At 33.4% G+C, this 57671-nt stretch carries 52 protein-coding genes (2 of these 52 only partly in view); 33 read left to right on the forward strand and 19 right to left on the reverse strand.

Annotated features, from left to right (window positions below; genetic code table 11):
* The 19 genes from M0M44_RS08500 to M0M44_RS08590 form a co-directional block, all read left to right on the forward strand.
* Positions 1–387: the 3' end of an Ig-like domain-containing protein gene (locus tag M0M44_RS08500; protein ID WP_256469791.1), read on the forward strand. Its footprint begins 10662 nt before the window's first position; the window shows 387 of its 11049 coding nt (coding positions 10663–11049); its start codon lies beyond the left edge, outside the window; it ends in the stop codon at positions 385–387.
* A 48-nt stretch (positions 388–435) separates the two neighbouring features.
* Positions 436–1347 carry a PorP/SprF family type IX secretion system membrane protein gene (locus tag M0M44_RS08505; protein WP_248729368.1) on the forward strand — a complete coding sequence of 304 codons (912 nt, stop codon included), beginning with the start codon at positions 436–438 and terminating at the stop codon, positions 1345–1347.
* 8 nt (positions 1348–1355) lie between these two features.
* Positions 1356–3368 carry an OmpA family protein gene (locus tag M0M44_RS08510; protein ID WP_248729369.1) on the forward strand — a complete coding sequence of 671 codons (2013 nt, stop codon included), beginning with the start codon at positions 1356–1358 and terminating at the stop codon, positions 3366–3368.
* 394 nt (positions 3369–3762) lie between these two features.
* Positions 3763–4188, forward strand: coding sequence for a CBS domain-containing protein (locus M0M44_RS08515; protein ID WP_248729370.1), 426 nt, complete (start codon positions 3763–3765; stop codon positions 4186–4188).
* A 154-nt stretch (positions 4189–4342) separates the two neighbouring features.
* Positions 4343–6634, forward strand: a complete 2292-nt coding sequence (locus M0M44_RS08520; protein ID WP_248729371.1) for an NADP-dependent malic enzyme — start codon at positions 4343–4345, stop codon at positions 6632–6634.
* A gap of 76 nt (positions 6635–6710) precedes the next feature.
* Positions 6711–7292, forward strand: a complete 582-nt coding sequence (ruvA, locus tag M0M44_RS08525) for a Holliday junction branch migration protein RuvA (protein WP_248729372.1) — start codon at positions 6711–6713, stop codon at positions 7290–7292.
* A 25-nt stretch (positions 7293–7317) separates the two neighbouring features.
* Positions 7318–14517: a T9SS outer membrane translocon Sov/SprA gene (gene sov, locus M0M44_RS08530; protein WP_248729373.1), complete on the forward strand. Its 7200-nt coding sequence runs from the start codon at positions 7318–7320 to the stop codon at positions 14515–14517.
* An 86-nt stretch (positions 14518–14603) separates the two neighbouring features.
* Positions 14604–14984 (forward strand): glycine cleavage system protein GcvH, encoded by a 381-nt coding sequence (gcvH, locus tag M0M44_RS08535; RefSeq protein ID WP_095927914.1) that lies wholly within the window; start codon positions 14604–14606, stop codon positions 14982–14984.
* The gene (locus M0M44_RS08540) at positions 14977–15360 is read left to right on the forward strand and encodes a VanZ family protein (RefSeq protein WP_248729374.1); all 384 of its coding nucleotides are present in this window, start codon (positions 14977–14979) and stop codon (positions 15358–15360) included. The genes gcvH and M0M44_RS08540 overlap by 8 nt, the downstream gene beginning before the upstream one ends.
* 113 nt (positions 15361–15473) lie before the next feature.
* Complete coding sequence (gene deoC / locus M0M44_RS08545) at positions 15474–16217, forward strand: deoxyribose-phosphate aldolase (protein WP_248729375.1); 744 nt, start codon at positions 15474–15476, stop codon at positions 16215–16217.
* Positions 16218–16236: 19 nt separating this feature from the next.
* A complete protein-coding gene (locus tag M0M44_RS08550; RefSeq protein ID WP_248729376.1) occupies positions 16237–18360 on the forward strand; it encodes an energy transducer TonB in 2124 nt (707 codons plus the stop codon).
* Between the two features lie 156 nt (positions 18361–18516).
* Positions 18517–19419, forward strand: coding sequence for a heme o synthase (cyoE, locus tag M0M44_RS08555; RefSeq protein WP_248729377.1), 903 nt, complete (start codon positions 18517–18519; stop codon positions 19417–19419).
* A gap of 5 nt (positions 19420–19424) precedes the next feature.
* The gene (locus M0M44_RS08560; RefSeq protein ID WP_248729378.1) at positions 19425–20012 is read left to right on the forward strand and encodes a cytochrome c oxidase subunit 3; all 588 of its coding nucleotides are present in this window, start codon (positions 19425–19427) and stop codon (positions 20010–20012) included.
* Between the two features lie 42 nt (positions 20013–20054).
* Complete coding sequence (locus M0M44_RS08565) at positions 20055–21038, forward strand: cytochrome c oxidase subunit 3 (RefSeq protein WP_248729379.1); 984 nt, start codon at positions 20055–20057, stop codon at positions 21036–21038.
* An 18-nt stretch (positions 21039–21056) separates the two neighbouring features.
* On the forward strand, positions 21057–21407 hold the full coding sequence (locus M0M44_RS08570) for a cytochrome C oxidase subunit IV family protein (RefSeq protein ID WP_095927907.1): 351 nt from the start codon (positions 21057–21059) through the stop codon (positions 21405–21407).
* Between the two features lie 78 nt (positions 21408–21485).
* The gene (locus M0M44_RS08575) at positions 21486–22127 is read left to right on the forward strand and encodes a hypothetical protein (protein WP_248729380.1); all 642 of its coding nucleotides are present in this window, start codon (positions 21486–21488) and stop codon (positions 22125–22127) included.
* A 13-nt stretch (positions 22128–22140) separates the two neighbouring features.
* Positions 22141–22827, forward strand: a complete 687-nt coding sequence (locus tag M0M44_RS08580) for an SCO family protein (protein WP_248729381.1) — start codon at positions 22141–22143, stop codon at positions 22825–22827.
* A 2-nt stretch (positions 22828–22829) separates the two neighbouring features.
* Entirely contained in the window at positions 22830–23372 is a 543-nt protein-coding gene (locus M0M44_RS08585; RefSeq protein WP_248729382.1) for a DUF420 domain-containing protein, read from the forward strand.
* Positions 23362–23625 (forward strand): hypothetical protein, encoded by a 264-nt coding sequence (locus M0M44_RS08590; protein ID WP_248729383.1) that lies wholly within the window; start codon positions 23362–23364, stop codon positions 23623–23625. Before M0M44_RS08585 ends, M0M44_RS08590 begins: the two co-directional genes overlap by 11 nt.
* 20 nt (positions 23626–23645) lie before the next feature.
* Here the strand turns inward: M0M44_RS08590 and M0M44_RS08595 are convergent, their stop codons facing one another.
* The gene (locus M0M44_RS08595; RefSeq protein WP_248729384.1) at positions 23646–25052 is read right to left on the reverse strand and encodes a DUF4403 family protein; all 1407 of its coding nucleotides are present in this window, start codon (positions 25050–25052) and stop codon (positions 23646–23648) included.
* 179 nt (positions 25053–25231) lie between these two features.
* Between M0M44_RS08595 and M0M44_RS08600 the strand changes: the two genes are divergently transcribed.
* From M0M44_RS08600 to tsaB, 7 genes are all read left to right on the forward strand, one after another.
* A complete protein-coding gene (locus M0M44_RS08600; protein WP_201998576.1) occupies positions 25232–25933 on the forward strand; it encodes an ABC transporter ATP-binding protein in 702 nt (233 codons plus the stop codon).
* Positions 25926–27170, forward strand: a complete 1245-nt coding sequence (locus M0M44_RS08605) for an ABC transporter permease (RefSeq protein ID WP_248729385.1) — start codon at positions 25926–25928, stop codon at positions 27168–27170. The genes M0M44_RS08600 and M0M44_RS08605 overlap by 8 nt, the downstream gene beginning before the upstream one ends.
* A 2-nt stretch (positions 27171–27172) precedes the next feature.
* Complete coding sequence (locus tag M0M44_RS08610) at positions 27173–28438, forward strand: ABC transporter permease (protein ID WP_248729386.1); 1266 nt, start codon at positions 27173–27175, stop codon at positions 28436–28438.
* 37 nt (positions 28439–28475) lie between these two features.
* Positions 28476–29597, forward strand: a complete 1122-nt coding sequence (locus M0M44_RS08615; RefSeq protein ID WP_095927900.1) for an efflux RND transporter periplasmic adaptor subunit — start codon at positions 28476–28478, stop codon at positions 29595–29597.
* 85 nt (positions 29598–29682) lie between these two features.
* Positions 29683–31065 carry a TolC family protein gene (locus M0M44_RS08620; protein ID WP_248729387.1) on the forward strand — a complete coding sequence of 461 codons (1383 nt, stop codon included), beginning with the start codon at positions 29683–29685 and terminating at the stop codon, positions 31063–31065.
* 6 nt (positions 31066–31071) lie between these two features.
* The gene (locus tag M0M44_RS08625; RefSeq protein WP_248729388.1) at positions 31072–32364 is read left to right on the forward strand and encodes an efflux RND transporter periplasmic adaptor subunit; all 1293 of its coding nucleotides are present in this window, start codon (positions 31072–31074) and stop codon (positions 32362–32364) included.
* A gap of 105 nt (positions 32365–32469) precedes the next feature.
* Positions 32470–33141 carry a tRNA (adenosine(37)-N6)-threonylcarbamoyltransferase complex dimerization subunit type 1 TsaB gene (tsaB, locus tag M0M44_RS08630; RefSeq protein WP_248729389.1) on the forward strand — a complete coding sequence of 224 codons (672 nt, stop codon included), beginning with the start codon at positions 32470–32472 and terminating at the stop codon, positions 33139–33141.
* On the opposite strand, the gene M0M44_RS08635 is transcribed toward tsaB, so the two are convergent.
* The 3 genes from M0M44_RS08635 to M0M44_RS08645 form a co-directional block, all read right to left on the reverse strand.
* Positions 33142–33954, reverse strand: a complete 813-nt coding sequence (locus M0M44_RS08635) for a mechanosensitive ion channel family protein (RefSeq protein ID WP_248729390.1) — start codon at positions 33952–33954, stop codon at positions 33142–33144.
* Between the two features lie 86 nt (positions 33955–34040).
* Positions 34041–34451 (reverse strand): YtxH domain-containing protein, encoded by a 411-nt coding sequence (locus tag M0M44_RS08640; RefSeq protein WP_248729391.1) that lies wholly within the window; start codon positions 34449–34451, stop codon positions 34041–34043.
* A gap of 143 nt (positions 34452–34594) precedes the next feature.
* A complete protein-coding gene (locus M0M44_RS08645; RefSeq protein ID WP_248729392.1) occupies positions 34595–35494 on the reverse strand; it encodes a NifU family protein in 900 nt (299 codons plus the stop codon).
* 143 nt (positions 35495–35637) lie between these two features.
* Here M0M44_RS08645 and M0M44_RS08650 point away from each other — a divergent pair, with 143 nt between their 5' ends.
* A complete protein-coding gene (locus tag M0M44_RS08650) occupies positions 35638–36627 on the forward strand; it encodes a PorP/SprF family type IX secretion system membrane protein (protein ID WP_248729393.1) in 990 nt (329 codons plus the stop codon).
* A gap of 10 nt (positions 36628–36637) precedes the next feature.
* Positions 36638–37156: a gamma carbonic anhydrase family protein gene (locus tag M0M44_RS08655; RefSeq protein ID WP_095927892.1), complete on the forward strand. Its 519-nt coding sequence runs from the start codon at positions 36638–36640 to the stop codon at positions 37154–37156.
* Positions 37157–37245: 89 nt separating this feature from the next.
* Here M0M44_RS08655 and M0M44_RS08660 read toward each other — a convergent pair whose 3' ends face one another.
* The 6 genes from M0M44_RS08660 to M0M44_RS08685 form a co-directional block, all read right to left on the reverse strand.
* The gene (locus M0M44_RS08660) at positions 37246–37959 is read right to left on the reverse strand and encodes a LytR/AlgR family response regulator transcription factor (RefSeq protein ID WP_248729394.1); all 714 of its coding nucleotides are present in this window, start codon (positions 37957–37959) and stop codon (positions 37246–37248) included.
* A gap of 105 nt (positions 37960–38064) precedes the next feature.
* Positions 38065–38775: a dioxygenase family protein gene (locus M0M44_RS08665; RefSeq protein ID WP_248729395.1), complete on the reverse strand. Its 711-nt coding sequence runs from the start codon at positions 38773–38775 to the stop codon at positions 38065–38067.
* 12 nt (positions 38776–38787) lie between these two features.
* Positions 38788–39903: a sensor histidine kinase gene (locus tag M0M44_RS08670; protein WP_248729396.1), complete on the reverse strand. Its 1116-nt coding sequence runs from the start codon at positions 39901–39903 to the stop codon at positions 38788–38790.
* The gene (locus tag M0M44_RS08675; RefSeq protein WP_248729397.1) at positions 39904–40230 is read right to left on the reverse strand and encodes a DUF4907 domain-containing protein; all 327 of its coding nucleotides are present in this window, start codon (positions 40228–40230) and stop codon (positions 39904–39906) included.
* Entirely contained in the window at positions 40220–41227 is a 1008-nt protein-coding gene (locus tag M0M44_RS08680) for a Kelch repeat-containing protein (protein WP_248729398.1), read from the reverse strand. The genes M0M44_RS08675 and M0M44_RS08680 overlap by 11 nt, the downstream gene beginning before the upstream one ends.
* Positions 41228–41241: 14 nt before the next feature.
* Positions 41242–42081 carry a DUF6268 family outer membrane beta-barrel protein gene (locus tag M0M44_RS08685; protein WP_248729399.1) on the reverse strand — a complete coding sequence of 280 codons (840 nt, stop codon included), beginning with the start codon at positions 42079–42081 and terminating at the stop codon, positions 41242–41244.
* Between the two features lie 231 nt (positions 42082–42312).
* On the opposite strand from M0M44_RS08685, the gene M0M44_RS08690 reads away from it, so the two are divergent.
* Positions 42313–43641, forward strand: a complete 1329-nt coding sequence (locus tag M0M44_RS08690; protein ID WP_248729400.1) for a DUF4270 family protein — start codon at positions 42313–42315, stop codon at positions 43639–43641.
* Positions 43642–44877 carry a BamG family beta-barrel-assembly machinery protein gene (bamG, locus tag M0M44_RS08695; protein ID WP_248729401.1) on the forward strand — a complete coding sequence of 412 codons (1236 nt, stop codon included), beginning with the start codon at positions 43642–43644 and terminating at the stop codon, positions 44875–44877.
* Positions 44878–44880: 3 nt separating this feature from the next.
* On the opposite strand, the gene murI is transcribed toward bamG, so the two are convergent.
* From murI to M0M44_RS08735, 8 genes are all read right to left on the reverse strand, one after another.
* Complete coding sequence (gene murI / locus M0M44_RS08700; protein ID WP_248729402.1) at positions 44881–45657, reverse strand: glutamate racemase; 777 nt, start codon at positions 45655–45657, stop codon at positions 44881–44883.
* A 146-nt stretch (positions 45658–45803) separates the two neighbouring features.
* On the reverse strand, positions 45804–46307 hold the full coding sequence (locus M0M44_RS08705; protein WP_170830271.1) for an OmpH/Skp family outer membrane protein: 504 nt from the start codon (positions 46305–46307) through the stop codon (positions 45804–45806).
* Between the two features lie 14 nt (positions 46308–46321).
* A complete protein-coding gene (locus tag M0M44_RS08710; protein WP_248729403.1) occupies positions 46322–47353 on the reverse strand; it encodes an OmpH/Skp family outer membrane protein in 1032 nt (343 codons plus the stop codon).
* Positions 47354–47395: 42 nt separating this feature from the next.
* Complete coding sequence (locus M0M44_RS08715; protein WP_248729404.1) at positions 47396–50143, reverse strand: BamA/OMP85 family outer membrane protein; 2748 nt, start codon at positions 50141–50143, stop codon at positions 47396–47398.
* Positions 50076–50816 carry an isoprenyl transferase gene (locus M0M44_RS08720; RefSeq protein WP_095927880.1) on the reverse strand — a complete coding sequence of 247 codons (741 nt, stop codon included), beginning with the start codon at positions 50814–50816 and terminating at the stop codon, positions 50076–50078. The genes M0M44_RS08715 and M0M44_RS08720 overlap by 68 nt, the downstream gene beginning before the upstream one ends.
* A 3-nt stretch (positions 50817–50819) precedes the next feature.
* Positions 50820–51512: a type IX secretion system protein PorG gene (porG, locus tag M0M44_RS08725; RefSeq protein ID WP_248729405.1), complete on the reverse strand. Its 693-nt coding sequence runs from the start codon at positions 51510–51512 to the stop codon at positions 50820–50822.
* A 173-nt stretch (positions 51513–51685) separates the two neighbouring features.
* Positions 51686–52570, reverse strand: coding sequence for an NAD kinase (locus M0M44_RS08730; RefSeq protein ID WP_248729406.1), 885 nt, complete (start codon positions 52568–52570; stop codon positions 51686–51688).
* A gap of 99 nt (positions 52571–52669) precedes the next feature.
* On the reverse strand, positions 52670–53329 hold the full coding sequence (locus tag M0M44_RS08735; RefSeq protein ID WP_248729407.1) for a CBS domain-containing protein: 660 nt from the start codon (positions 53327–53329) through the stop codon (positions 52670–52672).
* Positions 53330–53444: 115 nt separating this feature from the next.
* Here M0M44_RS08735 and M0M44_RS08740 point away from each other — a divergent pair, with 115 nt between their 5' ends.
* The 3 genes from M0M44_RS08740 to M0M44_RS08750 all read left to right on the forward strand — a co-directional run bounded on the left by M0M44_RS08740 (position 53445) and on the right by M0M44_RS08750 (position 57367).
* Positions 53445–54158, forward strand: a complete 714-nt coding sequence (locus M0M44_RS08740) for a pyridoxine 5'-phosphate synthase (protein WP_248729408.1) — start codon at positions 53445–53447, stop codon at positions 54156–54158.
* Between the two features lie 76 nt (positions 54159–54234).
* Complete coding sequence (locus M0M44_RS08745; RefSeq protein ID WP_248729409.1) at positions 54235–56508, forward strand: TonB-dependent receptor plug domain-containing protein; 2274 nt, start codon at positions 54235–54237, stop codon at positions 56506–56508.
* Between the two features lie 4 nt (positions 56509–56512).
* Complete coding sequence (locus M0M44_RS08750) at positions 56513–57367, forward strand: DUF4249 domain-containing protein (RefSeq protein WP_248729410.1); 855 nt, start codon at positions 56513–56515, stop codon at positions 57365–57367.
* Between the two features lie 54 nt (positions 57368–57421).
* On the opposite strand, the gene M0M44_RS08755 is transcribed toward M0M44_RS08750, so the two are convergent.
* Positions 57422–57671, reverse strand: the 3' end of a protein-coding gene (locus M0M44_RS08755) for a hypothetical protein (protein ID WP_248729411.1). The gene runs 1103 nt beyond the window's last position; 250 of the gene's 1353 nt are visible here — the last part of the coding sequence; the start codon falls outside the window, past its right edge; the stop codon is at positions 57422–57424.

The raw sequence follows: 57671 nt of genomic DNA on the forward strand, positions 1-57671 counted from the left end.
TTAAGAGGAGTTGTGGTCGAAGATCAGTCAGACGATGCAAGTAATAGCGGAGATAGCCCAACAGTCTTAGACTTAAACGGATGTTCTATTAAGGTAATGAATGCTTTCTCTCCAAACGGAGACAACAAGAATGCAAGATTTTATATAAGAGGTATAGAATGTTATCCAGATAATACGGTTGAAATTTATAACCGTTGGGGAGTTCTAGTTTTCAACATAGATCAGTATAACAATAACGATCGAGTATTTGTTGGATATTCTAACGGACGTTCGACAGTGAAACAATCAGATGGTCTGCCAGTTGGAACGTATTTCTATATCTTAAAATACAAAGACAACGATCAAAAGTCTCACCAAGAATCAGGGTACTTATATCTTAATAAATAAAAATAGACTACGGCTTGGTTAGCGCTAAGCCGTTCTAAAACTTAATAAATGAAAAAGTTAATTTTAGTTTTTATGTTTTTTTCGATTGTGTCAAATGCGCAGCAAGATGCACAATATACACAATACATGTATAACACAATCGAAGTCAATCCAGCGTATGCGGGTTCACGTGGAGCTTTAAGCGTTTTTGGTTTATATCGTACGCAATGGGTTGGGTTAGATGGAGCACCAGAAACGAGTACATTTTCTGTTAATACGCCTTTGAATAATACTGATTTAGGACTTGGAGTTTCTTTGGTAAATGATAAAATCGGACCAACTGTAGAGAATACTTTATCTACAGATTTGTCTTATACAATTCCAACTTCGGACACATGGAATTTGTCTTTCGGAATAAAAGGAACAGCTAATCTTTTTAACATCGATATCAATAAATTGAGTTATGAAGATCAAGATGATCCGCAGTTTCAGAATCTTAAAAATAAATTTTCGCCCAATGTTGGAGCGGGACTTTATTTTCATTCAGATAGAGCATATGTCGGGTTATCGGTTCCTAATTTTATAGAAACAAATCGTTATGACTCAGATGATGTGGCTATTTTTAAAGAAAAAATCAATTATTATTTAATAGCAGGTTATGTATTTAATCTAGATCGTTTAGAGTACATAAAATTCAAACCAGCTTTAATGACCAAAATGGTAGAAGGAGCTCCTTTGCAGGTTGATGTTTCAGGAAATTTTATGTTTAATGACAAATTCGTTTTAGGACTTGCTTATCGCTGGAGCGCATCTGTTAGTGCAATGGCAGGATTTCAAGTTACAAAAGGAATGTACATAGGTTATGGTTACGATCATGAAACGACACGATTAAGAAAATATAATTCTGGATCTCATGAGATTTTCCTAAGATTCGAATTCTTTAATAATTACAATAAAATGATATCCCCAAGATTCTTTTAATACAACCTATGAAAGCTAGAAATTTAATATTGATTATTTTACTGTTTTGTTTTGTTTCAAATGTAAATGCACAAAATCCATTTACTACGATGAATATAAAATATGCAGATAAAAAATACGAAGAGTACGCTTATGCGGATGCCATAAAAGTATACGAGACTTTAGTAAATGCTGAAACTACAAATGAAGGTGTAATTCAGCGTTTGGCAAATTCATACTATTTTAATGGCGAGTTGAAAAAAGCATTAAAATGGTACGAACAGTTATTTGTCATAAACGAAAATCAAGATGCTGAATATTTGTATCGATACGCACAATCATTAAAATCGGCAGGAGACTATCGCAGATCTGATGAGATTTTGCAGAAATTCAATCAAAAAGCAACTGCAGAAAAGAGAGCAGATCTTATTAGAAGCGACAAGAATTATTTAGAAGATATAAAAGAAAATTCAGGGCGATTCCAAATTGCCGACGCTGGAGTTAATTCTCGATATTCAGATTACGGAAGTGTTGTGTATAATAATAAAATCGTCTTTACTTCTGCACGCGATACAGGTGGAGTTGTTAAAGCTAATTTTCAATGGACAAATAGATCTTTCTCTAGATTATATACAGCCGATCTACTTCCAGACGGAAGCGTTGGAAAACCAGAACTTTTAGTAAAAAGAAAAAAAGACAATTTCAATGAGTCAAGTCCGATTTTTACTAAAGATGGACGAACGATGTATTTTACTCGAAATAATTTTACAGATGGTAAAAGACGCAGCAACGACAAAAATGTAACGCTATTAAAATTGTACAAAGCAGAATTTATTGATAACGAATGGAAAAATGTTGCAGAACTTCCGTTCAATAGCGATCAATACAGCACAGCGCATCCAGCTTTGAGCGTAGACGAAAAAACACTCTACTTTGCATCAGATATGCCAGGAACATTAGGACAATCTGATATTTATAAAGTTGCAATTAATAATGATGGAACTTTTGGTGCACCAGAAAACTTAGGCCCAGTTATTAATACAGAAGGAAGAGAAACTTTTCCTTTCATTTCTGGAGAAAACGAATTGTATTTTGCTACAGACGGACGTCCAGGTTTAGGTGGATTAGACATTTTTGCTTCTCGTATTAAAGCGAACGGAACTTATGATGACGTTTTAAATGTTGGAGAACCTGTAAATAGTAAACAAGATGATTTTGCCTTCTGTATTGACAGTAAGACCAGAAGCGGTTATTTTTCTTCAAACAGAGAAAATGGACTAGGGATGGATGATATTTACAGATTTACCGAAACAAGAAGATTAATCTGCGAACAAAATTTATCAGGAACTGTTACCGATGCAGAATCAAACGTAATTTTGGCAAATACTTCTTTGACTTTATTCAATGAAAAATTTGATCCAGTTGGAACAATCACTACAGACGAAAAAGGAAATTATGTTTTCCCTGATTTAAGATGTGGTAAAAAATATACTATCAGAACTGCCAAAGAAGATTACAATGCCAAAGAAGTTGTAGTCACTATTAGCAAAGAAAAAGGAGAAACTACTCAATTAATTGGATTAAATAAAGTGTTTAAACCGCTTGTGGCAAAAACAGTAGCAATCAAAAAAGTGGCAATTAGTCCAGTAAAATTGAGTTCTATGCGTGTAGGAGTAGACATTGCAAAACTGTTAAATCTGCCTATGAATTTCTTTGATTTGGGTAAAGCGACTATCAAAAAGACGTCAGAACCGCAATTAATGAAAGTGGTTAATCTTTTAAATGATTATCCAAACATGAAACTTGATATTCGCTCGCATACCGACAGCCGTTCTTCTTCAGAGAGCAATCAGATTCTTTCAGAAAAAAGAGCACAATCAACCAAAAACTGGCTAATTCAAAAAGGAATCACCGAAGATCGATTAAGTGCAAAAGGTTATGGAGAAACGCAATTGGTCAATAAATGTGCAGACGGAGTAAAATGTACAGAAAAGCAGCACATGCAAAATAGACGAAGTGAGTTTATTATTGTTGCGATGTAAAAAAAAAGGAAATTTTTAATTTTTTAAATTCCAATTATAGAACCCTTTTCTAAATTTTAGAAAAGGGTTTATTTTTTGATGAATAATTATCTTGATAACCTAAATGTTTTTTACTGGCCTGTAACTCTTAACGGAATTGCCATTAAATTAAATACAATAGATGAAAACTTCGTTAGGAGTTACCGTAAGGTAGAAATAAATCGGTAAACGTTAAAAAATCTAATTTTCTTCAAAAAACAATTCTAAACATTTTCATTCTTTACACTATAATTTTGAAAATATAAATTTTGATGTATTATGTTTAAAATGAATTGTTTATGTTTTTAAAAAATCGATTTCGCTGTAGATCGTGTTGGTTTTTGTTTTAACTTTATAAACCTAAAAATTTTTCATTATGACTGTAGATCAAATACTTAAGGCAAAAGGAAGGAACGTGTATTCTATTTTCTCCAATTTAACGGTTTATGATGCGTTAAAAGTTATGGGAGAAAAAAACATTGGAGCAATTTTAGTTATGGATGATAATATTTTAAAAGGAATATTGTCGGAAAGAGATTATGCCAGAAAAATTGTTCTGAAGGATAAATCTTCGAAAGAAACTTTTGTTCATGAGATTATGGAAAGTAATGTCTTTACAGTAAAACTTTCAGATAATCTTGAAGATTGTATGGAACTTATGAGCGAAAAAAGAATAAGACACCTGCCTGTTTTAGAAGACGGAACAGTGGTTGGAGTAATTTCAATCAGCGATGTAGTGAAGGCAATTATAGAAATTCAAAAAGACACAATCAACCATTTGAATTCTTATATTTCTCAATAAACAGTAGCTAAAAACGATAAAAATTCAAACGAGTCCAATTTCTATTGGACTTTTTTTATTTATTCGAATAGATTTTAGGAAAAGAAAACGCTAAAAATACGCCATTTTAAAACAAGACTTATATCTTTGTAAGCTAGAATAAATGCTAAAAAAAATGAACAAAGAGAGTAAAAGAAGAGAGGCGTTACTGTATCATGCAGAACCAACTCCAGGAAAAATTCAGGTAGTTCCAACAAAAAAATATGCAACCCAGAGAGACTTATCATTGGCTTATTCGCCGGGAGTTGCAGAACCATGTTTAGAAATCGCAGCAAACAAAGAAGACGTTTATAAATATACAGCAAAAGGAAATTTAGTAGCCGTAATCTCAAACGGTACAGCTGTTTTAGGTCTTGGAAATATTGGTCCAGAAGCAGGAAAACCTGTAATGGAAGGAAAAGGTTTATTATTTAAAATATTTTCTGATATAGACGTTTTTGACATCGAAATCGATACTGAAAATGTGGAAGAATTTATTCAAACTGTAAAAAATATTGCTCCAACTTTTGGAGGTATCAATTTGGAAGATATTAAAGCTCCAGAATCTTTCGAAATAGAAAGAAGGCTGATCGAAGAATTGGATATTCCGGTAATGCACGACGACCAGCACGGAACAGCAATTATTTCTTCTGCAGCTTTAATCAATGCACTTGAATTGGCAGGTAAAAAAGCAGAAGACGTAAAAGTAGTAGTTTCTGGAGCAGGATCTGCGGCGATTGCGTGTACAGATTTATATGTTTTACTTGGAGTAAAAGTTGAAAATGTTTTAATGTACAACAGTAAAGGACTTTTAACTAAAGACAATCCTGCACTTTCAGATTTACAATTAAAATATGCAATTGACGGACCTCAGATTCCTTTGGCTGAAGCGGTAAAAGACGCTGATGTTTTCATCGGATTATCTTCTGGAGATATTCTTTCACCAGAAATGTTATTGACAATGTCTAACAATCCGATCGTTTTTGCAATGGCAAACCCGAACCCGGAAATCGATTATAATTTAGCTACAGAAACTCGTAAAGATGTTATTATGGCTACGGGACGTTCAGATTTTCCTAATCAGGTAAATAACGTTTTAGGTTTTCCTTATATCTTTAGAGGAGCGCTAGACGTAAGAGCGACAAAAATTAACGAAGAAATGAAAATGGCGGCTGTAAAAGCTCTAGCTATTTTGGCAAAAGAACCAGTTCCAGAACAAGTTAACGTAGCCTATGGTGCAACAAAACTTGGTTTTGGTCAAGAATATATCATTCCTAAACCATTCGATCCTAGATTGATTACTGTTGTAGCTCCAGCGGTTGCAAAAGCAGCAATGGAATCTGGAGTAGCAAAAAATCCTATTACAGATTGGGCTTCTTACGAAGATGTTCTTCGCGAACGTATGGGGAACGATAACAAAATGGTGCGTTTGATTACAAACCGTGCAAAATTAGATCCTAAAAGAATTGTTTTTGCCGAAGCAGATCAATTAAACGTTTTAAAAGCAGCACAAATTGTTTTTGAGGACGGAATCGGATTCCCAATTTTATTAGGAAACAAAGAAGTGATTTTAGAATTGAAAGCAGAACTTGGTTTTGATGCTGATCTTGAAATCATTGATCCTAAGACAGATGAAGAAGCGGAAAGACGCAACAGATTTGCAAAATCATTCTGGGAAACAAGGGGAAGAAGAGGAGTTTCTAAATTGGATGCAGAAAAATTCATGCGCGAAAGAAACTATTTTGCTGCAATGATGGTTAATGAAGGTGAGGCAGATGCATTGGTTACAGGACATTCTAGAAGTTATCCTTCGGTTGTAAAACCAATGATGCAATTAATTCCAAAGGCGCAAAACGCATCTCTTATTGCAACTGCAAATATGATGCTTACTTCACGCGGACCAATGTTTTTATCAGATACTGCAATAAACATTAATCCGTCTGCACAAGATTTGATTAATATTGCAATCATGACTGCAAAAACTGCAAAAATGTTTGGTATTGAGCCAGTTATAGCAATGGTTTCATTCTCAAACTTTGGTTCTTCAACTAGTGAAAGCGCTTCAAAAGTTAGAGAAGCTGTAGCTTATCTGCATAAAAATCATCCAGAATTAATTGTTGATGGAGAAATTCAAGCAGATTTTGCATTAAATCCAGAAATGCTTCAAGAGAAATTTCCATTCTCTAAATTAGCAGGAAAAAAAGTTAATACATTGGTTTTCCCTAATTTAGAGTCAGCAAATATCACTTACAAATTATTGAAAGAATTGTATAAAGTGAATTCAATTGGGCCAATCATGATGGGTATGGGTAAACCAGTTCACATTTTCCAATTGGGTGCTAGCGTTGAAGAAATGGTAAATATGGCAGCTATAGCTGTTATTGATGCACAGGAAAAAGAAAGCAAAAAGAATAAAATAACACAATAAACGTTCTAAAGGATTGAACAAATTTGTCGTAGTTTTATGGCATTTTTGTTATATTTGATACTAATAAATTACATTTATGATAGCACATTTGCAGGGAAGATTAGTAGAAAAGAATCCTACAGAAGTTGTAATTGATTGTGGAGGGGTTGGTTATCAGGTAAATATATCATTGCATACCTTCTCCTTAATTCCAAATTCTGAAAATATAAAATTGTATACGCATCTTCAAATTAAAGAAGATGCGCATACTTTATATGGCTTTGCCGAAAAATCGGAGCGCGAAATTTTTAGAATGCTGCTTTCTGTTTCAGGAATTGGAGCTGGAATTGCCAGAACAATGCTTTCTTCTATAGAACCAAAGCAAATTATAAATGCCATCGCATCTGGAGATGTGGGCATAATCCAGTCTATCAAAGGGATTGGAAACAAAACGGCACAAAGAGTTATACTTGATTTAAAAGAAAAAGTTGTTAAATTGTACGATATTGACGAAGTTTTTGCTGTTCAAAACAATAGAAACCGAGATGAAGCGTTATCTGCTCTAGAAGTATTAGGTTTTGTCCGAAAAGCTTCAGAAAAAGTGGTAGAAAGAATCGTAAAAGAAGATCCAGAAGCTACCGTTGAAACAATTATCAAAAAGGCTTTAAAAAGCTTATAAATTTCATTTTATATAAAAGAATTCTATGCGTAAAATTTGTATTTTGTTGCTGGTATTACTCTGCGGTAATGTTTTGCGGGCACAGGTTACACCGGCAGCACAAGATACAACTAAAACTCAGTTCTCAGTAGGTAAGATAGAGCTCGAAGATCCTCCGAGCGTACTTTCGGCATATAGATATGATCCTATTACAGATCGTTATATCTATACCAATTCGGTAGATGGTTTCTCCATCAATTACCCTTTAATTCTAACTCCAAAAGAATACGAAGATTTAGTTCTCAAAGAAGCAAGAAGAGATTATTTTAGAAAAAAATCTGATGCTATTGATGGCAAAAAAGCTGGAGCCGAGGCAGCCAAAAAAGATTTATTACCAAGATATTACATCAATTCGAGTTTGTTCGAAAGCATTTTTGGAAGTAATACTATAGATGTAAAGCCCACAGGATCAGTAGAAATGGACTTGGGTATGCGTTATACTAAACAAGATAATCCATCATTTTCGCCAAGAAACAGATCTAGCCTAACTTTTGATTTTGATCAAAGAATCAGTATGAGTTTAATGGGGAAAATTGGAACTCGTTTGGAGGTAAATGCCAACTACGATACACAATCTACATTTGCTTTTCAAAACTTATTTAAACTAGCTTATACGCCCTCAGAAGACGATATTGTTCAGAAAGTTGAGGTCGGTAATGTGAGTATGCCTTTAAATAGTACCTTAATTCGAGGCGCTCAAAGTTTATTCGGGGTCAAAGCTCAACTGCAATTCGGTAAGACAACTGTTACGGGAGTTTTCTCAGAACAAAAGTCTCAAACCAAAAGTATAGTCGCAGAAGGTGGAGGAACGGTGCAAAACTTTGATTTGTTTGCCTTAGATTATGATAATGATCGACATTTCTTCTTATCACAATACTTTAGAAATAAATACGATTCTTCTCTTAAAAACTATCCGTTAATTGACAGCCGTGTTCAAGTTACAAGAATTGAAGTATGGGTGACTAATAAACAGAATAGGGTAACAACAACAAGCAACAACTTAAGAAACGTTATTGCACTTCAGGATTTAGGGGAAGGACAAGTTTCTGGTGTGCCAGATAATCAAGTTGTTGTAATTACAAATCCTGCAGGATTCTTTAATAACCCAATAGATTCACCTACAGATAATACAAATAATAAATACGATCCGGCATCCATTGGAAAAGCAGGAAGTTATTTAAACTCTAATATTAGAGAAATTGTAACGGCAAAATCTGGATTTAATAATACCAACGTAAATGAGGGAACTGATTATTCTGTTCTGGAAAATGCTAGAAAATTAACAACAAACGAATATACTTTTAACGCTCAGTTAGGTTACATCTCGTTACAGCAGCGATTGGCCAATGACGAAATTCTAGCAGTTGCGTTTGAATATACAGTTGGAGGAAAAACATACCAAGTAGGAGAGTTTGGTAGTGATGGTGTAGATGCGACTGTAGTTACTGGAAACAACAATGCCAATCAAGCAATTGTAACGCAGAGTTTGGTTTTAAAAATGCTGAAAAGCAGTTTGACAAACGTTCAAAATCCAGTTTGGAACTTGATGATGAAAAACGTTTATCAAATTCCTCAAGCCTATCAAATCAAACAAGAAGATTTTAGACTTAACATTCTTTATACAGATCCTTCGCCAATAAACTATATTACGCCAGTAACAGGAACTACTTTTCCAGCAAATCCAGCACCAGACGATAAAGTAGACCAAACGCCATTATTGAATGTTTTTAATCTTGACCGTTTAAATTACAACAACGATCCGCAAACGGGAGGAGACGGATTCTTTGATTATGTTCCAGGGGTAACTGTTGATGTGCAGAATGCTCGAATTATTTTTACAACTAAAGAGCCTTTTGGAGAACTTTTATTTAGAAAGTTAAACACTAACTCAGGAGAAAGTTATAATGATCCAGCTACTTATAATGCAAATCAGAAGAAGTATGTGTTTAGAAACATGTATAGAAATACCCAGGCTGGTGCATTGCAGGATAGTGATAAAAACAAATTCTTATTAAGAGGAAAATATAAATCTTCGGGAAGTAATGGTATTCCTATCGGTGCATTTAATGTTCCGCAAGGGTCTGTTGTGGTAACTGCAGCAGGACGTGTTTTGGTAGAGGGTATTGATTATAGTGTCGATTATCAATTAGGACGAGTACAGATATTAGATCCTTCGCTTCAGGCTTCTAATACACCAATTGAAGTTTCGTTGGAGAACAATTCAATCTTTGGGCAGCAGACAAGAAGGTTTATGGGACTTAATGTTGAACATAAAATTTCAGAAAAATTTGTTGTGGGAGGTACATTCTTAAAAATGACAGAACGTCCTTTTACTCAAAAATCAAGCTACGGACAAGAATCTGTAAATAACACCATTTTTGGTTTTAATGGAAATTATGCAACAGAAGTTCCGTTTTTGACAAGATTGGCTAATAAATTACCGAATATAGATACAGACGTCCCATCTAATCTTTCTATTCGTGGAGAAGTGGCATTTTTAAAACCAGATGCTCCAAAAGCAAGTGATTTTGAAGGTGAAGCAACTATTTATATCGACGATTTTGAAGGTACTCAGACCACGATAGATATGAGATCTGCGTATGCCTGGAGTTTGGCTTCTACACCATTTATTACTTCTGCGACAGACAATACTTTCAATGCCAACTCCAATACGCTTGAGTATGGTTTTAAACGTGCAAAATTGGCTTGGTATACTATCGATCCAATTTTCTATACCTCAAAACCATCTGGAGTTTCAAATGATGATTTGTCATTAAACTCAACAAGAAGAATTTATAGTAGAGAACTTTATCCAAATACAGATATTGCACAAGGTCAGATTCAGGTTGTTAATACATTAGACTTAACATATTATCCATCAGATAGAGGACCTTACAATAATAATCCTAATTTTAGTTCAAGTAGCCCTTCATCTAATTTTGGAGGAATTATGCGTGCACTGAATTCTACAAACTTTGAGCAAGGAAATGTTGAATACATTCAGTTCTGGGTACTCGATCCTTATGTGGGGACAGGACAGGCTCAGGGAACTAATAATGGAAAAATTTACTTCAATTTAGGAGAAGTCTCGGAAGACGTTCTGAAAGATGGAAGAAAACAATATGAAAACGGTTTAGGGCCAGATCAGATAATGGTAAATCCGCAGCCGATTTGGGGAGACGTACCAGCATCTCAATCATTGATTTATGCATTTGATACTAATCCAGACAATCGTAAAAATCAAGATGTTGGTTTAGATGGTTTGCCAGATGCAAAAGAGGGATCAATTTATACCAATTATGCAGGAGAAGAAGATCCTGCGGCAGATAACTATAAGTACTTCTTAAATACAGAAGGAGGCGTTTTACAGCGTTATAAAAGATACAACGGAACAGAGGGGAACTCTGCCGTAAGCGTTGATGATCCAAATCGTGGTTCAACAACTCTTCCAGACGTTGAAGATATTAATCGTGATAATACAATGAGTACAATCAATGCGTACTATGAATACAGTATTGATGTAAGACCAGGAATGCAAGTTGGAGAAAATTATATTACAGATATTAGAGAGGTTCAAAATGTAGATCTTCCTAATGGTAGTACAACCAATGCAAGATGGATTCAGTTTAAAATTCCGGTTTCGAAACCTCAAAATACTATTGGAAATATTACCGATTTTAGATCTATTCGTTTCATGCGTATGTTTATGACAGGGTTTAATGATCAAATGACAGTTCGTTTTGGAGCATTAGATTTGGTTAGAGGAGAATGGAGAAAGTATACAGGAACGCTTGATGCAAACGATACAAACCCTGATGATGACGGAACTCAATTTGATGTTGCTGCTGTAAATATTCAGGAAAACGGAACTAAATGTCCTGTAAATTATGTTATTCCACCAGGAGTTCAAAGAGAGCAATTGTACAATAATAATACAATTATCAATCAGAATGAACAGTCTTTAGCATTGCGAATAGCAGGTTCAGGATTAGAATATCAAGATTCTAGAGCAGTTTTCAAAAATGTAAGTGTTGATATGCGTCAGTACAAAAAACTGAAAATGTTCCTTCACGCAGAATCTCTTCCAAATGAAACTCAACTTTTAGATGATGAGATGATTGGATTTATTCGTTTTGGTAATGACTTTACACAGAACTTTTATCAAATTGAGATACCATTAAAAGTCACAAGAACTGGAGGAGGCTGTACCATAAGTCCAGATCAAGTATGGCTTGAAGAAAATAATATTGATGTAGCACTGTCATTACTTACTAGGATGAAAATCTTGGGAATGAATATCGATATTAATTCACCAAAAAGAGATATAAATGGTATTTATTATCCAGACCGAGATCCAGATGTAGACGGTGGTGACCAGGACGGTAAATTGACTTTAGGTATTAAAGGAAATCCTAATTTCGGTTTAGTTCGAAATTTAATGGTCGGAGTAAAAAGTGCGGCAAATCATAAGGATATTATGGGAGAAGTTTGGTTTAACGAACTTCGTATGTCCGATTTGGAAAACAAAGGAGGTATGGCTGCATTGCTGAATGTAGATACCAATATGGCCGACTTAATGACATTATCTGCCTCTGGAAAAAAGAGCACGATAGGTTTTGGTTCTCTTGAACAGGGAGCCAACGAGAGAGATCGTGAAGATATTCAGCAGTACAACATTGTAACCAATATTAATTTAGGAAAACTGCTTCCTCCGAAATGGGGAATTAATCTTCCATTCAATTATGCGATTGGAGAAGAAGTTATTACGCCAGAATACGATCCGTTTAATCAAGATATTAAATTAGACCAATTAATAAAAGAAACGACAGATCCTGCAGAAAAAGAAAATATTAGAACGCGAGCGGTAGATTACACTAAACGTAAAAGCATCAATTTTATTGGGGTAAGAAAAGACAGGGCACCAGAGCAGAAACCACATGTTTATGATGTAGAAAACTTTACGTTCTCACAGTCTTATAATCAGGTAGAGCGACATGATTATGAAGTTGAAAGTTATAATGATGAGCAGTCTAATACTTCGGTCAATTATGCTTATACTTTTCAGCCCAAAGAAGTAGTTCCGTTTAAGCAAACCAAATTCATGAAAACAAGTGAATATTGGAAATTGTTAAGCGACTTTAATATCAATTATCTTCCTTCGAACGTTTCATTTAACACTAATATTTTAAGGCAAAGTAATCGCCAGCAATATAGACAAGTTGATGTAGAAGGTATTGGTTTAGATCCTCTTTACAGAAGAAACTTTGCGTTTAATTATCAATATGGTTTCGGATTTAATTTGACAAAATCATTAAAACTGAATTATACAGCAGCGTCGAATAATATCGTTAGAAACTTTTTGAATGACGATAATACGCCAAAAGAAGATTTTAATATTTGGGATGATTATTTTGATATTGGTATACCTAATCAGCATTTACAGCAATTAGTTTTAAACTATGATATTCCAATTAATAAAATTCCAATATTTAGTTTCATAAAAGCAACCTATTCTTATACGGCAGATTACAATTGGCAAAGATCGTCTACGGCACTTTCTCAATACGTTGATGATAGTGGAGTGTCTTGGGATTTAGGAAATACGGTTCAAAATGCCAATTCGAATACCTTTTCTACGACATTAAATATGAATACGCTGTATAAATATTTAGGTTTGACACCGGGAGGTAAGCCAGCAAAAGCAAAGCCTGCTGCACCGCCAAAACCAGGAGAGAAAATTGTAAATACGGCTAAACCAGTTACCAGCAGTAATCCTTTTTACGATGGTTTGATTGGGGTTTTGACAAGTATTAAAAATGTTCAGATTAACTATACAAAAAATAGCGGTACTGTTTTGCCGGGTTATATTCCTGGAGTAGGATTTTTTGGTACATCTAAACCTTCATTAGGGTTTGTTTTTGGTAGTCAGGATGATGTTCGTTTTGAAGCGGCTAAAAATGGCTGGCTAACTAGTTATCAAAATTTCAATCAAAACTTTACTCAAGTAAGCAACAAACTGCTGAAGGTAACAGCAAACGTAGATTTATTGCCAGATTTGAAAATTGACCTAGCAATGGATAGAGCATATTCTGAAAATTCATCAGAGCAATATAGTGTAGACCAAAATACAGGCGAGTATATAGCATTGTCACCATACAGTTACGGAATGTTTTCAATTTCTACTGTATTGATTAAGACTGCTTTCTCAACAAGTACAGAAACGGAGTCTTCGGCGTTTGATGATTTTAGAAGCAATCGTTTAGTTATTGCAAATCGTTTGGCAGAACAGCATTATGGAGGAGGTGTAATTCCTAGATACGGAGATTCAAATAATCCTATTCCAGATGAATCAGATCCGAATTACAAAATTTATGTGGCCAATGAAGGTTATCCTATAGGCTTCTCAAAAAGTAATCAGGCTGTCCTTCTGCCTTCATTTATGGCGGCTTATACAGGAGGAGATGCTTCAAATAGTTCAACTAGTATTTTTAGAAGTTTCCCTATTCCAAACTGGAATGTGAAATATAATGGTTTAATGCGTTATAAGTATTTCAAAGACCATTTTAGAAGATTTTCATTACAGCATAATTATAGAGCGTCTTACACGATTAGCCAGTTTAGATCAAATTTTGATTATTTGGAAAATCCGGGTGGTCAAGACGTAAACACCAACTTCTTTAATAAAACAATCATGTCTAATGTTAACTTAGTGGAGCAATTTAGCCCGCTGGTTAGAGTTGATTTTGAGTTGAAAAATTCATTCCGTTTATTGACAGAAATTAAAAAAGATCGCGCACTGTCTATGAGTTTTGACAATAATTTATTGACAGAGGTTAAAGGAGTAGAGTATGTTGTTGGATTAGGATATCGTTTTAAAGACGTTATTATCTCATCAAGATTAGCAGATAATCCAACTGGAATTATTAAGAGTGATATCAATATAAAAGCTGATTTTTCATATAGAAATAATGAGACTTTAGTTCGATATTTAGATTACGATAATAATCAGCTGGCAGCGGGACAGAACATCTGGACTTTAAAATTAACGGCCGATTATGCCTTCAGTAAAAACTTAACAGCAATATTCTATTACGATCATTCGTTCTCGAAAGCAGTTATTTCGACTTCTTTCCCTTTAACGAATATCAGATCAGGTTTCACACTTCGTTATAATTTTGGAAATTAAATTTTAGTTTCTAAACTAGATTTTATTAGAAGATTATTACATTTGTGGCTTAAATTTTAAACAATCAATTTTCAAACACAACGATTATGAGCATACCAGCAAATTTAAAGTACACAAAAGATCACGAATGGGTTAGCATCGAAGGAGATGTTGCAACTGTAGGAATTACTCATTTTGCACAAAAAGAGTTAGGAGATATCGTGTATGTTGAGGTAGAAACTTTAGATCAGACACTTTCAAAAGATGAAGTTTTTGGAACTGTTGAGGCTGTAAAAACAGTTTCTGATTTATTTTTACCATTAACAGGTGAGATCATTGCTTTTAATGAAGACTTAGAAAGTGCTCCAGAAACTGTAAATTCAGATCCTTATGGAGCTGGATGGATGATTAAAATAAAAATTGCTGATGCTTCAGAAATTGACACTTTATTATCTGATCAAGCTTATAAAGAATTAATCGGTGCCTAAACAACTATTGTTAATTTGGGCAATTATCTGCTCTGGAATCATTACTTATTTTTGTCTTACAGATTCTAGCAATATACCGGCGATTAATTTTCCAAGCATTGATAAAATTGTACATTTCTGTTTTCATTTTGGATTTACAATTTCATGGATTTTGTTTTTCAAAAAAGAACTAAAAGGAAAAGATGCAGACGATTATAAGGCTTATTTGATCTCATTTATATTTTCTGTTTTCTTTGGAATTACAATCGAAATTCTCCAAAGCGCTCTTACAGTAACAAGAGCTTCAGATGTTACAGATGTTTTAGCAAATGCACTTGGAGCAGTTGTGGCAGTTTTTTCTGCAATAGCTTTTAAAAGGCAAATCGATAAAATATAATAAAAGAACCCACTTAGGTGGGTTTTTTATTACAAGAAAATCAAGCATTTAAAAGCTATGTTTTTTCAATATAAAATGTACTTTTGTGCTGGTTTCCTGCAACTTCTATCAAAATGAATGTAAAGCAATATTTAGACTCCACTTATTTGAAAACTGCATCGCAAGCTGGTCTTTCGGAAGCAGAAAATACTGTTGTAATCAAAAATGCAATTAAGGAAGCAATTCAAGAAGGTTTTAAGCTAATTATGATTCGTCCAGAATATGTTTCTTTGGCAAAAAACATGGTTGTTGAGGCCAATTCGGTTTTGTTGGTTGGAACTGTAATTGATTTTCCAGAAGGAAAGTCAAGTTTGGAAATCAAAATTAAAGAAGCAAACGAAGCAATTGCAAATGGAGCCGACGATTTAGATTTTGTTTGTAATTATGAAGCGTTCAAAAATGGAGATCTTGATTTGGTTAAAAAAGAAATCTTAATTGGAACGCAGATTGGGTTGGCAAATGATAAAACAGTAAAATGGATTATTGAAGTTGCAGCCTTAACAGATAAAGAAATTATTCAGTTATCTGCTTTAATAAAACATGTTGTAGTGTCTAATTTTAAAGAAGAAGATTTTGATTCTGTCTTTGTGAAATCCTCTACAGGTTTTTATAAAACAGAGAATGATCTTCCAAATGGAGCAACAGTTCCAGCAATAATTATGATGCTCGAAAATGCTTCGCCGCTTTCAGTAAAGGCAGCTGGTGGAGTCCGTTCATTTGAAGAAGCTGCAGAAATGATTCGTTTAGGAGTAAAACGTATTGGAACTTCAGCGGCAAAAGCAATTGTAAACGGAGAAATTTCCCCAAATCAATATTAAATAAATACCCCAATTTTAAGTGAATAAGTTTTTTTTGTCCCTTGTTTTAATTTCTTCGTTCTTTATTGTCTCTGCTCAGCAAAATGGTAATTCTTCTGTTCAGCCAGGTTTTGCGGCAGAAATGTTTCCAGTTTTTCCTAACTGCGAAAATTTAGAAGGCAAAAAATTAGAAAATTGTTTTTATAAAGAAGTTCAAGATTTTGTGTTTAGCAATTTTCAAGTTCCTCAAAAATTAAAAGAAAACAATTATAAAGGAGTGGTAAAAGTACTTTTTGAGGTAAATGCAGAAGGCGAATTTAAAGTAATTTATGTTTCTGCAGAAACTGAAGAATTGTCTGAAGAAGCAAAAAGAGTTTTTGGTGCATTTCCAAAAATAAAACCTTCAACTTACAACGGAAAACCAACATATTCTAAATATACGATTTCTATTGATATACCGCTAAAAAGTGCATCACAGCTTGCAACAGAAGCTCAAGCAGCAGCGGAAATTTTAAAGCCTGCAGAAAAACCAATGACAGAATTGGATAGTATTGTATATAAAAAATACAATAATCCAGAATTTGATAGTCATTTAAATATTCCTTTTTCACATAGTTATTATGCGCAGTTTGATGCAGAAATGAATCAAGTTGGGATTAATAATCATACAGCATCTAAGCCCTATACTTACGCAGAGGTTTCAAAGTATTATAATTTGAGAGCGGTAAATGAATCGTTGCAGAAAAAAACATCGACTTGGCTGGGAAGAAAATGGTGGAATGAAAATCTAGTGCAGATTCAAGGAGAAGATTATTGGTTTGCCTTAAATCCGATTGTAGATTTGCAAATGGGTAAGGCTTCAGATCTTGATGCATCTTATACTTATGTGAATACTAGAGCGCTAAACTTTAGAGGAGGTTTGGGGAAACAAATTAATTTTACTACGACATTTTTTGAAAGTCAAGGAAGATTTGCAGGATATTTTAACGATTATGCAGAATCTATTAAACCATCGGGAGGAAATCCGGCAATAATTCCGGGGATTGGAATTGCAAAAGGATTCAAAACGGATGCTTATGATTTTCCTTTAGCGGAAGCGAATATCACTTTCGCACCAGGAAAAATATTTGATTTTCAATTGGGTTATGGAAGAAATTTTATAGGTGACGGTTATCGTTCTTTGTTGGAAAGCGATGGAGCGAGTCCGTACCCATACTTTAAAATCAACACCAAATTCTGGAAAATTAAATATACCAATACGTACATGTGGATGAAAGATGTTCGTCCAGAAGTAACAGCCGAAAAGACGTATGCGACAAAATTTATGGCCAATCATTATTTGAGTTGGAATGTTTCAAATAGATTAAACTTAGGTTTTTTTGAATCTGTAGTTTGGACAGACACCAACAACAGAGGATTTGATGCTAATTTTGTTAATCCGATTATTTTTTACCGTGCGGTAGAATTCGGATCTTCATCTAGAAGCGGAAATGCGCTTTTAGGGATTACGGGTAAATACAAATGGAATAATAGTATAAATCTTTATTCACAATTCTTGATCGATGAATTTTCTGTTTCAGATGTTGGAGCGGGAAATCAAAGCTGGAAAAACAAATTTGGATTTCAATTTGGAGCAAAATACTTCAATGCATTTAATGTAAAAGATCTTTTACTGCAGGTTGAATTGAATAGTGTTCGTCCTTATGTGTACTCGCATAGCGCTGTTATTACCAATTATGGACATAATAATCAAAGTGTTGGGCACCAATGGGGCGGAAATTTTAAAGAACTTATTGCAATTGCGAGATACCACAAAGGGCGTTGGCTTGCCGATGCAAAATTAACAGTTGGTACAAGAGGTTTAGATTTTGATACTGCAGAAGACTCTTATAATTATGGAGGAAATATTTATAAAAGTTATGATGTGAAACGTCCGTATGATACGGGTGTGAAAATCGGACAGGGTAATAAAACCAGTGTTTTTATTGCAGATGTTCAAGGAGGGTATTTAATTAATCCAATGACAAACTTGAAATTATTTGGAAGTTTAATCTATAGAAATTTTGATCCGACTCAAGAAACAGCAACAACTTTTAAGCAAAGTACTACTTGGTTTAGTGTCGGATTACGTTCGGATATTTTTAATTGGTATTTTGATTACTAGTTTTTAATAAGATTTTTCGAAATATAGTGTTAAAGAATGCTGAGATCTTAATTTCTATAGGTTTTATTGAAAAAAATCTAAAATTATAGGTTCAAATTCTACAATCTAATTTGTACATTTGCACCACTCAAAAAAAATACACAAAATACAACGGTATTGAACGCTGCAAAAAACACATTATCACTCAAATCAATATTTCTAGATTTTAAAGAGATTACTAAAGCTGGTTTAGCTATTAGTGTATTGTTTTCTTCTATTGCTGGATATTTGTTAGGAGTAGATTCTGAACATCCTTTTAGATGGAGTGTTTTGGCTGTTTTGGCAGTTGGAGGTTACTGTATGGTCGGAGCTTCAAATGCTTTTAACCAAGTAATAGAAAAAGATATCGATTCTTTAATGGATCGCACCAAAAACCGTCCAGTTCCTTCAGGACGTATGTCTCCTAAAGTGGCTTTATTAGTAGCGAGTTTGCTTACTATTATTGGTGTTGCACTTCTTTATACGATAAATGCAAAGTCAGCAATGTTTGCTGCAATTTCTATATTTCTTTATACAAGTGTTTATACACCATTAAAAACAGTAACTTCGTTGTCTGTTTTTGTTGGTGCATTTCCTGGAGCGATTCCATTTATGTTGGGCTGGGTAGCAGCAACTGGTGAATTTGGTATTGAGGCAGGTACTTTATTCTTAATTCAATTTTTTTGGCAATTCCCTCATTTTTGGGCTATCGGATGGTTTTTATACGAAGATTATGAGAAAGCAGGAATATTTATGCTTCCGACAGGTAAAAAAGATAAAGGAACAGCTTTACAGATAATATTGTATACAATTTGGCTTATAATAGCATCGTTATTACCTGTGTTAGGTTTTACAGGTCAGTTGTTTATTTCTCAAATTGCGGCAGTTTTAGTGTTTCTATTAGGGATTTGGATGCTTTTTTATGCGGTTCGTCTGTATAAGTTAAGAACTGCAAAGGCAGCGAGAACATTAATGCTAGTGAGTGTTTCTTATATTTCACTTTTGCAAATTGTATTTATAGTAGATAAATTTTTAAGATAGTTGTTATGGAAATGACATTGAAAACAAATGAAGAACAAGTAAGGAAATCAAAATCAGCAAAACTGATTCTGCTTTTCGCGATGGTTAGTATGACTATGATGTTTGCTGGTTTAACGAGTGCATTTGTAGTTAGTAAATCAAGAGCAGACTGGTTGAAGAATTTTGAGCTTCCTTCAGCTTTCTATTGGAGCACAGCAGTAATTATTGCATGTAGTGTTACTTTTTATTTGGCGAAAAAAGCCATCCAAAAAGACAATAGAAGTGCGGTTACAGGATTACTTCTTGGAACTTTAGCTTTAGGGGTTTTATTTGTGGTATTACAATTCAAAGGATTTGGACAAATCGTTTCAGAAGGGTATTACTTTACTGGAGAAGGTAGTTCAATTACTACAACTTTTCTTTATGTGGTAACAGTTACACACCTGTTGCACTTAGCTGGCGGATTAATTTCACTTTTAATTATAATTTATAATCATTTTAAACAAAAATACAATTCGACTCAAACTCTTGGGATAGAGCTAGGTGCGATGTATTGGCACTTTTTGGATTTATTATGGGTATATTTATTTTTATTTTTATATTTCTTTAAATAAGAAAAAAACGTAAATTTGGGAACTTTTTAACGAATATCTTTTATGGGAGCGACAGTTACTACTGCAAACAACGACGAAAAAACTTGGGGAGGCGGTCACAATGAGCCTTTAGGAGCAAGTTATGGTAAAATGATGATGTGGTTTTTTATCGTATCAGATGCCTTAACATTCTCTGGATTTCTAGGAGCTTATGGTTTTTCTAGATTCAAATTTATTGAAACTTGGCCTTTGGCTGATGAAGTGTTCACTCACTTCCCATTTATGCATGGTGTTGCGGCTCCAATGTATTATGTAGCATTAATGACTTTTATTTTGATCTTTTCTTCTGTAACAATGGTACTAGCTGTTGATGCAGGACACCAATTGAAAAAGACAAAAGTTGCAATCTATATGTTCTTAACTATTATTGGAGGTTTAATTTTCGTTGGTTCTCAAGCTTGGGAATGGAAAAACTTCATTAAAGGAGAATATGGTGCGGTTGAAACAGTTGGAGGAAGTTTGCTTCAATTTGTGGATAAAGATGGTAAAAGAGTAGCTTTAGCTGATTTTGCTGTTAAATTGCCAGAACAAAGAGAAGCTTTAACAAGAAGCCATTCAACTTGGTTTATGGAAGACGCTCAGTCTCTTCCAACTTACACAGTTGCTGAAGTGCAAGCTGGATTTAAAGCGCATCCAGAAATCTTAATCAGAACAGAAAAACTTACAGATAAAAAGAAAAAGACTGTTTTATCAAGAGAAGAATCTGAAAAACATTTAGCTAACGCTAAATATGTAGTAGAAGGTGCTAACTTGATTAGAAACGAGTACGGTAATAAATTATTTGCTGATTTCTTCTTCTTTATTACAGGTTTCCACGGATTCCACGTATTCTCTGGAGTTATTATTAATATCATTATTTTCTTTAATGTATTATTAGGTACTTACGAGAAGAGAAGAAGCTACGAAATGGTAGAAAAAGTTGGTTTATATTGGCACTTCGTAGATTTAGTTTGGGTATTTGTATTTACAGTTTTCTACCTAGTTTAATTTTAGAATTTAATTATTATGTCACACGAGCACGTATCAAATACAAAAAGAATCTGGTTTGTTTTCGCATTACTTTCAGTAGTAACTACAGTTGAAGTTATTTTGGGTATCTACAAACCTGCGTCATTAGAATTTACTCATTTTATTGGTTTGAATTTGTTAAACTGGATTTTCTATATCCTTACAATATTCAAAGCATATTATATTGTATGGGCATTTATGCACATGGAAGGTGAAAAAAGCAGCCTTAGATGGTCTGTAGTTTCTCCTGTTATCTTCCTAGTTTTATATTTATTGTTTATTCTATTGACAGAAGGACATTATATTTATGGGGTTTTTAAAGATTCTACTATTAAATGGAATTTTTAACATGATATTAATTCGAAAAGAGTCCCGATAACATCGGGATTTTTTTATTTTTGTACCTCAATAATTTCCGTTAATACAATGAAAAAAAATATAGTTCTCTTTGTACTTTTTGTATTGCCAATTGTAGCGTATTTGTTTTTTGCTTCTGGTGTAAATAGTTTTACGACTCTTCCTGTGATAACACCAAAAGTGGCCGACTTTGGAAACTGGAATTCATTAAACGGAAAAAAAATCTCCCTTGATAAAAAGATTACTGTGCTAGGTTTTGCCGGTACAAATATTCTAGAAAATAGAGGTAATTATTTTAATCTAAATGAAAAGATCTACAAACGTTATAACGGTTTTGAAGATCTTCAGTTTGTAGTGTTGTGTCCAACAGGAACTGAAAAAGAAGCTCAAAAAATTGTTGATGCTTTATCTCCTTTTACAGATGTTAAGAATTGGAATTTTGTTTTTGCTTCAAAAGAAGAAATCCAAAAATTTTATGACGGACTTCATTTAAAAGAAAAACTGAATGAAAACCTTGGAACTTCTAATGTTTATATAGTCGATAAAGAACGTAATCTGAGAGGTAGAAAAGACCAGAAGGAATATAAAGAAGGTTATGATACTTTTCATCCGTCTGAGTTGAGTAATGAAATGCTTGATGACTTCAAGATTATTCTTTACGAATATCGCGCAGCATTAAAGAAGAATCATAACGCTACAAAGCAACTTTAAAAAATCATTTATAATGTTTAAGAACAAATCATATATCGGAATCTCTTTTGTGATTCTAATTTTTGGGATCTATGCTATTCCTAAAATTGTCGATCGAGTTAAAAACGGTGACGTTGTAAAAGGAAACCGTTTGGATAATGTTGAGACTAAATCTTCAAAAGATGGTAAGCTTTTGACAATTGGACCAGCTCCAAAATTCGAATTGACAAATCAAGACAATGTGAAGATTTCGAATGAAAGTTATAAAGGAAAAGTGTATGTTTTGGAATTCTTCTTTACAACTTGTCCTTCAATTTGTCCAAAGATGAACATGAGCATGCTGGAGATTGAAAAAACTTTTTTCGGGAATCCGAACTTTGGAATTGTTTCTATTACAATCGATCCGAAACATGATACTCCACAAGTTTTGAAAGACCATGCTAAATTGTTAGGTGTAAAATCTTCAAACTGGAATTTCCTAACTGGAGACAGAAGCGTAATTATGGATTTGTCTAATAAAGGATTTAATCTTTATGCAGGAGAAAATGATAAAGTAAGCGGTGGATTTGAGCATTCTGGTCTGTTTGCTTTAATTGATAAAGATGGAAACATTCGTTGTAGAAAAGACGAATTCGGAAATCCGAATATTTATTATGATGGTTTAGATAAAAAAGGGGTTAGAGATATTCAGCAAGACATTAAAATTTTATTAGAAGAATAAAAATGGAAGATAATACTTTAGAGAAAAAATATAACAAGTTCATTATTGCAGTTTCAATTGTAATTCCAGTTGTCGTGGCAATTTTATTTGGCGTTAAATTAAAAGATTTTGGTTTTAATGTAGAACCTTTATCATTTCTACCTCCAATTTATGCAACTACAAATGGTATTACTGCTGTTGTGTTAGTTTTGGCTGTTATGGCAATTAAGAGAGGAAATCAAAAATTACACGAAAGATTAATGACTTTTGCTATTGCATTGTCGGTTGCATTTTTGGTTATGTACGTAGCGTATCATATGACTTCAGATTCTACAAAATACGGAGGAGAGGGAGTATTGCGTTATGTGTATTTCTTTATTCTTGTAACGCATATTTTATTGTCAATTGCTATTATTCCACTTGTTTTGATTACTTATGTGAGAGCGCTTGCAAAACGTTTTGACAGACATAGAAAAATAGCTAAAATTACTTTCCCTCTTTGGTTATATGTAGCAGTAACGGGAGTGGTGGTTTACTTAATGATTTCTCCATATTATGTACACTAAAAAAAATAATTTTCAAATCGTGAAATCCAAATTTCAAGCTCTTTTTTTTGGAGTTTGTTTTTTTCTAATTGGAATTTCTGCTAATGCGCAATGTGCAATGTGTCGTGCGGCTTTAGGAGGAGATTCTAATACCAAAAAGGCTGAAGCTGTAAATGATGGAATTGTTTACTTAATGGTAATTCCTTATTTACTTGTATTAATAATGGGATATTTGATTTATCGAATGTATTCTAAAAAGAAAAAAGCAGTGTAATTACACTGCTTTTTCTTTTTTTATTTCAATCCGTTTACTGAGACATTTACCGTTCCGTTTATTTTGATAAAGGCTATAATGGCCTGATTGGTTAACTGTATTTTGTCAAACTGAATATCTTCCATTTTTCCGTTAACAAATACTCCAGGCATCGGCGAATAGTTTTTTAAGTAACCTGCCATGCTTTTTTTGCCTTCTTCCAAATTTGGTTGAATGGAATAGCGGCAACTTTCTTCCATTTTTCTTAGAATATATCCTTGTGCCAGCCAATTTGCTGTACGCATCAATTTGCTTTTGGTATCTAAGACGTAATCTAGCTTTTCAAAATAAATCTCTTTTGTTTGTGCATTGTATGAAGGAAATCCATTTAAATAAAGGGTTCCGTTAATAGATCCTAAAACGTCTAAAGCAATGACCATTTTGCCGTCTTTATGCCAAATTGAAACATTTTTTACGGTTACTTTTTTGCTTCCAGAACCAAACTCCTGATCTGCAAAATTCTTGGTCATAATCTTTGATGCATCTATATAGCTCGAAATGGCTGCAATATTAGCAGAAATCTGATTTGGGATTTTAGCAACAGGTTTTAGAGCAATTTTGTTAGCATTATATTTTGATTCTGGCTGTTTTCCAACTATGGTTTCCATATTGCATTTCATTCCCATATCAAGTAAGAAAGAATCGTTTTTTAGTTTTGCGTTTGTAGAGTAAATTTCGATAGGAACAATTCGCAACCAGCTTTCGTATGTATCACTCATTTGAAAAGGAGTAGAGATTTTTTCGACAGCCTGAAGAACGTTTGGTTTAAAATCCATTGATTTTTCAATTGCTCCATCGATTTCTTTTTCCAGCTGGTTTTTAAAAATAGAAATAGCTGGATTTATTAAGTAAGTAATCGGCATGTTTTTGCCAAATACAGTCATTGTTGGACTTTCGTTCCAATTTAGAGACTTAAACTCTGTTTTTGTTGTTAGTTTCCAATTGGTAAGAGTGGTTTCACTAGATAAAGTTATAACTCCGTTTAAGTTAAATTCTCTAACGTCGTACAGCTCTATCCCCATTTTTTTTGTTCCGATTCGATATTTGATATTCGCTTTAAGCGGTAAAATCGTTCTAATTCTTTTATTCGGATTTGATGGATCATTTTGAATTTTGATCGGAGCCTGTTTCCAGATTTTCATTTCAATATCATCATCTTGGATGTTATTATCCTCATAAATCAATCCATTAAGGAGAGTGTTTGTCTGATTTTCGATATCACTTAATTTGATCGTAATCGGAAGGTTGATAAATGACGGGCTGCTATCATAAACTAGCGGGCTAGCATCATCGGGTTCAGGTTTTAATGTCTCTAATTTTGAAGTAGAAGAACAGCTTGTTAATACGGCAAGCGCCGAAAACATTGTAATAATAGAAGTAAGCTTCATTTTAATATGAATTTTTAGACAAGGTAAAATTACAAAAACAATCATATTTTCTGAAAAAAGTGTAACAATAACTAAAAAAGGTAGTCTAATAGAAAAATAGGTAACATAATTATTAACTTTTTATTATCATAAATTACTTAATAAATACGTTATTATTGTCTAAAAAATTTAACAATACCATGATTGAAATTAAAGATTTACACAAATCCTATAAAATGGGAAGTTCGCAATTACATGTATTAAAAGGAATTAATTTTAATATAGAAGAAGGGGAATTGGTTGCAATCATGGGGTCGTCTGGTTCGGGTAAATCAACACTTCTTAATATTTTAGGAATTTTGGATGAAGCCGATTCAGGAAGTTATATTTTAGATAAAACGCCAATTAAAAAATTAAACGAAACAATTGCTTCAAAATATCGTAACAAATTTTTAGGTTTTGTTTTTCAGTCTTTTAACTTAATAAATTACAAAACGGCATTAGACAATGTTGCGATGCCATTGTATTATCAAGGCGTCAAAAGGAAGGAACGTTACGAGATAGCAATGAAGTATTTGGAGAAAGTAGGTTTGGGTTCTCATGTTCATCACTTGCCAAATGAACTTTCTGGAGGTCAAAAACAACGTGTTGCTATTGCAAGAGCATTAGCTTCGAATCCGAAAGTATTGCTTGCCGATGAACCAACGGGAGCTCTTGACACCAAAACCTCTTATGAAGTTATGGAGCTTATTCAAGGAATTAATGACGAGGGGAAAACAATTTTGATTGTTACACACGAACCTGATATTGCAGCAATGTGCAAAAGAAATGTTGTCCTAAAAGATGGATTAATTATCGATGATAAAAAAGTAGAACAAGTTAGAGCTTCGTCTTATGTTTAATATTGAACGTTGGCAGGAAATATTTGAAGCCATTTCTAAAAACCGTTTAAGAACATTCTTAACGGGAGTCTCTGTAGCCTCAGGAATCTTTATTTTGGTAATCTTGCTTGGTGCAGGAAAAGGTCTTCAGAACGGAATTGAAAAACAATTCGAACGTGATGCGGCTGGAATTATAGAGGTTTGGTCTGGAACTACTACTAAAGAATATAAAGGATTAAATCCGGGGAGACAAATTCAATTTCGCAATAGCGATTACAATCAATCGGTACAGAAATTCGAAGATAAATTAGATTTGAGAGCTTCAACAAATAATTACTGGGGGCAGTCTTTTGCTTATGGGAAAGAATCGGGTAATTATCAATTTAGAGGCGTAAATCCAGATTATGGCGGAATCGAGAATTTAACCATAGTTCAAGGCCGTTATGTAAATGCGAAGGATTTAGAAAGTAATGCAAAAGTAGCTGTTATCGGAATGAAATTGAAAACCGATTTGCTTAAGGATAAAGAGGCAATAGGAGAAGAAATCCTAATTAACAACATTAACTTTAAAGTAGTTGGAGTCTTTACAGATCCGGGAGGAGAAAGAGAAGAAACTCGTGCTTATTTGCCCTTAACTACAGTTCAGAAAACATTTGGTGGTGGCGATAAAATTAGCAACTTGTTTTTTACCCTAAAAAAGACAAGCAATTATGATGAAGCATTGGCTCAATCAGAAAAGTTTACCCAAGATTTAAAAAACTTATTAAAAAGTAAAAACGTAGTAGCTCCTGAAGATGATGGTGGTGTAGGAGTTTATAATTCGGTTAAAGATGCTAAACAGTTTTACGATTTAAATTTATATATCAGACTCTTTTTCTGGTGGGTTGGTATATGTACCATTATAGCAGGAGTTGTCGGAGTAAGTAATATCATGCTTATTATTGTAAAAGAACGTACAAAAGAAATCGGGATTAGAAAAGCACTGGGAGCTTCGCCTTTTTCTATTATCACTATGATTCTTCATGAATCAATTTTCATTACTACCATTGCAGGTTTTGTTGGGTTATTGGCAAGTCTTGCTTTATTGGAATTTGTTGGTCCGATGGTTCAGAGTGAGTATTTCAGAAATCCTGAAGTAGATTTTAGTGTAGCTTTAACTACTTTGGTATTACTTGTTTTTGCCGGAGCAATGGCAGGATTTTTCCCAGCCTACAGAGCAGCCAAAATTAAACCTATTGTAGCACTTAGAGACGAATAATTATGTTTAAAAAAGATAATTGGGACGAGATTTTACAGGCCTTAACCGCCAATCCTTTCAGGACTATCCTGACAGCTTTTGGTGTTTTTTGGGGAATTTTTATCTTGGTAATTTTACTTGCTGCAGGTAATGGTTTGGAAAATGGTATCAAAAAAGGTTTTGATGGAATCGCGACCAATACCATGTTTATGTGGAGTCAGACTACCTCTAAGGCTTATAAAGGTTTGCCAAAAACAAGACGTTATGACTTTAGAAATAGTGATGTAACAGCTTTAAAAGCTGCATTGCCAGATTTATTATATGTTTCTCCTAGAAATCAATTAGGTGATTTTAACGGAACCAATAACGTTGTAAGAGGCACAAAAACTTCTGCATTTACAATTTATGGAGATTACCCAGAGCTGATTAAACAACAGCCGATGGATATTATTAAAGGAAGATTTGTAAATCAGCAGGATATTGAGCAGAAAAGAAAAGTTTGCGTAATTGGTAAAGGAGTTATCAGTGAGCTTTATGGTAAAGAAGAGGAAGCGGTTGGAACCTATATAAAAATTAACAGCATTAATTTCATGGTTGTTGGAGTTTATAAATCCAAACAGCAGGGAGGAAATGCAGAACAGGAACAAAAGAATATTTTTATTCCTTTTACAACTTTTCAGCAGGCCTTCAATTATGGAGATAAAGTGGGATGGATGGCACTAACGGCAAAAGATGAAACTTCTATAACCGATTTAAAGCCTAAAATTTTAGAGATTATAAAAGCATTGCATTCTATAAATCCGACAGACGACAGAGCAGTTGGAAATTTTGACTTATACGAGCAGTTTAATAAAGTGCAAAGCTTGTTTAATATTTTAAAAGTAATTGCGTATTTCGTAGGAACATTAGTTTTGATTTCGGGAGTAATCGGAATTTCGAATATCATGCTGATTGTGGTGAAGGAACGTACAAAAGAAATAGGAATTAGAAGAGCTTTAGGCGCTACTCCTGGAGCAATTAGAGGGCAGATATTGTCTGAGTCTATATTTTTGACGATTATTTCGGGTATGCTCGGAATTGCTGTTGCAACAGGAATTATAGCACTTTTAAATATGGCATTAGATTCAATGCCTCAGGGAGAAAATACCATGTTTGCGAATCCAACTGTAGATTTGGGAGTTGTATTTGTTGCATTAATTATATTGGTCGGATCTGGTTTGCTCGCTGGATTTATCCCCGCACAGACCGCCATCAATGTGAAACCCGTAGATGCATTAAGGACAGAATAAATTATCAATCAAAATAAATCGATTAAACCAAGAACAAATGAAAAAAGGAGTAACCGTAACCATTTTAATATTTATTGCAGTTGTTTTTTTTGGCGCGCTTTACTATTTGTACGCTAAAAACCAAGAATCACCGATTGTATTTAAAACGGAAAAAGCAGAAATAAAAACTATCGTAAAAAATACTATTGCGACAGGAAATATTCAGCCTGACGAAGAAGTTTTAATCAAACCAAATATTTCAGGTATTATTGAAGAAGTGTACATCAAAGCTGGTGAAAAAATCAAAGCTGGCGATATGATTGCTAAGATTAGAGTTGTAGCAAACGTTTCGAATGTAAGTAGCTCTCAGAATCAAGTACAGACTGCTAAAATAGCATTAGATAATCAGGAAAAAATCTATAAAAGACAGAAAACATTATTTGAGAAAGATGTAATTTCTGCAAATGATTATGATGCTGCACAGCTGGCTTACAATCAGGCAAAACAAAATTATCTGGCTGCAAAACAAGGTTTGGATATTGTTAAAACAGGAACAACTTCATCTTTAGGAAATTATGCTAATACATTAATTCGTTCTACAGTGAACGGAATGGTACTAGACGTTCCGGTAAAAGTAGGTAATCAAGTTATCGAAAGTAATAACTTTAATGAAGGAACTACTATTGCTAGTGTTGCCGATGTTGGAAGAATGATTTTTATAGGAAAAATTGATGAATCTGAAGTTGGAAAAATTAAAGAAAAAATGCCAATCGAGATTACAATTGGGGCTATCGAAAACAAAAAATTTGATGCAGTTTTAAACTATATTGCTCCAAAAGGAGTTACAGAAAATGGCGCAATTCAATTTGAAATAAAAGCACAAATGATCAACAGAGACGATACTTTTATTAGAGCTGGTTTAAGTGCCAATGCTTCTATTATTTTGGAGAAAGCAGAGAAAGTTTTGGCAATAAAAGAATCATTGGTTCAATTTGACAAAAAAACACAAAAGCCTTATGTAGAAGTCGAAAATGCTCCACAGAAATTTCAAAGAAGGGATTTGGTTCTTGGAGTTAGCGACGGAATCTACGTTCAAGTTAAAAGCGGTATAAGCGATACAGATAAAATTAAAATCTGGAATCAGGGCTTGATTAACGAAGGGGACAAAGAAAAAAAATAAGCTAATTTGAAAGGTTAAGGATCTTTTTGGTTTTAAAAATGTTAAATTTGCGTAGTTCGGTTTACTGCGCCTTCATTAAAAGTATATGAAAATAAATAAATATAATAGTCTGTTTTTTGCAGTGTTATTCGGATTCGGATTAACTGGGCAGGCGCAATCAAAACAATGGACTTTGGAAGAGTGTGTGAGATATGCACTCGAGAATAATATCACAGTAAAACTATCTGAATTAGATGTAAAAAATGCTGAAATCGATAAAAGAGGAGCTTTAGGAAATTATCTTCCTTCTGTAAATGGAAATGCTTCTCACTCTTGGAATATCGGTTTGAACCAGGATGTTACAACAGGTATTTTACGTAACCAAACTACACAATATTCTTCAGTTGGGATAAACGCTGGAGTTGACATCTACAAAGGACTTCAGAATCAAAACACGATGAGAAAGGCAAAATTAAGTATCATTGCCTCGCATTATCAGCTGTTAAAAATGCAAGAAGATATTTCGTTGAATGTCGCTAGTGCCTTTTTGCAAATTTTATCTAATAAAGAAGATTTAAAGGTTAAAAAGGAGCAGTTGTTAATTGATGAAAAACGATATGCACGTTCTGAAGAAATGGTAAATGCAGGAACTATTCCGCGTGGAGATTTGTTCGATTTGAAAGCTACTGTAGCAACAGACAAACAAAATATTGCGGTTTCTGAAAATAATTTACTGATTTCTAAATTGAGTTTGGCTCAGCTTTTACAATTAAAAGAGTTTGCAGATTTTGATGTAGTTGACGATACTAATGTAGCGGATGAAAATAATATCCTAGCTCAGAGTCCAATTGAAATTTATAATAAAGCAAAAGAAACTAGAACAGAGTTGAAATTAGCACAGACCAATTTGGAGATTGCTGAGAAAAATGTTTCTATAGCCAAAGGAGCTTATCAGCCAACACTTTCTGGTTTCTATGGGTTTAATACTAGAGCAAGTTATAGCGATCAAGTTAGGTTGGATGCAAACGGTAATCCGTATACTGTAGGTCCAGACCCTATATTCCAGCAGTTTAGCGATAATAAAGGACATAATTTTGGTTTACAGTTAAATGTTCCTATTTTCAATGGTTTCTCAGTTAAGAATAATGTAGAACGTAATAAAGTAAGTTTAGAAAAATCTAAAATAGATTTAGAACAAAAAAGTTTAGATTTGCAACGTAACGTTTACACCGCTTTTACAGATGCAAGAGGAGCTTTAAATACATATGAATCTTCTACTGTAACTTTAGAGGCGAGACAGCAGGCTTACAATTATGCAAAAGAAAAATATGATGTTGGTTTAATGAATTCATTTGATTTCACTCAAGCTCAAACATTATTGACTAATGCACAGTCTGATGTTATTCGAACAAAATATGATTACATGTTTAAAATTAAAATATTAGAGTTTTATTTCGGAATTCCAATTGTTCCAATTATTACAAAATAATTCATTATGTCAAAAAAAACTGTTTATTTCTTATTAGGTGGTGCAGTAGTTATTATTGTAGCTTTGGTCGGTCTTTCTAAGGCTGGAGTAATAGGGAATAAGGACGAAGGAAAAGAAGTGGAAATTGCAAAAGTAACAGCTTCAACAATTGTTGAAACTGTTTCTGCAACAGGTAAAATTCAGCCTGAAATTGAAATTAAAATTGCTTCGATGGTGTCGGGCGAGATTATTTCATTAAATGTAAAAGAAGGGCAAGTGGTTAAAAAAGGAGATTTATTAGTAAAAATAAATCCTGATTTATATACCTCTGGATTAGAAAGATCTGTTGCAAATTTAGCTGGAACAAAAGCAAGTCTAACTCAGTCTGACGCAAGTTTTAAAGAGGCAAAAGGAAATTATGAGCGTAATAAAATATTGTATGATAAAGGTGTAATCTCAAAATCAGATTGGGATAAAGCCATTTCTTCTTTTGAAGTGGCCAAAGCAACAAAACAAAGCGCTTATTACAATGTTCAAAGTGCTTCGGCATCTGTTACCGAAGCCAAAGACAATTTAGGACGTACCACAATTTATTCTCCTGCAGATGGAACCATTTCTGTATTAAATGTAGAATTGGGAGAAAGAGTTTTAGGAACACAGCAAATGGCCGGAACGGAGCTTTTGCGCGTGGCAAACCTAAACAATATGGAGGTTGAAGTTGATGTAAATGAAAATGACATTGTAAAAATTAAGATTGGAGACGAAGCAAATGTTGAAGTAGATGCTTACTTAAAAAAGAAATTTAAGGGAATTGTAACCAGTATTTCTAATTCTGCTAGTACAACATTAACTTCAGATCAGGTAACGAATTTTAAAGTTAAAGTTCGTATTCTGAAAGATTCTTATCAAGGTTTATTAGAAGGAAAACCAAGCACATATTCTCCTTTTAGACCAGGAATGACTGCTACTGTTGATATTATTACGACAACAAAAAATAATGTTTTGGCGGTGCCAATTAGTTCTGTTGTGGTAAAGTCGGATACTACTGCTGTAAAAGATTTTAAGGTTGAAGATCCAAATGAAGATAAAAAACCAGCTCCAAAAAATGATAAAAAATTCGAATGTGTTTTTGTGAAAGTTGGAGATAAGGCTAAGATTAGAGTTATTAAAACTGGAATTCAGGACGATACGAATATTGAAGTTATGTCTGGTCTTAAACCTGGAGATGTTGTCATTACAGGGCCATACACAACAGTTTCTAAAGATCTTAATTCTGGAGACAAGGTAAAGCTTAAGAAAGCTGAGGATCCAAAAAAATAACAATATAAGCATATTGTCATCCTGAGCAAAGTTGAAGGCTAATGCTAGAAAGTCTGCAACTTTGCTCAACCTGACATCAATAATTAATTTTTAAAACTACATATTTTGTCTTTTATTCTCAATATCGAAACGGCTACTAAAAACTGTTCTGTATCTATTGCAAAAGATGGTCATACTATTGTTTGCAATGAATTGGCAGATGAAGGCTATTCGCATGCCGAAAAACTTCATGTTTTTATTGAAGAAGTAATAGCAAAAGCAGGAATTTCGGCGAAGGATTTAAATGCTGTTGCAGTTAGCCAAGGTCCGGGATCTTACACTGGTTTAAGAATTGGTGTTTCGGCAGCAAAAGGGTTATGTTATGCTTTAAATATTCCGTTAATTGCTGTAGATACTTTACAGACTCTAGCTTCTCAGGCGGGAGTAACAGACGGAAAAATTATACCCATGTTAGATGCTCGCCGTATGGAAGTTTACAGCGCTATTTTTAACTCAGATTTGACAGTTGAAAGAGCAATCCAAGCTGAAATTATTGACGAAAATTCATTTCAAGAATATACAGATAAACTTTATTTTGTTGGCGATTGTGCTGATAAATGTAAACCTGTTTTGACTAAAGACAATTTTGTGTTTTTAGAAAATGTAAAATATCCTTCAGCGCAAGCAATGAGTAAAATCAGTTTTGATAAGTATCAAAAAAGCGACACTGTAGATGTCGCTTATTTTGAACCTTATTATTTAAAAGATTTTATGATTGCTCCTCCAAAAAAACAATAATTATTTCTGAATAGTATATGGCTGAATTGCGATTCCAGCTTCATCCAAAGCGATTTTACAATTCTCTAAAGTTTCAGAAAAAACAGCTCCGTAGTTGGCATTTTTTGCCCATGGTCGAACCGCAAAATCAATAGAACTTGCCGATAGATTTTTTACAAAAACTTCTGGTGCAGGCTTCTTTAATACGTTAGGATTTTTATTTAAAACATCTATAAGAATTTCTTTTGCTTTTTTGATATCAGAATCATACGAAATAGAGAAAGTCAAATCGGCTCTTCGTTCTCCCTGCATAGAGTAATTAATGATGTTTCCGTTGGATAAAGCACCATTTGGAACAAAAACCGTTTGGTTATTTCCAGTAAGCATTTTTGTTACAAAAATCTGAATTTCAAGAACTGTTGCAATAATGCCTTGTGCTTCTATTGTATCTCCAACTTTAAATGGTTTAAAAACAATAATAAGCATTCCGCCAGCAAAATTAGAAAGTGATCCTTGTAAGGATAAACCAACCGCAAGTCCCATTGCTCCTAAAATGGCGACGAATGAAGAAGTTTCAATTCCTAATTTAGAAATAAAGGTTACAAATAATAAAATTCTTAAAGCCCATAATAAAATGTCAGCTAAGAATTTTGTTAATGTTGGATCGAGATTTCGCTGAATCATTACTTTTCTAATAATTCGATTAATCAATCTGATGGCATACAAACCAACAAATAAGATTAAAAAGGCAGAAATCAGTTTTGGTGAATAATCAACTAAAATATCAATAAATCGGCTAATGTATTTACTGACTTGTTCTGGGCTAATGTTCATGATTTTGAAATAAAAAAACCTTCTCAAAAGAGAAGGTATATTAGTGGTGCAAATATAAAAATATTTACATTATCAGAAAAGTGTGTTTATGCCTTGTCTGCTGCTTCATCGGCGATTTCCTCTACTTCTGCGGCCGATTTTTCGCTTACATCAATAACGGTTTCAGAAATAGTTTCTGGCGTATCGCTAACAGCTGCAGAAGCCGTTTTTTCTTTCACAGAATCAACTACATCATTTACTACTTTAGCGGCTTTGTCGGCATATTCGCTTACAGTATCTTTTGCTTTTTCAGCGTACTCTGCTGCGTTGCCAATAATAGGTTCCGAAACTTCCTTTACTTTTTCAATTGTTTCTTCTGCAAAAGCTTCCGCTTTCTCGATGTATGGCGCAGCAGCTTCTTTTGCTTGCTCAAAAGTACTTTCGGCATTGTTGGCCAATTCAGTTACAGACTCTTTGGTTGAGCCAAATAAATTTTTAAAAAATGAAGATAATCCCATGGTTGTTAATTAATTGGTTAAGATTACAATATTAATTAATTTTATAGAATTACTCGTTTTTTAATGGTAAATAATTGGTAACTAGTGGTTAATAATAAAAAAAGCGCCTCATTGAGGCGCTTTCTATGGTGTTTTTTAATAAATTAAGCATTAACAGCTTCCACTTTTATAGCTTCGTCGTTCAGCATGCTTTTCAACATATTTTCGATACCGCTTTTTAAAGTAAATGTAGATGAAGGACAACCGCTGCAAGCACCTTGCAATAATACTTTTACTGTTTTGTCTTCCTCATTATAAGATTCAAAAGCAATGTTTCCACCATCAGCAGCTACAGCTGGTTTTACATATTCTTCTAGAATATTGATGATTTGCTGTGAAGTAACATCCAATTTATCAAAAGCTTCATCTTTTGTTGCTTCATTTTTGACTTTAGTTTCGATTAAACTTTCATCTAAAACAGTTCCTCCATTTTCAATAAATTGTTTAATGAAAGTTCTTAATTCTAAAGTGATTTCGTCCCAATTATTGATTTCATATTTGGTTACCGAAATATAATTTTCGTCAATAAAAATTTCTTTCACATAAGGAAATTTAAATAATTCCTGAGCCAGTGGAGAAGAAGCAGTCTGATCAATATTTTTATATTCCACAGCATTGCGAGTTAACATTCTGCTTACAACAAATTTTAATGCAGAAGGGTTTGGAGTTGTTTCTCCGTAAACTGTAATAGGCTGTTTTTTTGCTTTTGTTTCGTCAATTTTAATGATAACGCCACCTTTGTCCACAAAAGCACTAATTTGCTCTGCAACCGCGTCTTTTACATCATCCCAATCTACAATGCTATATCTTTCGATAGCGATAAAATTTCCTGAGATATAAACTGTTTTAACAAACGGTAAATAGAATAATTGCTGTGCTAGAGGAGAAGCTTGCGCTTCATCAATATTTTTGAACTCAAAGTTTTGATTTTGAGTAATGAAATCATCAAATTCGAACTTTAAAATAGTTGGATTTTGAGTTTCTTTTATAGTGATTTTAGTCATGGTAATATATTTTTTGCAAATTTACTAAAGTTATTTTCTACTAATGGCTATATTTGATTTTTTAATAAAATAATTAAGACTCTTTTCAAATAAATCGTGTTAAATTGCAAGAGTGAAAATTATGTGAAAACAAAATTGTCTTTATGGAATTTAAAATCAAGGTTTTATTAATTTTTCTCATTACTACTTTTTATTCTTACTCTCAAGAGGGACTACCTGTTTATTCTGATTATTTGTCTGATAATTATTACTTAATTCATCCTTCTATGGCTGGCGCGGCTAATTGTGCCAAAATAAGATTAACCGCCAGAAAGCAATGGTTTGGAGAAGAAGAAGCTCCTTCTTTGCAGACTTTAAGTTTTAACGGAAGAATTGGAGAACGTTCTGGAGCTGGTATAATTCTTTTTAATGATAAAAACGGATATCATTCTCAAAAAGGTGTGAAATTGACTTACGCGCATCATATTATGTTTTCAAGAGACGAATTAGATTTAAATCAGTTGTCTTTTGGAATTAGCGGAGGTTTAATACAAAGCCAATTGGACGAAACAAAATTTGGCGGAACTTTTGATCCAATTGTTTTTGGGTCAATTCAGAAAGATTCTTATTTCAATCTTGACGTTGGAGCGTCTTATAATTATTTAGATTTCTATGCACACGCAACAGTTCAAGGATTGTTAGAAACTAGAAGAGAATTATATACGGATTATGAAACAGATAATCTTAGAAAGTTTTTATTGAGCGCTGGTTATGTATTCGGAAAAAGTAACAGTTGGACTTGGGAGCCTTCTATTCTTTTCCAGTTATTTGATCAGACAAAAGCAAAAACACTCGATTTGAATATGAAAGCCTACAAAAGCATGGATTTTGGAAGTCTATGGGCGGCTTTATCTTATAGAAGAGGTTTTGATGGCGCACAATATATTTCGGGAACTGGAGTATCCTCTCAAAAATTACAATACTTTACACCGATTGTTGGAGTTAATTTCAAAAACTTTATGTTTGCTTACACCTATACTCAGTTAATGGGAGATGTTAAGTTTGATACAGGCGGTTTTCATCAAATTACTTTAGGAGTTAATTTATTCTGCAGAAAAGCACGTTACGACTGTAATTGTCCTGCGGTGAACTAAAATTTATATTATGCTTATTAAATCTGTAAACGGAAAATCACCTCTTATTCCAGAGGATTGTTATGTTGCCGAAAACGCAACTATTGTAGGAGATGTTACTTTTGGAGAATCTTGCAGTGTCTGGTTTAATGCTGTTGTGAGAGGAGATGTTCATTTCATTAAAATTGGAAACAAGGTTAACATTCAGGATGGTGCCGTAATTCACTGCACTTATCAAAAACATCCAACAATTATAGGGAATAATGTTTCAATTGGGCATAATGCAATTGTGCATGGCTGTACTATTCATGATAATGTTTTAATCGGAATGGGAGCAATTGTAATGGATAATTGTGTGGTAGAGAGCAATGCTATTGTTGCTGCAGGTGCCGTTGTAACTCAGAATACTGTTGTAACTTCTGGAAGTATTTATGCTGGAGTTCCTGCCAAAAAAGTAAAAGACATCGATCAATCTGATTTTGCAGGTGAAATAGGGCGTATTTCAAACAACTATGTTATGTATTCTAGCTGGTTTAAAGAAGAAAAATAAACATAACAAAATCCAAAAAAAAGAAAATTTCAAATTCCAAAAAATCGAGCCTCGGAATTTGGAATTTTCTTTTTTGGAATTTTAAAAAATTATAGGTTGATTTTTTCGAAGAAAGTATTTTTATAGCTTTCGCTGATTGGAATTCTTTTATCGCTTATTAAAACCTTGTTTTTCTGAATCGATTTTACGTGTTTGATATTGATAATATACGATCTATGAATTCTTGCAAAACCCTTGCTTGAAAGTAGATTTTCAAGTTTTATTAGACTAATTAATGTCAGTGTAAATTTATTATCTGTTGTATAAATTTTGACATAATCTTTTAGGCCTTCAATAAAAAGAATATCAGTAAAATTCAATTTTACATTTTCATATTCAGCCCTAACAAACATAAAATCCTGTTCAATTTCGGGCGCATTATTGTTTTCTGCAATTGCAGTATTAGCTACAGGCTGCAAGATCTGTTGTGCTCTTACAACTGCCTTCAAAAAGCGATGAAATGGAATTGGCTTTACTAAATAATCGACAGCGCCAAGATTAAAACCTTCTACAGCATAATCAGAATAAGCAGTTGTAAAAATAACAAGAGGTTTTTTTTCGATTGTATTTAAAAAATCAATTCCAGAAAAATGAGGCATCTGGATGTCTAGAAAAACTAAGTCAACATTATTCTGATTGATAAATGAAACAGCATCAATAGCATTATTGAAAGTGCTTACCAGCTCTAGAGCATCTACTTTTTTGACAAAATCCTGTAATAAGTCTACAGCTAAAGGTTCGTCATCAATAATTACACATTTCATCTTTTCTGAATTAATTTTTTAAAGTTTATTTCGCATTCAAAAGTAGTTTGAAACCAGTAAATTAAGTTTTAAAATTTTCATAAAATACAGGTTAACGGATCAAAATTATGCGTTAACAGTTATAGTTTTAGTCAATGTGAAACCATCTGTCAAATTACCTGTTATGGTAGCGAGCTCGTCGGTTAAACTATCAGCAAAAACATTGTCTTTTGTATTTGCAGTATCTGCCTGCCCATGCGCGGCATAATTGGTGCTAGAATATACTTCACTTGATATGGTTTCAGGAAAAGCAATTTGAGTTACCAATAAAGAAGTTCCTGTGCTTGATAAAACTTCAACATGCACATGAGGAGCTCTTCCTTGATACCAACCAGGATAAATTGAAATAAAAGAAACTTCTCCGCTGGCATTAGAAGTTTGTCTTCCTCTAAGGAAATGAACAGAAGTATAATCTGTCTGCTGCATTTGCGTGCCGCCGTATTCAGAATAATTTCCGTCTTTGTCGCAATGCCAAACATCAACTAAAGCTCCCGAAAGAGGTTCGCAATTGTTGTTTTTATTTTCGATTTTTAAATTAATCAATAGTGCAATTCCAACACGATCAGATTTGATGTTTTCTAAAACCAGCTGACTTGGCGTTTTGATAGGGAACGGACCTTTTGTTTCTGAAGGAGAAACGGTACAGCTTCCGTCTCCAGAATTGCTCGTATCAGTTTCGTCATTGTCGCTTTTAGAACAGGATTCTAAAAATTTTGAAGCTGTTACCAATGATGCAACGCCCAAAATGCCATTTCGGATAAATTTCTTTCTGTCCATAATCAGTTTTGTTTAATGTATTGCGGTTTTAATTTCGTCCAACTTTAAATTCAAATGAACTCGGTAATATTCATTATCCTGAGTAATGGTTAGTTCGTGTGCGTTAGGGTATAAAAGGTCAAGGCGGTTTTGAATATTTACCAATCCGATTCCTGAGTTTTCAGGATCTTTAACGTAATTCTCAATGGTGTTTTCAATCCAGAAATCCAAATTATGATCTGTAATTAGAATTTTGATTTTTACATGAGCCGCGCCTTTATAATCTGTTCCATACTTAAAAGCATTTTCGACAAAAGAAATTAGTAACAAAGGCTCAATAAATTTATTTTTAGTATCGCCATGCACATTGATTACAATGTCTTCAATATTATTTAATCGCAGCTTTTGTAACTCTATATAATTTTGGATATAATTGATTTCTTTTTCTAAAGCCACCGTTTTGTTATCTGTCTCATACAGCATGTAGCGCATGAGTTCAGACAAGGTCACGATGGCATCAGGGACCAAATCAGATTTTTTGTGTGCCAAAGAATAAATACTGTTTAAAGAATTGAATAAAAAATGCGGATTGGTTTGTTTACGCAGATAAATCAATTCTGTATTTGTTCTATGCGTTTCAGCAATCAGTTTATTTTGCTGATTATTGTAAAATTCAGTTAATGTTCTAAAAATTGCTGAGACTGTAAGAATCAGAATATAGAAAAATGAAGGGGCGATTTTAAAGAAAAGAGGTTGTCTCATTTCTATTCTGTGATGCATTCTGCCATCTCTCGGAAAAAAATGTGGGTCCCGAATAATGGTTTTAGCATGCATCATATTTTCGGGTCTTAAATGTCTAAATTCAGGAACAAAATAATTAAATCTTATTACCATAAATAGCGCTATCAGGCCAATAGCAAATATACCATATAGCCAATATTTTTTTTGTAACAAATAATTTGGGACCAAATAAAAATAGTTCAGATAAAACAATAAAATTCCAGAAAGCCATTGGGCGTAAAAATCGTTGTCAAGCTTAAACGGACTTTCGTAAAATTGAATCAAAGAAGTTAAAATAAAGAAAATCCATATCATAGAATGGAATAATATTTTGTTATAGCCTGTATTTTTAATGGTATCGATCTGCATTTACAATTTTATTTTTAATAAAATTAATTCATTTTTGGTTACCGTTGGAGATAAGTTTTGTTTGAGTTTCTGCTTAACAAGATCTGCAACTTTTAGAGCATCGGTTTCTGTTTCAAAACTTTTAGTAGCGCTTATTACGGGAATAACAGACTGTTTAATTAAAATTTTTTCCTTATAGGCAATTGTGTATCCCCAACCAGAGTTTGTTTTAAAAGAAGCCGTTGTTAAAGTTTCTTTTTTCGCACAAGCGATAAAAAAGAGAACAGCAAAAACTACAAAACTCTTCTGGATGTTACTCCAGAAGAATTGTTTAATATTAATTATCATCGTCGCTTTGTTCGTCTAATGGGCTAAATTCCCAAGCATCATCAAAATAAGTAGAGCCAATTCTTCCTAACATATAGAATCCGCGGTTGTTGATGGCGAAACCAACAGCATCTGTTCTTGTGGCGCCTTCCATTGGAGTTCTTTCTGTCCATAAATCAGTTGAAGGATTGTACTCCCAAACTGTTTTTATGTTTTCACCACCTATAATATATCCTAATCCATTCATAGAAAAGCTTGAAGCATTAGAACGTACAATAGCATAATCATCATTGTAGCTGTAATCGTCATCAGTATCTTTGTCAACATCTCTTTTTCTTGTCCAGACATCTGTCGCTGGATCAAATTCCCAGAAATCCTCCTGATAAACACCATTGTTTACACCAGTAACTAAATATGCTTTGTCTGCAATTGTAAAAACAGTTGCATTTCGTCTTTTGTTACCGCTAAAACCGTTTACTAGAGTCCACGCATTTGCTTGATCATCGTACTGGTAGAAATCTTTCAAATAGTTTCCGTCGTAACCTGTTCCAAAATAGGCTTTACCGCCAACTTGAAATCCTACAGCGGCGTAACGCGCTGTTCCTGCAAAATCTGTTTTTTGTGTCCAGCTATTTGCAGAAGGGTCATATTGGTAAAAGTCTTTCAGTTTGTTTGTTCCGTCATAACCAAGACCAACATAACCTTTTTCATTTAATGCAAAACTAGACGCAGAACTTCTTCCTACACCTCCAAAATCTGCTTTTTGCTCCCAGTAATCTCCGTTTGAGTTATAAACCCATAAATCTTTTAAATAAACATCGCCAGTATAGCCACCAACTACGTAAGCAAAATCTCCGATAACGAAACTTGTAGCACTAGATCTTGCAGGACCGTCAAAAGCAGATTTTTTAATCCAGTTACCCATCAAATCATCATCATCATTATCATTGCTGCAGCTTATCAAAAAGAGGCTTGAAAAAAGCGCGGTGAATAAAATTCCTTTTTTTAGATTAATCATAGTGTATTTAATATTTATTGTTTGTATTTGATCCCTATTCCTAAAACGTAACCATTTCCGCTATTGTAGTCATATACTTTGTGGTCACTTTTATCTAGTAAATTGTATTTTTTATTGAAATCGTAACCTGCTTTAAAATTTAAAAACCAATTGCCAGTAACATTTCTTTCATATTCTAGAGCCGATGTCATTTGCGATAAAACTGCTTTTTCGGCATTATTATCTGTATTTGTTTCATCCAAATGATAAAAATTTCCATTAAAACTATTTGTCAGACTGAATTGGTTTCGAGCATTATTAGAATAAGAAATTCTCGAATCTGGAAACCCGATTTTAAAATCGGTTTGTTCATTCATTTTATAATCAAAAGCCACAATCGGCGTTATTTTTGGCGCTCCAAAAATCGATGTTCTGCCAGCTCCGACAATTAAATTTATTTTTGAACTCAACTGTTGGCTTACTGTCAAACTTCCTAGGACTGTCAGGTCTGAAAAATCCAGTTTGCTCTGGAAATTTACTGTCGGAATAAGAGAAAGCTGCCATTTAGTTTTTTCTGTTATTTCAGACGAATATTCGAATTTGTTTTGAACTTGATTGAATTTATCCTGATCCGCATAAAAATTATAGGGATTGAATTCGTAATTCACCTTCAAATTGGAATATTCTAAAGTGTTCGCTATTTTGCTTTTTGTTCCTAGTTTCTTCTGATAAAAAACAGCAACATCTGTTTCGCTAAAATTTATCTTGTCTGTTGGCTCAGTTTTAAAATTTACCGTAGCGCTAAAGTTTTCCTGAGCTTTTAAACCTAAAAATGAAATCAAAAAAAGAGAACAAATTAAAAACCTTACTTTCATTATTTATTTTATTGGCTCAAAATTAGATGGATGACGCCCTTAAAAAAAAGAAGATATATATATGACGTGTTTTGATAGACAAAATCGCTGTTTTTAAGGTCGAATTAAAATTTGAGAAGAGAATTTAGATTGTAGATCGTTTTGTACAATTTGTAGCTTAAAAAACCGCGGTAGTATATGTTATAGTGTGTTGCCAAAGTGCGCAATTTATATTTGTCCAAAAATTAAATTATGCACAAGTTTATATTGATACTGCTTTTAGTATTTACCCTATTTTCATGTGGTACAGATACGGATACTGGAGAATTTACTGTTGGTTCAGATTATCTTGCTTTAAGCAATAAAGTAATTATGATAGATACTGTGACAGTAGAAATGTCAACCATCAATTTTGACTCGTTGGTAACTTCAAGTACAAGCAGGATTTTGGTTGGGAATTATGATGATCCTATTTTCGGGAAAGTAAAATCAAACAGCTATTTTCAGGTTTCAAGCAGTATTTATACATTAAATAGTTCAGGTTCTGATACTGATGCTGTAAATTATGTTTTCGATTCTATTTCGATGATTCTTAAATATGATAAATATTATTATGGAGATACTACAAAAGTTCAAACATTTGATATTCATCGTTTGCTTCAAAAAATTAAGGCCAATACTGGCGAAAGTGATTTCTACAACAATTCTGCATTTAATTATAGCCCTGAAAGCTTGGGAAAGATGTCTTTTATACCAAGACCAACACAAAAGGACTCTATAAATATTAAAATGAATGATGAGTTTGGAGAAGCTCTTTTTCAGAAAATTAAAAAGAGAGAAGTTACAGATTTAGACAGTTTTACCGAATACTTAAAAGGACTTGTTTTGGTTCCAGAAACATCCAATTCTTCTAGTGTAATCGGATTTAGTGCAGGAAAAAGTAAAATTCGACTGTATTATTCAAAATATAAAGGAGATGCAGATCAGATATCTTATTTTCTCGATTTTACAATTATCGACATAACAAAACAGTTTAATTCTATCTCTTTAGATAAAACCGGAACCTTATTGCAGAATCTTCCCATTTCTAGTAGTAATCTCTCCAGTAGTCTGACTAATAATCAAGGGTTTATTCAGTCAGGAACAGGAGTTGCTTGCAGAGTTGAATTTCCGAATATTAAGCAGTTTAAAAATATCTCAACCAACGGTGCTATTGTAAATGCCGAATTATTCGTAAAGCCAATCAATAATTCTTATTCAGATAAATATCCTCTGGCAGATTCTTTGGCAGTTTATGTTGGAGATAATCTGAATCGAATAAGCGGGACATTGGTAAATTCTGCTGGGACAACTGTCTATGGAATATTGAATAAAAAGAGTGACGAGTTTAATGAAAATTTAGGCTATACAATTCCGATTGGCGCTTTTCTTCAAAAAGAAATGCTTAAACAAGCCGATTCTAGATCATCACTTATTCTGACATTACCTTCGATTTCTAAATCGGTTAATCGAATTGTTTTGGGAAATCAAAAACATATTGACAACAAAATTCAGCTCAAAATTTATTACATCTCTTACTAAATGAAAAATAAAATTGTTTTATGGAGTTGCTTCCTTTTAATGTCGCTGACTTCCTTTTCTCAAAGCATCTCAAGTTCGCCCTATTCGCTTTATGGTGTCGGAAGTTTGTATGATTCAGATTTTGGTAATCTGCCTTCAATTGGTGGTTCTGGAATTGCTTTACCTTCCGATACTTTTATCAATAATCTAAATCCAGCATCTTTAGGATTTATGTATCAGAATCACTTTCTTTTTGATATTGGAGGAAAAGCTATTGCGACTACCTATCAGAGCAGTACTCGTACAGAAAAACGAAATAATTTTCAATTTTCTCATTTGGCTTTTGCTTTTCCGGTTACTAAAAATTCTGGTTTTAGTTTAGCACTCCGTCCGTATTCTAGTTCGGTGTTTAAGATTTCAAATTTAAAACTTCCAATTGCCGATAGCCAGGAATATTATTATGTGACGGCGCAGGGATCTGGAGGTTTAAACAATTTGGATTTTTCATACGGATACAGATTTGGAAAAAAATTGACATTGGGAGCGACAGGAACTTTTCTTTTTGGGAATACAGTAGACGATCGTGCTTTTTTGATTTCTAATGCCATTACTACCATACATAAAAAGACAGATTACAGTGGTGTACGCGCAACATTAGGGGGACAATTCAAAATAGATTCCACTTTTACAATTGGAACAACAGTTAAAGTTCCTTCAAGGATAAAAGCTTCCAAAGTGCAGTCGGTAGCAAGTATTGCAGATGATGTGGAGACTGCTGTAGAAACCAATGTAGCTACAGATACAGACGATTACTACATGCCTTTAGAGCTAGGTTTTGGAGTCAGTAAACGATTTAAAAATAATTTGAATCTAACTTTAGATTATGAGAAGAGTTTCTGGGATAGCACAAAGCAATCTGAACTTTATGGAGAATTTGTAAATCAAGACCGTTTTGCGCTCGGAATTAGCTATAACGCTAAAAAGAATATTAGGAAATATTGGGATAGGGTAGGGTATTCTGCAGGTGTAAATTATGACAATGGTTATCTTGAAGTAGATAAACATCGTGTCAATAATGCTTCTATCTCTATTGGATTAAACTTGCCAATCGAGAATACATTTTCGTCACTTAATATTTCATATTCTTATGGACAGAAAGGCCGAATTGCAAATGATTTAATCAAGGAAAATTACCATAAAATATCAATCAATTTGTCGCTAGACGGAATTTGGTTTGTCAAGCGAAAGTTTGAATAATATCTAAAAGTCTTTTTTGATTACGGGATATTTATGTTCTAAAATTGACTCCAGAACTTTTGGGTCTGAGTTGACATAAAATATAGGATCGTGATCTGTACTTTCAGAAAAACCAACTTTATCACGTAGCAGATTTTTAGTCTGACGCGCAACAGCTTCTCCTGAATCTATTATTTTAATATGATCTGGGAGAATTTTTTTTATCTGAGGAATTAGATAAGGGTAATGGCTGCATCCTAAAACCAAATAATCAATATTAGCTTCAATCATAGGTTGTAGATAAGATTCTAATAACTGAGTCATTTCTGGTGAGTACAAATTGCCATCTTCAATAAGCTGTACAAGTCCGTGGCCTACTTGCTCAATGATTTTAGTGTTTTGAAACATCTCAGCAGTTTTATTAAATAATTCGCTGTTGAGAGTTCCTTTTGTAGCTAGAATTCCGATTACCTGTGTTTGAGAATTGTTTGCCGCAGGTTTAATAGCAGGCTCAATTCCAACAAACGGAACATCATAATCTGCACGAAGTTCAAATATGGCATTTGTAGTTGCAGTGTTACACGCTACAACAATTAGTTTGCAATTATTCTCTAGTAGAAATTCTACGTTTTTTTTGCTTAATGCAACAATCTCTTCTTTGGTTCTTTGCCCGTAAGGAGCATTTTTACTATCAGCCAAATAAATGGTTTTTTCGTTTGGAAGAAGGTCATGGATGGCGCTCCAAATGGAAGTTCCGCCAATACCAGAATCAAAAACGCCTATAGGATTATTGTTTGTCATAAAGCAAATTTAATATTTTTTAATATAATTCGTTATTCTAAGTTAAGCCAAATCTTGAAATAATTTCAAAGATTGCTTTTAAATTTTTGTAAAAAAAAACTGCTCAATCGTGTAATTGAGCAGTTTAATTATAGAAATTTAATTTCTTAGAATCCTAAATCTTTTTTAACGTCAGCAGTGATGTTTGGACCATCAGCTAATAATAAAGTAGAACCGTCTAATACATATTGGAAACCTTTAGCTTTTCCTACTTTTTGAATAGAAGCTCTAACTTTTTCCATTAATGGTTTTACGATGTCAGTTTCTTTTTGTTGTAATTCTTTTTGAGCATTGTCTCTGTAATCAACAATTCTCTTTTGCATATCTTGAACCTCTTTAGAACGCTCACCGTTTACAGCATCAGTTACAGTTGCAGCTTCAGCTTCGTACTTTTTGATTTTTACTTGATATTCGTCAACCATTTTTTTGTATTCAGCATCATATGTACCACTTAATTTTTGCAGTTGATTTTGAGCATCTAACATAGCAGGCATTTTCGACATGATCTCGCTTACATCAACATGAGCTACCTTCGCTTGTGCGTTCATTGTGTTACTTGCTCCTAAAATTAAAATCGCAGCAATTAGTAAAGTTTTGATTTGTTTCATCATTTTTAAAATATTAATTAATTATTGGTCGTATTTGTTTTTTGCGATTCGGCTTCTTTCGCTTTTTTAGCCGCTTCTCTTTCTTCTAAAATTTTCTTTCTTCTTTCTTCCAATTCTTTTTTACGCTGTTCGTAAAGTAATTGTCTTTCTTCTGCTTTTGACATTGCGGGCTGTTCTGTGGCAGGAGTTTCTCCTGTGCCAGATGCTGCAGGTTTAGCAGTCGAATTTGTGTTAACAGCTCCGCTTGTTGGTGCAGGAGTGGCTGTTGGTGTAGCTGTTCCAGAAACCGTGCCATTTTTTTTGGCTTCTCTTTCTGCAGCTAATGCATTTCTTCGATCTTCGTATTCTTTTCTCTTAGCCTCCTGTTCTAATTTTCGATCTTGAATAAGCTTTTCTCTAGCAGCTCTTTTCTCGTCAAGTGCTTTCTGGCGATCAGCCATTGCTGGATTTTCGTCAATTGCATTCTCAAGATTTTCTTTAACTTCTTGCTCTTTCAATTGTTTTTTCGTCAGCTGCTCACGTTTTTCAGTACGGTTTAAGATTCTTAAAACCTGATCGCTAATGTCAAATCTTTTATTGCTAAAAAGCATGGTAAGATCTGATGATTTGTCAAAAACAAAATCGTAATTTTTTGCTTCTGCTATATCTTGCACAGCAGTAAAGACCTGATCTTGTATAGGCTTTGCTAAAGCCGCTTTTTGTCTCATTAGATTTCCATCAGAACCAAATTGTTTCTGCTGATAATCCATCATTTCTTGTTCAAGAAACTTAATTTCGGTTTCTCTCTCTTCAATTAATTCTTTTGTAAGTAGAGCTTTTTCTGTCTTTAAGCTTTCCTTCAAATTATTTATATTTAATTTTTTGGCTTCTACCTCTTGTTTCCACTTTTGAGCTTTTTGCTCTAATTGTGACTTAGCTTCTTTGTAATCGGAAACATTTTCTAAAATATATTCCATGTCGATGTAGCCAATTCGAGTAGTCTTACCTTGTGCCTGACTTGTATTTGCTACAATCAAGGCTAAAAATATAAATAAAAATTGTTTTCTCATAACATAACTTTATTTGATGATTTTTAACCAAACGTTATTTCTTTAAAATTGTTGTCCAATGATAAAGTGTGTTTCCCAACCATTAGCTTTTGTTTGTCCTGGAAGAGCATCAAATCCGTATCCAAAGTCAATACCCAATAATCCGAATGCAGGCATGAATACACGTAAACCAGCACCAGCAGAACGGTTTAAGTCAAATGGGTTATAATCTTTGAACGTTGGGTATGATGAACCTGCTTCTAAGAACGTTAAGGCAAAAATAGAAGCCGATGCTTTTAATGTAATTGGGTAACGTAATTCCATAGAGAATTTGTTGTAAATCGTTGCTCCAATTGCATCACCATTTGCATTTACTGGAGTTAAAGAGTTGTTTGGATAACCTCTCAACTGAATAGTTTCTCTACCATCCATTGAGTAGTTTGCCATACCGTCACCTCCTAAGTAAAAACGCTCAAACGGAATTACACCTCTTTCTTGGTTATAAGCTCCTAAGAAACCAAATTCAGTAAGGGTTCTTAAGACTAATTTTCCATAGACTTTAGTATACCAGTCTCCTTTAAATTTAATTTTATAGTATTCTAACCAGTTGTATTTTTTCTGATCGACTTTTGCTACATCTGTATCAGCACTTGCAAAATCAGATCCAACACTTACATAACCAGATGTTCCATTTATAGTTTCTGTTTTAACATAGTCACCAGTGTTAAGTGGTTTTCCGTCTATACCGCTTCCTGATGTTCCTGTATATTGTGTTTTGTATTCCTTTTCATTTTGTAAATTACCATAATCAACACCGTTAAATAATGAATATGGAGGCGTAACTTTAGCACTAATACTAAATTCAGAACCGTAAGTAGGGAATATTGGGTTTACCCCTTTATTGCTTCTTGAAAGTCCAATTGTATAAGCTAAGTTTCTTGATGCACCATTACCAAAAGTAAATAAACCTGTGTTGTAATTGTTCAAATCATAGTGCTGATAACTTACAGATTGTGATAATACGAAGTAGTCATCTGGCACAGTTAACCTTTTTGCTAACCCAACTTGGATTGTAAAAATATTAAAACTTTTGCTTTTATCAACAGTTCTAGTGATGTAATTGTTAAGAAATTGCTTACTGTATGAAATAGATGAACTAAACTGTACAGGTTTCTTTCCTCCAAACCATGGCTCTGAGAAAGATAAACTATAGGTTTGGAAATAGGTACTTCCTTGTAAACGAAGCGCAACTTTTTGTCCGTCTCCCATTGGTAAAGGCTTATAAGCTTCTTTGTCAAAGATCTTTCGAGCCGAGAAGTTGTTAAACGAAAGTCCTAATGTACCAATGAAACCTCCACCGCCATAACCTCCTTGAAGCTCGACCTGGCTAGATCCTTTTTCTACTACATTGTACTCGATGTCAACAGTTCCAGCTCCGGCATCTACGTTTTTAAACTTAGGGTCAATTGCCTCAGGATCAAAGAAACCTAATTGTCCAATCTCACGAATGGTTCTAACTAATTGTTCTTTACTGTATTTTTCCCCTGGTTTTGTTCTTAACTCACGGTAAATAACGTGGTCGTTTGTTTTGTCGTTTCCAACAACAGTAATTTTATTAAAATAAGCAATAGGACCTTCTGTTACTCTAATCTCAAAATCGATAGTGTCATTAACCGTTTTTACCTCTACAGCATTGATGTTAGAGAATAAATAACCATTGTTTTGGTATAAATTCGTAATGTCTTCTGCGTCTGGTTTAGTCTTATCTGCAATTCGTTTTTCTAGTAAAACTCCGTTATAAGTTTCTCCTTTTTTAATTCCTAAATAACGGCTTAAAAGCTGATCTGAATAAACAGTATTTCCTAAGAATTTGATATTTCCGAAGTAATATTTGTTTCCTTCTTCTACATTAATCTTTATTGCAAGAGTGTTTTTTTGCTTGCTGTATTGAACAGAATCGTAGATAATACGGGCATCACGATATCCTTTTTCTTTGTAGGCAGCGATTACTTTTTCTAAGTCAGTTTTGTATTTTTCTGGAATAAATTTAGAAGCCTTAAATACACGAATGAAATTCTTCTGTTTCGTGTCTTTCATGGCAGCACGCAATTGGTTGTCAGTAAGCTGTTTATTGCCTATGAAATCAATGCTGCTAATTTTAACTTTATCTCCTTTATCTATTCTAACAAGCATATTAACTTGATGTCCGTTAATAGTGTCAGGAGTATTTGTTATAGTAACTTTCGTATTATAAAAACCTTCTTTTTTGTATTTGTTTTCGATGTAATTTTTTGTCGTAGTAATTAAGTTTTCGTTGACAATTTTGTTCTTTGTCAGGTTATTATCTTTAATTAATCCTTCGATTTTGCTTTTCTTAACCCCAACGATTTTAACTTCGTTTAATTTAGGAAGCTCAACAATGTCTAAGTCTAAATAGATACTGTCGTTTTCTATTTTGTTAACATAGAAAGAAATCTCATCAAATAGTCCTAGTTTGCCTAATTTTTTAATTGCGCTACTGATTTCTTCTCCAGGTACAGTAATTTCTTGGCCTTTTTGTAGCCCTGAAAAGGTTACAACAGTTTGCTCATTGAAGCTTATTTTACCAACAACAGAAACTTTAGCTAGAATATATTTTTTCCCTTGATCAAAAGGAACTCTTTCTTGTGCTTTAATTTGTGAAAAACTACCCAAAAGTAAAAGGGTAAAGACTATTTGTATTTTTTTTTGCAACACTAAAAAATTATTTAATTTGTTCACTGGTTTTTCCAAATCTACGTTCTCTTTTTTGATAACTAATAATAGCCTCATATAAATCTTGGTCTTTAAAGTCTGGCCACAAGACATTAGTAAAATACAATTCTGCATAGGCAATCTGCCATAGCAAAAAATTACTTATTCTATGTTCTCCACTTGTTCGTATTAATAAATCTACGTCTGGTAAATTTTGCGTGTAAAGATGCTCATTTATAATTGAATCGTCAATAGTGTCTATTGAAATTATATTATTTTTAACTTTATCACTAATTGACTTTATGGCATTTACTAATTCTTCTCTAGAGCCGTAGCTTAAAGCAAGGGTAAGAGTTAAGCGAGTATTGTTTTTAGTTTTTTCCATAACATCCAAAAGTTCTTTTTGGGCTGTTTTGGGCAATTTGTCAAGATTTCCGATTGCGTTAAGACGAATATTGTTTTCTTGAAGAGTAACAAGCTCTTTTTTTAGTGAATTGATCAATATTTTCATCAATGCCTGAACTTCCAATTTAGGACGATTCCAATTTTCTGTAGAAAAAGCGTATAAGGTTAGATATTCAATACCAAGCTTAGCTGAGGTTTTGATTATTTCCTTTACAGATTTTGTCCCGTTTTCGTGGCCAAATGCGCGCAAAAAACCTTGTTGTTTTGCCCATCGTCCGTTGCCGTCCATAATAATGGCCAGATGCTTAGGTAAGTTTGTGTGATCTATTGATTCTAGTAAATTCATTTTTTAGTATGCGCAATAGCATGGTTTCTTTCCAAAGGTATACGTTAATGTCATACCTGAAAAAATATACCAGTCATTATTATTTAAATTTCCAAATTTCATGATATTTGGATTGCTTGTATTGGGATTACTTCCGTCAAGATTATCTGTAAAGGTATAGCGCGCACCAACTTCGGCGGCTAAAACAAAACGTGGTGATATATTTGATTTTATACCTAATACAATTGGTATGGCAATTGAGCTTTGATTTTTTAGCTCATATACTGTGTTTGGGCTTGAAGTATATCGGTATAAATTATTGTAGAAAAAGTAATTTAAACCAGTAAATACATAAGGTGTTATTTTTGTGTGATAATCGTGAAGATTAAAATCAAAAAAATTGAATTCTAAACCAGCAGAAAGCTCTTTTATATCATTGTCAAAACGATATCCTCTCTGATTTCTTCCAGTTTCATCAGATTTATAATCATTTCCACTAATGTTTGATTGTGTATAAGAGAATCGCCATGCATGTCTTGGACTTCTGTTCCATTTGTAAAGAACTCCAAAAGCTAGCTTTTCTGGGGCTATGTAAGTTGTTTTTCCAACATCACCTACAAAGTTACTTCCGCCAAGAAAGACACCAAGCTCATTGATTTGAGCATTAAGTGTAATAAAGGGGAAAAAACATAACAATAAATTAAAAATTTTCTTCATTTAATTCAAAATTGCGTGCAAATATAATAATTATCAATACGAATCAAAGTTCCTTTGCTTAAATGTGCTTTTTTTTCAATTTACGATATGATTTAGAGCCATTTAATGATGATTCACTACATGCAGAACGAGAAAATGTGGTATTATCGTATAGTGAAGAATCAGAAAAGAGTTTAATTTCTTTTATCTTCTCCCCAGAGCAGTTTGTTTCTTAAGGTCTTTAAGAAAGTCTCGCCTGGTATTTCAACCATTTTAATTTTGTAATCTGTTTTTTTAATCTTTAAAATAGACTCGTTTTTTACAGAAGAAATTCTAGAGTCTAAGGAAACCAAATATTGGTCTTCTCTTCCTGTTACTCGAAGTGTAATTTCAGTATCGTCAGGAATAACAAGTGGTCTGGCGGTTAAATTGTGAGGAGCAATTGGCGTAATAACTAAACTTTTTACATCTGGAGTTAAAATTGGTCCGCCGCAGCTTAGAGAATATCCGGTAGAACCAGTTGGTGTAGAAATGATTAATCCGTCGGCCCAATAAGAGTTTAAATATTCATTGTTCAAATAAGTCTCCACCGTAATCATCGAGGTTGTATCTTTTCTACTCACTGTAACTTCGTTCATAGCGAAATTAAGTTCTTTAAAGGCTTCATTATAAGGTTCGCATGTAATTCCTAATAAAGTTCTTTCAGAAGTGGTGTAGTTTTGATCTATTACATATTGCAATAAACTCTCAATATTTTCTTTCTGAACTTTAGCAAGAAATCCTAAACGCCCAGCATTTATACCTAATAAAGGTACGCCAGAATTGCGGACAAAAGCAGCAGCTCTTAAAATCGTTCCATCACCTCCAATACTAATCAGCATTTCGAAACTATTGTCTAAAGCAGTACTTGGAGAAAAAGTTTTGTATTCTTTTTTTACAAGCTGTTTTTCATAAAGCATATTCAGGAAGTTTTCTTCAATTACCATTTCGACGTTATTGGTATTGAAGAATGAGAAAATGTCTTTTATGATAGGTTCAGTGCTATTCTGATAGTATTGTCCGTAAATGGCTATTTTCATTCTTTGTAAATTAGATAATTTGTCAATGTGTCAATTAGATAATTTGGAAAATGCGAAAATTATCTAATTAACTAATTCTCCCATTGGCACATTCATAATTTATATGTTGAGATATTTGTCTAAATAATCTGATCGCTCTTTTAAGCTGTTGATATAGTTGTCTTCTTGATGTTCTGAAATAATTTCGTATCCGTATCTTCTATACGTCTGGATAATTTCATTGATTGCTCCTAAGCCTATTTTTATCGTAATCTGAACATTTTCGGTATCAGCTTCAGAAACAAAACAGCCTAAAATCTTACCATTATTGCTTTCTACAATTTGGGTTACTTCGCTCATAGAATAATCCAAAAGTCCTTTCTGAACAATAATAATTGCGCCAGGCTCTTTTAAAAACGGAGTTTCCTGAAAAAACTTCATGATATCTTCCATTTCATAGTAGCCTATATAATTATTGTTTTCGTCAAGAATAGGGAGAATATTGGTATGATTTTTTGCAAAAACTTCTAGAACATCTAGCCAAATCATAGATTTTCGCGCAAAAAAGCGTTCCAAAGTATATTTGTAATCAATTGCTTTTTTATCAATGTCAAATGTTTCAACATCGTCAGAAGAGATGCTTCCAATAAAAATACCATCTTCTAAAATCGGAAAATGAGAAAAATTTACATCGATAAAAAAGTCCTGAATCGAGGCAATCGTTTCCTGACTGTCAATCGCTCTGAAATCGTTTGTGATATAGTTTGTAATTTCTGTCATAAATCAATTGAGGATATTTGATGCAAAATAATCAAAAAATACCGAAAACCGCTCTGTTTTACTTTGTATTTTTGTCGTAACAAATATAAGATTACTAGAATTAATATCTATTTATATGACAAAATTAAGTGTAAATATCAATAAAATAGCAACGCTTCGAAATGCTCGAGGCGGAAATGTTCCTGATTTATTAAAAGTAGCTGTAGATATTCAGCGATTTGGTGGGCAAGGAATCACCATTCATCCACGTCCAGATGAGCGTCATATTCGTTATCAGGATGCACGCGATTTAAAAGCAGTTGTTACTACAGAATACAATATTGAAGGAAATCCACAGCATAATTTTATTGATTTGGTTTTAGAGTGCAAACCAGATCAGGTAACCTTAGTTCCAGATGCAATTGGAGCAATAACATCATCTGCAGGTTGGGATACCATCAAAAATCAAGAATATTTAACAGAGGTTATTGCCGAGTTTCAAAGAAACGGAATTAGAACTTCGATTTTTGTTGATCCGATTCTGGAAATGATTGAAGGTGCAAAAAAAACAGGGACAGACAGAATTGAATTATATACCGAATCTTTTGCGCACCAATATAGTCTAGGAAACGAAAAAGGAATTGATCCTTACACTAAAGCTGCAGTATTGGCAAACGAATTAGGTTTAGGAATCAATGCTGGACATGATTTGAGTTTAGATAATATCAAATTTTTTAAAGAAAACATTCCAGGTTTATTAGAAGTTTCTATAGGCCACGCTTTGATTTCAGAGGCGCTTTATCTTGGATTGGACAATACAGTAAATATGTATTTAAATAAATTGAAGTAGAAAAAATTAAAACAATTATAACCTGATGGAATTGGGTTATAATTGTTTATTTTCGCACTTTTCTTATTAAAATATAGTGTCGAAAATTATTACTTTCTTTTGTTTTCTCTGTTTTTCTGGAATATTTGCACAATCAAAGGCAATTATCTCCGGGAATGTAAAATCTTCTGAAAACGAAAATTTAATTGGGGTAAGTCTCTCCTTTACTGCGAAAGATTTTCAAAATTTTTCTTCAACAGATGCTTTCGGAAATTTTTCGGGAACTATTCCGTTAGGTCACATAAAAATTAAAGTCAATCAATCAGGATATATTCCAAAAGATTTTGAAATTGATTTAAAAAAAGACACCTTACTTTCCATTATTTTAGAGAAGGATATTTCGCTTTTAAAGGAAGTGATAATAGAGAACGATAAAAAAAAAGCTATAAAAAACCTTTCAGGAGGAAAACTTTCCTTTAATGTAAAAGAGTTATCTGCAGTACCCAGTATTTTAGGAACAACAGATATTTTGAAAATTTTGCAACTAACACCTGGCGTTCAGAACTCGGGAGATGCAAATGGTTATTTTTATGTAAGAGGAGGTGATCCTGGGCACAATGCGATACTATATAATAATACTCCCATCTATGGGATGTCTCATTTATTGGGAATTTTTCCTTTTTACAATGCAGATCATATCAAAGATGTTGAATTTGATAAGTCTAGCTCTAATGCCAAATACGGAGGAAGATTAAGTTCAACAACATTATTGAATTCAAATAAAAAACTGCCATCTGAATTTAGTATTCAAGGAAACGTTGGAATTTTAGCTTCGCAAGTAAGTGTTGCTGTTCCTCTAAGCAGTAAGACTGGGTTTTATATTTCTGGAAGAAAAACCTATATAGATGAAATTGTGGGACCGATTATGAAATCTGGTTCAAAAAACAATGATGTAAAGGATATGAAATACGGTTTTTCGGATGGGAATTTTACATTTTTGTCTCAACTTTCTAAAAGTAATTTATTTGTTGTAGATGCTTTTGTCAGCGGAGATGAATTGAAGGTTAGAGATGAAAACCTCGCTCTTCGGACTAGTTTGAAATGGAGTAATTTTACCGTATCTCCATCTCTTATCACGGCAATATCGCCTAAAGTAAGTATGTCAAATGCAGTTTATTTTAGTCAATATTCTAATGATTTAAGTATGGAGCAGGCAACAATTCAGTTTAATGTTTCGTCTTATGTAAAAGATTTTGGATTTACGAATTCGGTTCGCTATTTCTTTAAAAACATCCCTTTTGAATCCGGATTTCAATATGCTTACCATAATTTGCAGCCACAAAAAGTGAATGTGGAAAATTTTAGAACAATAAACAACAATTCGCAAGATATTATAAATGCCAGCGAAGCGGCTGTTTTTACTTCTATAAAGCCTAAAATAATGGAAAACTTGACAGCAGATTTAGGCCTTCGTATTAATTATTATGCGTCAGGAGCAGATTCTTATTTGCATTTTCAGCCTCGTGCGATTTTGAATTACGTTCCAAATGAAAAATATTCATTTTATGCTTCCTATAATAAACAGTATCAATATTTAAGTTTAATAACAACTTCGAGTGTAGGGATTCCTACCGATTTTTGGATTGCAAGTTCTGATGGTATTGAGCCACAGTCATCTAATGAGTTTTCTATTGGTTCTAATCAAAATATAACAAGAAATTGGACTTCTTCTTTAGGAGGTTTTTATCGTTCGATGAAAAATTTATTGGAGTATCCTTATGGAATCACTCAGTTTAATGAAATCACAACATTCAAAAATGATTTGTATGTGGGTAAAGGAAAAGCGTACGGACTTGAAATGATGCTCAAAAAAAGCAATGGAAAGTTTAGTGGCTGGCTCAGTTATACTTTAAGTTGGTCTGATAGAAATTTTGACGAGCTTAATAATGGCAAAACCTATTTTGCTAAATATGATAGACGCCATAATCTTTCTCTTGTCGGAATGTACGATTTGAATTCGAAATGGAATTTTGGTATCACTCAGTTATTTAGTTCTGGAAATAGGTTTACAATGCCAACTTCATGGTATTTCATTAATAATAATCCAGTTAAAGAATATTCAGGATATAATAATGCACAAATGCCAAATTATATACGGACAGATATTGCTGCTAATTATTATTTCATAAAAACAGCAAAAAAAGAAAGCGCTTTGAATTTTTCAATTTACAATACCTTTAATATTGCGAATCCAATTTATGTGGTTTTGGATGTTAAAGTAAATGAAAATAAAGATAAAGTAGTAGTAACCCAGAAGGAAAAAGTGCTGTATCGAATACTGCCTTCTGTTAGCTGGAGATTTAAATTTTAAGCATATGAAAAAGCATTTATTCTTCCTTTTAGGTTTAATTTTAATAGGCTGTTCTAATGATGATTTTAAAACAGAAAAAAGCCTAGAATCTAAAATAGTGGTGGAAGGCTGGATTGAAGAGGGTGATTTTGCCAATGTGTTGTTGTCAAGCAGTATTCCTGTTACAGATGTTATTGACTCGACAAATGTTTTAAATCATGTTATCAGATCTGCAAAAATTACAATTTCTGACGGGGTAACATCTGAAGTTTTGAGGGTTAAAAATGATAAAAATCGAGTACCGCCGTTTGTTTATTTTGGTTCAACATTAAAAGGAGAAGCGGGAAAAGAATATTCGTTAAAAATTGAATATTTGAATCGTGTTATTACAGCTGTTACTAAACTCCCTGAAACTGTCGCTTTAAAAAGTGCGGAGTATATAAAAACAAATCCTTCTGATACAACTGGCTATGTATTTGTAAAATTTGATGATCCGCCGAGCCAGAAAAACTATTACCAGCTAGCGACAAGAATTGAAAAGGAAGAGCCTATTTTTGTACCTGCTTTTTATGGCAATTTGGATGATAAAAATTTTAAAGAATCTTCACTTTCACTGCAAATTAATAGAGGGGTTTTGCTTTTTCCTAAAACGAAATTTAAGCCCTATTTTGCCGACGGAGATTTGATACATGTTAAATTAAGAACTCAAACCAAAGAATCTCAAGACTTTTGGAACAGTTGGCAAAATGAAATTGCAAATAGTCAGAATCCGATTTATCCGGCTAATATAAGTTTAAAATCAAATATAAATGGAGGAATAGGAATTTGGGCAGGATATGGGCAAAGTAGTATAACTGTAGAAACTCCTCCTAAAAAGTAAAAGCCGATTTGAATTACTCAAATCGGCTTTTAAATTATTGTACTTTAAAAAGTATTATTTGTTGAAAGCAGCAATAAAATCCTCGAATTTAGCTTCAAATTTATCAAAACCTTCAGAGAAATACACGCTCATTTGAACTTCTGTATTGTCGCTGAATTTTAAGTAATAAACTTCATCTAAATAAGGTTGTGAAATTGTTTCGCTACTTTCACTCCAGTACCAATATTTATATTGTGCATCCCAAACTGGTAAATGTCTTTGGTAAGCTCCATCTTGCTCAGAATGTTGAACGATGTCAGCGATT

This window comes from Flavobacterium humidisoli (assembly GCF_023272795.1).
GTDB lineage: Bacteria > Bacteroidota > Bacteroidia > Flavobacteriales > Flavobacteriaceae > Flavobacterium > Flavobacterium humidisoli.

What these genes read in the sequence shown, in the direction of transcription:
- M0M44_RS08505 (WP_248729368.1), top strand. Translation starts at nt 436, where the DNA reads ATGAAAAAGTTAATTTTAGTTTTTATGTTTTTTTCGATTGTGTCAAAT.
- M0M44_RS08510 (WP_248729369.1), top strand. Translation starts at nt 1,356, where the DNA reads ATGAAAGCTAGAAATTTAATATTGATTATTTTACTGTTTTGTTTTGTT.
- M0M44_RS08515 (WP_248729370.1), top strand. Translation starts at nt 3,763, where the DNA reads ATGACTGTAGATCAAATACTTAAGGCAAAAGGAAGGAACGTGTATTCT.
- M0M44_RS08520 (WP_248729371.1), top strand. Translation starts at nt 4,343, where the DNA reads ATGAACAAAGAGAGTAAAAGAAGAGAGGCGTTACTGTATCATGCAGAA.
- ruvA (WP_248729372.1), top strand. Translation starts at nt 6,711, where the DNA reads ATGATAGCACATTTGCAGGGAAGATTAGTAGAAAAGAATCCTACAGAA.
- sov (WP_248729373.1), top strand. Translation starts at nt 7,318, where the DNA reads ATGCGTAAAATTTGTATTTTGTTGCTGGTATTACTCTGCGGTAATGTT.
- gcvH (WP_095927914.1), top strand. Translation starts at nt 14,604, where the DNA reads ATGAGCATACCAGCAAATTTAAAGTACACAAAAGATCACGAATGGGTT.
- deoC (WP_248729375.1), top strand. Translation starts at nt 15,474, where the DNA reads ATGAATGTAAAGCAATATTTAGACTCCACTTATTTGAAAACTGCATCG.
- M0M44_RS08560 (WP_248729378.1), top strand. Translation starts at nt 19,425, where the DNA reads ATGGAAATGACATTGAAAACAAATGAAGAACAAGTAAGGAAATCAAAA.
- M0M44_RS08565 (WP_248729379.1), top strand. Translation starts at nt 20,055, where the DNA reads ATGGGAGCGACAGTTACTACTGCAAACAACGACGAAAAAACTTGGGGA.
- M0M44_RS08570 (WP_095927907.1), top strand. Translation starts at nt 21,057, where the DNA reads ATGTCACACGAGCACGTATCAAATACAAAAAGAATCTGGTTTGTTTTC.
- M0M44_RS08575 (WP_248729380.1), top strand. Translation starts at nt 21,486, where the DNA reads ATGAAAAAAAATATAGTTCTCTTTGTACTTTTTGTATTGCCAATTGTA.
- M0M44_RS08580 (WP_248729381.1), top strand. Translation starts at nt 22,141, where the DNA reads ATGTTTAAGAACAAATCATATATCGGAATCTCTTTTGTGATTCTAATT.
- M0M44_RS08585 (WP_248729382.1), top strand. Translation starts at nt 22,830, where the DNA reads ATGGAAGATAATACTTTAGAGAAAAAATATAACAAGTTCATTATTGCA.
- M0M44_RS08590 (WP_248729383.1), top strand. Translation starts at nt 23,362, where the DNA reads ATGTACACTAAAAAAAATAATTTTCAAATCGTGAAATCCAAATTTCAA.
- M0M44_RS08595 (WP_248729384.1), bottom strand. Translation starts at nt 25,052, where the DNA reads ATGAAGCTTACTTCTATTATTACAATGTTTTCGGCGCTTGCCGTATTA.
- M0M44_RS08600 (WP_201998576.1), top strand. Translation starts at nt 25,232, where the DNA reads ATGATTGAAATTAAAGATTTACACAAATCCTATAAAATGGGAAGTTCG.
- M0M44_RS08605 (WP_248729385.1), top strand. Translation starts at nt 25,926, where the DNA reads ATGTTTAATATTGAACGTTGGCAGGAAATATTTGAAGCCATTTCTAAA.
- M0M44_RS08610 (WP_248729386.1), top strand. Translation starts at nt 27,173, where the DNA reads ATGTTTAAAAAAGATAATTGGGACGAGATTTTACAGGCCTTAACCGCC.
- M0M44_RS08615 (WP_095927900.1), top strand. Translation starts at nt 28,476, where the DNA reads ATGAAAAAAGGAGTAACCGTAACCATTTTAATATTTATTGCAGTTGTT.
- M0M44_RS08620 (WP_248729387.1), top strand. Translation starts at nt 29,683, where the DNA reads ATGAAAATAAATAAATATAATAGTCTGTTTTTTGCAGTGTTATTCGGA.
- M0M44_RS08625 (WP_248729388.1), top strand. Translation starts at nt 31,072, where the DNA reads ATGTCAAAAAAAACTGTTTATTTCTTATTAGGTGGTGCAGTAGTTATT.
- M0M44_RS08635 (WP_248729390.1), bottom strand. Translation starts at nt 33,954, where the DNA reads ATGAACATTAGCCCAGAACAAGTCAGTAAATACATTAGCCGATTTATT.
- M0M44_RS08640 (WP_248729391.1), bottom strand. Translation starts at nt 34,451, where the DNA reads ATGGGATTATCTTCATTTTTTAAAAATTTATTTGGCTCAACCAAAGAG.
- M0M44_RS08645 (WP_248729392.1), bottom strand. Translation starts at nt 35,494, where the DNA reads ATGACTAAAATCACTATAAAAGAAACTCAAAATCCAACTATTTTAAAG.
- M0M44_RS08650 (WP_248729393.1), top strand. Translation starts at nt 35,638, where the DNA reads ATGGAATTTAAAATCAAGGTTTTATTAATTTTTCTCATTACTACTTTT.
- M0M44_RS08655 (WP_095927892.1), top strand. Translation starts at nt 36,638, where the DNA reads ATGCTTATTAAATCTGTAAACGGAAAATCACCTCTTATTCCAGAGGAT.
- M0M44_RS08660 (WP_248729394.1), bottom strand. Translation starts at nt 37,959, where the DNA reads ATGAAATGTGTAATTATTGATGACGAACCTTTAGCTGTAGACTTATTA.
- M0M44_RS08665 (WP_248729395.1), bottom strand. Translation starts at nt 38,775, where the DNA reads ATGGACAGAAAGAAATTTATCCGAAATGGCATTTTGGGCGTTGCATCA.
- M0M44_RS08670 (WP_248729396.1), bottom strand. Translation starts at nt 39,903, where the DNA reads ATGCAGATCGATACCATTAAAAATACAGGCTATAACAAAATATTATTC.
- M0M44_RS08675 (WP_248729397.1), bottom strand. Translation starts at nt 40,230, where the DNA reads ATGATAATTAATATTAAACAATTCTTCTGGAGTAACATCCAGAAGAGT.
- M0M44_RS08680 (WP_248729398.1), bottom strand. Translation starts at nt 41,227, where the DNA reads ATGATTAATCTAAAAAAAGGAATTTTATTCACCGCGCTTTTTTCAAGC.
- M0M44_RS08685 (WP_248729399.1), bottom strand. Translation starts at nt 42,081, where the DNA reads ATGAAAGTAAGGTTTTTAATTTGTTCTCTTTTTTTGATTTCATTTTTA.
- M0M44_RS08690 (WP_248729400.1), top strand. Translation starts at nt 42,313, where the DNA reads ATGCACAAGTTTATATTGATACTGCTTTTAGTATTTACCCTATTTTCA.
- bamG (WP_248729401.1), top strand. Translation starts at nt 43,642, where the DNA reads ATGAAAAATAAAATTGTTTTATGGAGTTGCTTCCTTTTAATGTCGCTG.
- murI (WP_248729402.1), bottom strand. Translation starts at nt 45,657, where the DNA reads ATGACAAACAATAATCCTATAGGCGTTTTTGATTCTGGTATTGGCGGA.
- M0M44_RS08705 (WP_170830271.1), bottom strand. Translation starts at nt 46,307, where the DNA reads ATGATGAAACAAATCAAAACTTTACTAATTGCTGCGATTTTAATTTTA.
- M0M44_RS08710 (WP_248729403.1), bottom strand. Translation starts at nt 47,353, where the DNA reads ATGAGAAAACAATTTTTATTTATATTTTTAGCCTTGATTGTAGCAAAT.
- M0M44_RS08715 (WP_248729404.1), bottom strand. Translation starts at nt 50,143, where the DNA reads ATGAGGCTATTATTAGTTATCAAAAAAGAGAACGTAGATTTGGAAAAA.
- M0M44_RS08720 (WP_095927880.1), bottom strand. Translation starts at nt 50,816, where the DNA reads ATGAATTTACTAGAATCAATAGATCACACAAACTTACCTAAGCATCTG.
- porG (WP_248729405.1), bottom strand. Translation starts at nt 51,512, where the DNA reads ATGAAGAAAATTTTTAATTTATTGTTATGTTTTTTCCCCTTTATTACA.
- M0M44_RS08730 (WP_248729406.1), bottom strand. Translation starts at nt 52,570, where the DNA reads ATGAAAATAGCCATTTACGGACAATACTATCAGAATAGCACTGAACCT.
- M0M44_RS08735 (WP_248729407.1), bottom strand. Translation starts at nt 53,329, where the DNA reads ATGACAGAAATTACAAACTATATCACAAACGATTTCAGAGCGATTGAC.
- M0M44_RS08740 (WP_248729408.1), top strand. Translation starts at nt 53,445, where the DNA reads ATGACAAAATTAAGTGTAAATATCAATAAAATAGCAACGCTTCGAAAT.
- M0M44_RS08750 (WP_248729410.1), top strand. Translation starts at nt 56,513, where the DNA reads ATGAAAAAGCATTTATTCTTCCTTTTAGGTTTAATTTTAATAGGCTGT.